General features: G+C 71.7%; 56 protein-coding genes and 2 pseudogenes (2 of these 58 only partly in view). 17 read left to right on the top strand and 41 right to left on the bottom strand.

What is annotated here, in order from left to right; all coding sequences use genetic code 11:
• The 12 genes from SACE_RS11095 to SACE_RS11040 all read right to left on the bottom strand — a co-directional run.
• Nucleotides 1–21, bottom strand: the beginning of a protein-coding gene (locus tag SACE_RS11095) for an MBL fold metallo-hydrolase (RefSeq protein ID WP_009945837.1). 897 nt of this gene lie to the left of the window's left edge; 21 of the gene's 918 nt are visible here — the first part of the coding sequence; it begins with the start codon at nt 19–21; its stop codon lies beyond the left edge, outside the window.
• A 20-nt stretch (nt 22–41) separates the two neighbouring features.
• Nucleotides 42–620: a TetR/AcrR family transcriptional regulator gene (locus SACE_RS11090; protein WP_011873617.1), complete on the bottom strand. Its 579-nt coding sequence runs from the start codon at nt 618–620 to the stop codon at nt 42–44.
• Between the two features lie 67 nt (nt 621–687).
• Nucleotides 688–1,893, bottom strand: coding sequence for a GNAT family N-acetyltransferase (locus tag SACE_RS11085; protein WP_009945840.1), 1,206 nt, complete (start codon nt 1,891–1,893; stop codon nt 688–690).
• Nucleotides 1,894–1,948: 55 nt separating this feature from the next.
• Entirely contained in the window at nt 1,949–2,515 is a 567-nt protein-coding gene (locus tag SACE_RS11080) for a DUF4333 domain-containing protein (protein WP_011873616.1), read from the bottom strand.
• A gap of 106 nt (nt 2,516–2,621) precedes the next feature.
• Complete coding sequence (locus SACE_RS11075; protein WP_009945842.1) at nt 2,622–5,399, bottom strand: DEAD/DEAH box helicase; 2,778 nt, start codon at nt 5,397–5,399, stop codon at nt 2,622–2,624.
• A 217-nt stretch (nt 5,400–5,616) separates the two neighbouring features.
• Complete coding sequence (locus SACE_RS11070; RefSeq protein ID WP_009945843.1) at nt 5,617–6,501, bottom strand: diacylglycerol/lipid kinase family protein; 885 nt, start codon at nt 6,499–6,501, stop codon at nt 5,617–5,619.
• A 60-nt stretch (nt 6,502–6,561) separates the two neighbouring features.
• Entirely contained in the window at nt 6,562–7,515 is a 954-nt protein-coding gene (gene tatC / locus SACE_RS11065; protein ID WP_009945845.1) for a twin-arginine translocase subunit TatC, read from the bottom strand.
• Nucleotides 7,516–7,534: 19 nt separating this feature from the next.
• Nucleotides 7,535–7,807, bottom strand: a complete 273-nt coding sequence (tatA, locus tag SACE_RS11060; RefSeq protein WP_009945846.1) for a Sec-independent protein translocase subunit TatA — start codon at nt 7,805–7,807, stop codon at nt 7,535–7,537.
• A 69-nt stretch (nt 7,808–7,876) separates the two neighbouring features.
• On the bottom strand, nt 7,877–8,083 hold the full coding sequence (locus SACE_RS11055; RefSeq protein ID WP_009945847.1) for a bacteriophage holin: 207 nt from the start codon (nt 8,081–8,083) through the stop codon (nt 7,877–7,879).
• 18 nt (nt 8,084–8,101) lie between these two features.
• The gene (locus tag SACE_RS11050; protein WP_009945849.1) at nt 8,102–9,073 is read right to left on the bottom strand and encodes a helix-turn-helix transcriptional regulator; all 972 of its coding nucleotides are present in this window, start codon (nt 9,071–9,073) and stop codon (nt 8,102–8,104) included.
• On the bottom strand, nt 9,070–10,062 hold the full coding sequence (locus tag SACE_RS11045) for a helix-turn-helix transcriptional regulator (RefSeq protein WP_044547278.1): 993 nt from the start codon (nt 10,060–10,062) through the stop codon (nt 9,070–9,072). The genes SACE_RS11050 and SACE_RS11045 overlap by 4 nt, the downstream gene beginning before the upstream one ends.
• 88 nt (nt 10,063–10,150) lie before the next feature.
• Nucleotides 10,151–10,390, bottom strand: coding sequence for a hypothetical protein (locus SACE_RS11040; protein ID WP_011873613.1), 240 nt, complete (start codon nt 10,388–10,390; stop codon nt 10,151–10,153).
• Nucleotides 10,391–10,763: 373 nt separating this feature from the next.
• On the opposite strand from SACE_RS11040, the gene SACE_RS11035 reads away from it, so the two are divergent.
• A complete protein-coding gene (locus SACE_RS11035) occupies nt 10,764–11,468 on the top strand; it encodes an SDR family oxidoreductase (protein ID WP_009945854.1) in 705 nt (234 codons plus the stop codon).
• A 60-nt stretch (nt 11,469–11,528) separates the two neighbouring features.
• Here the strand turns inward: SACE_RS11035 and SACE_RS11030 are convergent, their stop codons facing one another.
• The 3 genes from SACE_RS11030 to pafA all read right to left on the bottom strand — a co-directional run bounded on the left by SACE_RS11030 (nt 11,529) and on the right by pafA (nt 15,013).
• A complete protein-coding gene (locus SACE_RS11030) occupies nt 11,529–12,158 on the bottom strand; it encodes a class F sortase (protein WP_009945855.1) in 630 nt (209 codons plus the stop codon).
• 2 nt (nt 12,159–12,160) lie between these two features.
• Nucleotides 12,161–13,345 (bottom strand): hypothetical protein, encoded by a 1,185-nt coding sequence (locus SACE_RS38540; protein ID WP_011873612.1) that lies wholly within the window; start codon nt 13,343–13,345, stop codon nt 12,161–12,163.
• Between the two features lie 309 nt (nt 13,346–13,654).
• Nucleotides 13,655–15,013, bottom strand: a complete 1,359-nt coding sequence (gene pafA, locus SACE_RS11020; RefSeq protein ID WP_009945858.1) for a Pup--protein ligase — start codon at nt 15,011–15,013, stop codon at nt 13,655–13,657.
• A 245-nt stretch (nt 15,014–15,258) separates the two neighbouring features.
• Between pafA and SACE_RS11015 the strand changes: the two genes are divergently transcribed.
• Nucleotides 15,259–16,746, top strand: coding sequence for a bifunctional phosphatase PAP2/diacylglycerol kinase family protein (locus SACE_RS11015; RefSeq protein ID WP_011873611.1), 1,488 nt, complete (start codon nt 15,259–15,261; stop codon nt 16,744–16,746).
• A gap of 74 nt (nt 16,747–16,820) precedes the next feature.
• Here the strand turns inward: SACE_RS11015 and prcA are convergent, their stop codons facing one another.
• The 4 genes from prcA to dop all read right to left on the bottom strand — a co-directional run bounded on the left by prcA (nt 16,821) and on the right by dop (nt 20,565).
• Nucleotides 16,821–17,591: a proteasome subunit alpha gene (prcA, locus tag SACE_RS11010; protein WP_009945865.1), complete on the bottom strand. Its 771-nt coding sequence runs from the start codon at nt 17,589–17,591 to the stop codon at nt 16,821–16,823.
• Nucleotides 17,592–17,667: 76 nt separating this feature from the next.
• Nucleotides 17,668–18,513: a proteasome subunit beta gene (prcB, locus tag SACE_RS11005; RefSeq protein WP_009945866.1), complete on the bottom strand. Its 846-nt coding sequence runs from the start codon at nt 18,511–18,513 to the stop codon at nt 17,668–17,670.
• Between the two features lie 206 nt (nt 18,514–18,719).
• On the bottom strand, nt 18,720–18,911 hold the full coding sequence (locus SACE_RS11000) for a ubiquitin-like protein Pup (protein ID WP_009945868.1): 192 nt from the start codon (nt 18,909–18,911) through the stop codon (nt 18,720–18,722).
• A 154-nt stretch (nt 18,912–19,065) separates the two neighbouring features.
• The gene (gene dop / locus SACE_RS10995) at nt 19,066–20,565 is read right to left on the bottom strand and encodes a depupylase/deamidase Dop (protein ID WP_009945869.1); all 1,500 of its coding nucleotides are present in this window, start codon (nt 20,563–20,565) and stop codon (nt 19,066–19,068) included.
• Between the two features lie 120 nt (nt 20,566–20,685).
• On the opposite strand from dop, the gene SACE_RS10990 reads away from it, so the two are divergent.
• Nucleotides 20,686–21,207, top strand: a complete 522-nt coding sequence (locus SACE_RS10990) for an NUDIX hydrolase (RefSeq protein WP_029621535.1) — start codon at nt 20,686–20,688, stop codon at nt 21,205–21,207.
• Nucleotides 21,208–21,431: 224 nt separating this feature from the next.
• On the opposite strand, the gene SACE_RS10985 is transcribed toward SACE_RS10990, so the two are convergent.
• Both SACE_RS10985 and arc read right to left on the bottom strand, forming a co-directional pair.
• On the bottom strand, nt 21,432–22,373 hold the full coding sequence (locus tag SACE_RS10985; protein ID WP_009945871.1) for an aldo/keto reductase: 942 nt from the start codon (nt 22,371–22,373) through the stop codon (nt 21,432–21,434).
• Nucleotides 22,374–22,513: 140 nt separating this feature from the next.
• A complete protein-coding gene (gene arc, locus SACE_RS10980) occupies nt 22,514–24,307 on the bottom strand; it encodes a proteasome ATPase (protein WP_009945872.1) in 1,794 nt (597 codons plus the stop codon).
• A gap of 561 nt (nt 24,308–24,868) precedes the next feature.
• On the opposite strand from arc, the gene SACE_RS10975 reads away from it, so the two are divergent.
• Nucleotides 24,869–25,546: an Rv0361 family membrane protein gene (locus SACE_RS10975; RefSeq protein ID WP_009945873.1), complete on the top strand. Its 678-nt coding sequence runs from the start codon at nt 24,869–24,871 to the stop codon at nt 25,544–25,546.
• A 72-nt stretch (nt 25,547–25,618) separates the two neighbouring features.
• Here SACE_RS10975 and SACE_RS10970 read toward each other — a convergent pair whose 3' ends face one another.
• Together SACE_RS10970 and SACE_RS10965 are read right to left on the bottom strand one after the other, a co-directional pair.
• On the bottom strand, nt 25,619–26,449 hold the full coding sequence (locus tag SACE_RS10970) for a tRNA (adenine-N1)-methyltransferase (protein ID WP_009945875.1): 831 nt from the start codon (nt 26,447–26,449) through the stop codon (nt 25,619–25,621).
• A gap of 83 nt (nt 26,450–26,532) precedes the next feature.
• Nucleotides 26,533–27,675 (bottom strand): site-2 protease family protein, encoded by a 1,143-nt coding sequence (locus tag SACE_RS10965; protein ID WP_009945876.1) that lies wholly within the window; start codon nt 27,673–27,675, stop codon nt 26,533–26,535.
• An 87-nt stretch (nt 27,676–27,762) separates the two neighbouring features.
• Here SACE_RS10965 and SACE_RS10960 point away from each other — a divergent pair, with 87 nt between their 5' ends.
• Complete coding sequence (locus SACE_RS10960) at nt 27,763–28,644, top strand: RecB family exonuclease (RefSeq protein WP_009945878.1); 882 nt, start codon at nt 27,763–27,765, stop codon at nt 28,642–28,644.
• Nucleotides 28,645–28,661: 17 nt separating this feature from the next.
• A complete protein-coding gene (locus tag SACE_RS10955) occupies nt 28,662–29,438 on the top strand; it encodes a thioesterase family protein (RefSeq protein WP_009945879.1) in 777 nt (258 codons plus the stop codon).
• A gap of 87 nt (nt 29,439–29,525) precedes the next feature.
• Here the strand turns inward: SACE_RS10955 and SACE_RS10950 are convergent, their stop codons facing one another.
• The 6 genes from SACE_RS10950 to SACE_RS10925 form a co-directional block, all read right to left on the bottom strand.
• Complete coding sequence (locus SACE_RS10950) at nt 29,526–30,317, bottom strand: VOC family protein (RefSeq protein WP_009945880.1); 792 nt, start codon at nt 30,315–30,317, stop codon at nt 29,526–29,528.
• A 152-nt stretch (nt 30,318–30,469) separates the two neighbouring features.
• A complete protein-coding gene (locus SACE_RS10945) occupies nt 30,470–30,796 on the bottom strand; it encodes an antibiotic biosynthesis monooxygenase family protein (RefSeq protein WP_009945881.1) in 327 nt (108 codons plus the stop codon).
• Nucleotides 30,793–31,641 carry an ATP phosphoribosyltransferase gene (hisG, locus tag SACE_RS10940; protein WP_009945882.1) on the bottom strand — a complete coding sequence of 283 codons (849 nt, stop codon included), beginning with the start codon at nt 31,639–31,641 and terminating at the stop codon, nt 30,793–30,795. Before hisG ends, SACE_RS10945 begins: the two co-directional genes overlap by 4 nt.
• Nucleotides 31,642–31,668: 27 nt before the next feature.
• Nucleotides 31,669–31,932, bottom strand: coding sequence for a phosphoribosyl-ATP diphosphatase (locus tag SACE_RS10935; protein ID WP_009945883.1), 264 nt, complete (start codon nt 31,930–31,932; stop codon nt 31,669–31,671).
• Between the two features lie 61 nt (nt 31,933–31,993).
• Nucleotides 31,994–32,965: a homoserine dehydrogenase gene (locus tag SACE_RS10930; RefSeq protein ID WP_009945885.1), complete on the bottom strand. Its 972-nt coding sequence runs from the start codon at nt 32,963–32,965 to the stop codon at nt 31,994–31,996.
• Nucleotides 32,965–33,663, bottom strand: a complete 699-nt coding sequence (locus tag SACE_RS10925) for an HAD family hydrolase (protein WP_009945887.1) — start codon at nt 33,661–33,663, stop codon at nt 32,965–32,967. Before SACE_RS10925 ends, SACE_RS10930 begins: the two co-directional genes overlap by 1 nt.
• 155 nt (nt 33,664–33,818) lie before the next feature.
• Here SACE_RS10925 and SACE_RS10920 point away from each other — a divergent pair, with 155 nt between their 5' ends.
• The 4 genes from SACE_RS10920 (at nt 33,819) to SACE_RS10905 (ending at nt 37,536) form a co-directional block, all read left to right on the top strand.
• Nucleotides 33,819–34,028 carry a hypothetical protein gene (locus SACE_RS10920; RefSeq protein WP_009945890.1) on the top strand — a complete coding sequence of 70 codons (210 nt, stop codon included), beginning with the start codon at nt 33,819–33,821 and terminating at the stop codon, nt 34,026–34,028.
• Between the two features lie 275 nt (nt 34,029–34,303).
• A complete protein-coding gene (locus SACE_RS10915; protein WP_009945927.1) occupies nt 34,304–35,206 on the top strand; it encodes a PAC2 family protein in 903 nt (300 codons plus the stop codon).
• Nucleotides 35,207–35,611: 405 nt separating this feature from the next.
• On the top strand, nt 35,612–36,724 hold the full coding sequence (locus tag SACE_RS10910; RefSeq protein WP_011873607.1) for a chitinase: 1,113 nt from the start codon (nt 35,612–35,614) through the stop codon (nt 36,722–36,724).
• 89 nt (nt 36,725–36,813) lie between these two features.
• The gene (locus SACE_RS10905; RefSeq protein ID WP_009945932.1) at nt 36,814–37,536 is read left to right on the top strand and encodes an ASCH domain-containing protein; all 723 of its coding nucleotides are present in this window, start codon (nt 36,814–36,816) and stop codon (nt 37,534–37,536) included.
• 19 nt (nt 37,537–37,555) lie between these two features.
• On the opposite strand, the gene SACE_RS10900 is transcribed toward SACE_RS10905, so the two are convergent.
• The 3 genes from SACE_RS10900 to SACE_RS10890 form a co-directional block, all read right to left on the bottom strand.
• Complete coding sequence (locus SACE_RS10900) at nt 37,556–39,433, bottom strand: C69 family dipeptidase (RefSeq protein WP_011873606.1); 1,878 nt, start codon at nt 39,431–39,433, stop codon at nt 37,556–37,558.
• Nucleotides 39,434–39,550: 117 nt separating this feature from the next.
• Nucleotides 39,551–40,648, bottom strand: coding sequence for an MFS transporter (locus SACE_RS10895; RefSeq protein ID WP_009945936.1), 1,098 nt, complete (start codon nt 40,646–40,648; stop codon nt 39,551–39,553).
• Nucleotides 40,636–40,971: an MFS transporter gene (locus SACE_RS10890; RefSeq protein WP_231849971.1), complete on the bottom strand. Its 336-nt coding sequence runs from the start codon at nt 40,969–40,971 to the stop codon at nt 40,636–40,638. The genes SACE_RS10895 and SACE_RS10890 overlap by 13 nt, the downstream gene beginning before the upstream one ends.
• A gap of 78 nt (nt 40,972–41,049) precedes the next feature.
• Here SACE_RS10890 and SACE_RS10885 point away from each other — a divergent pair, with 78 nt between their 5' ends.
• Nucleotides 41,050–41,574 carry a winged helix-turn-helix transcriptional regulator gene (locus tag SACE_RS10885; protein WP_009945938.1) on the top strand — a complete coding sequence of 175 codons (525 nt, stop codon included), beginning with the start codon at nt 41,050–41,052 and terminating at the stop codon, nt 41,572–41,574.
• Between the two features lie 166 nt (nt 41,575–41,740).
• Here the strand turns inward: SACE_RS10885 and mshC are convergent, their stop codons facing one another.
• Nucleotides 41,741–42,979 carry a cysteine--1-D-myo-inosityl 2-amino-2-deoxy-alpha-D-glucopyranoside ligase gene (mshC, locus tag SACE_RS10880; RefSeq protein WP_011873605.1) on the bottom strand — a complete coding sequence of 413 codons (1,239 nt, stop codon included), beginning with the start codon at nt 42,977–42,979 and terminating at the stop codon, nt 41,741–41,743.
• A 406-nt stretch (nt 42,980–43,385) separates the two neighbouring features.
• Here mshC and SACE_RS10875 point away from each other — a divergent pair, with 406 nt between their 5' ends.
• From SACE_RS10875 to SACE_RS10865, 3 genes are read left to right on the top strand one after another with little or no spacing between them, the layout of a single operon-like run.
• Nucleotides 43,386–44,405 (top strand): quaternary amine ABC transporter ATP-binding protein, encoded by a 1,020-nt coding sequence (locus SACE_RS10875; RefSeq protein ID WP_011873604.1) that lies wholly within the window; start codon nt 43,386–43,388, stop codon nt 44,403–44,405.
• Nucleotides 44,398–45,285, top strand: coding sequence for an ABC transporter permease (locus tag SACE_RS10870; RefSeq protein WP_009945943.1), 888 nt, complete (start codon nt 44,398–44,400; stop codon nt 45,283–45,285). Before SACE_RS10875 ends, SACE_RS10870 begins: the two co-directional genes overlap by 8 nt.
• A gap of 43 nt (nt 45,286–45,328) precedes the next feature.
• Nucleotides 45,329–46,219 carry a glycine betaine ABC transporter substrate-binding protein gene (locus tag SACE_RS10865; RefSeq protein WP_037304389.1) on the top strand — a complete coding sequence of 297 codons (891 nt, stop codon included), beginning with the start codon at nt 45,329–45,331 and terminating at the stop codon, nt 46,217–46,219.
• Here the strand turns inward: SACE_RS10865 and SACE_RS10860 are convergent.
• Genes SACE_RS10860 through SACE_RS10850 form a run of 3 tightly spaced genes read right to left on the bottom strand, consistent with a single transcriptional unit; the run spans nt 46,194 to nt 47,870 of the window.
• Entirely contained in the window at nt 46,194–46,727 is a 534-nt protein-coding gene (locus SACE_RS10860) for a nitroreductase family protein (protein ID WP_009945945.1), read from the bottom strand. The two genes, SACE_RS10865 and SACE_RS10860, sit on opposite strands and share 26 nt — an antisense overlap.
• Nucleotides 46,724–47,008, bottom strand: coding sequence for a DUF397 domain-containing protein (locus tag SACE_RS10855; RefSeq protein ID WP_009945946.1), 285 nt, complete (start codon nt 47,006–47,008; stop codon nt 46,724–46,726). The genes SACE_RS10860 and SACE_RS10855 overlap by 4 nt, the downstream gene beginning before the upstream one ends.
• Before the next feature lie 16 nt (nt 47,009–47,024).
• Nucleotides 47,025–47,870 (bottom strand): helix-turn-helix domain-containing protein, encoded by an 846-nt coding sequence (locus tag SACE_RS10850; RefSeq protein WP_009945947.1) that lies wholly within the window; start codon nt 47,868–47,870, stop codon nt 47,025–47,027.
• A 144-nt stretch (nt 47,871–48,014) separates the two neighbouring features.
• Between SACE_RS10850 and SACE_RS10845 the strand changes: the two genes are divergently transcribed.
• Nucleotides 48,015–48,302, top strand: a complete 288-nt coding sequence (locus SACE_RS10845) for a hypothetical protein (RefSeq protein ID WP_011873603.1) — start codon at nt 48,015–48,017, stop codon at nt 48,300–48,302.
• A 330-nt stretch (nt 48,303–48,632) separates the two neighbouring features.
• On the opposite strand, the pseudogene SACE_RS39915 reads toward SACE_RS10845, so the two are convergent.
• From SACE_RS39915 to SACE_RS10830, 4 genes and pseudogenes are all read right to left on the bottom strand, one after another.
• Nucleotides 48,633–48,938: pseudogene (locus tag SACE_RS39915) on the bottom strand (aldo/keto reductase); the annotation flags it as partial.
• Nucleotides 48,841–49,095, bottom strand: a pseudogene (locus SACE_RS39910) (aldo/keto reductase); the annotation flags it as partial. The pseudogenes SACE_RS39915 and SACE_RS39910, both read right to left, overlap by 98 nt.
• A 148-nt stretch (nt 49,096–49,243) precedes the next feature.
• Nucleotides 49,244–51,202, bottom strand: coding sequence for a vWA domain-containing protein (locus SACE_RS10835; protein WP_009945948.1), 1,959 nt, complete (start codon nt 51,200–51,202; stop codon nt 49,244–49,246).
• The gene (locus tag SACE_RS10830; protein ID WP_372491176.1) at nt 51,199–52,596 is read right to left on the bottom strand and encodes an ATP-binding protein; all 1,398 of its coding nucleotides are present in this window, start codon (nt 52,594–52,596) and stop codon (nt 51,199–51,201) included. Before SACE_RS10830 ends, SACE_RS10835 begins: the two co-directional genes overlap by 4 nt.
• A gap of 496 nt (nt 52,597–53,092) precedes the next feature.
• On the opposite strand from SACE_RS10830, the gene SACE_RS10825 reads away from it, so the two are divergent.
• Nucleotides 53,093–54,187 carry an IS630 family transposase gene (locus SACE_RS10825; RefSeq protein WP_011873748.1) on the top strand — a complete coding sequence of 365 codons (1,095 nt, stop codon included), beginning with the start codon at nt 53,093–53,095 and terminating at the stop codon, nt 54,185–54,187.
• Here SACE_RS10825 and SACE_RS10820 read toward each other — a convergent pair.
• Entirely contained in the window at nt 54,184–54,948 is a 765-nt protein-coding gene (locus tag SACE_RS10820; protein ID WP_009942910.1) for a nucleotidyltransferase domain-containing protein, read from the bottom strand. The two genes, SACE_RS10825 and SACE_RS10820, sit on opposite strands and share 4 nt — an antisense overlap.
• Before the next feature lie 86 nt (nt 54,949–55,034).
• Here SACE_RS10820 and SACE_RS10815 point away from each other — a divergent pair, with 86 nt between their 5' ends.
• Nucleotides 55,035–55,910, top strand: partial view of a serine hydrolase domain-containing protein gene (locus SACE_RS10815; RefSeq protein ID WP_009942911.1) — the 5' portion only. The gene runs 357 nt beyond the window's last position; the window shows 876 of its 1,233 coding nt (coding positions 1–876); its start codon is at nt 55,035–55,037; its stop codon lies off the right edge, out of view.

Genomic DNA, 55,910 nt, shown 5'->3' with positions numbered 1-55,910 from the left:
GTTGAGGTGGTGCACGCGCATCGGTTGTCCTCCTGGTGTTGTCACTGGCGGGCCGCTTCCAGCAGGCCGGCGAGCTGGCCGGCCGCCGTGCGGAGGGCGGATACGTCGCGCTGGACCCGCGCCAGCAGCAACGCGCCCTCGAGCATCGACAGCGCGACGGTGGCCAGTTCCCCGGCCCGTTCGGGCGCGATCCCCCAGCGCAGGAACCGGACGCGGAGCGCTTCGAGCCAGGCGGCGTAGGCGCCGTGGCAGGCGTCCCGGACGTCCTCGCTCGCCGCGCTCGCCTCCAGCGCGACCGTGGCCACCGGGCAGCCGAGCTGGAAGTCCGAGCCCTCCAGGATCGCGGCGAGGGCGTCCACGACCAGGCTCACCGCCTCGCGCGGCCCGTCGGCCCGGTCGAGCGCGGCCTCGATCAACTCGCCCATCCGCCGGCCCGCCACGGCCACCGACTCGGCGGCGAGCTGCTGCTTGCCGCCGGGGAAGTGGAAGTACAGCGAACCGCGCGGCGCCGCCGACTCGGCGAGCACCTGGTTCAGGCCGGTGGCGTGGTAGCCCTGCCGCTGGAACAGCTCCATCGCCGTGTCGAGCATCTGCTGCTTCGTTCTCGCGCCCTTGGTCACGAGAAAAATATGACAGTCGGTCTACTTATTTTCAAGCCGGGAAAACGGCGGCCGAGGCCGCCGCTGGTCAGAAGGACGTGCCGCACCAGGGGGTTTCGGCGGTGGCGAACAGCCGGTCGGCCGCCGCGACCGCCGACGGGTCGTGCACCGCGACGCGACCGGCGGCCACGAGGTCCGACACCGCGACGTCGCCCAGGTACAGCGACGCGAGCGCGTCGACTCCGATGCTCAGCTGCGGGCGGTCACCGCACAGCCGCACCTCGCCGGGTGCGATCCGGTACTGCCCGGAGTTCTCCGGCAGGAACGCGTCGCGCACCTCCAGCACCACCGGATCGGCCTGACCGTAGGTGCGGGCGGACAACGCGGCGGGCACGTCCACCAGCCGCAGCCACAGGTCGTCACCGACCGAGGTGACGCGGCACTGGCGGCGGTCGGTGAGCCACCACTCCAGCAGCTCGTCCACCGGACGGTTGATCGCCACGATCCTGTTGGACAGGTCCAGGCCCAGCAGGAACCCCCACAACCCGGCCACGGCCGCGGGCTCGGCTCCATGGAGGTCGAGGACCTGCAACGTGATGACACCGTCGTCGAACCGGTGGTCGTTGACCTTGGCCTCGTAGAGCACGAACCCGTCGTCGACACCGTCGTCGTCGCTGTGCACTGCGGCGACGGTGTTGTCGCGCAGCGCCGCGAGCCACGACGTCCACCAGCCGTCGGAGCGGCTGATCATCCCGGTGCGGCACAACCCGATGCGCCGGTAGATCTCCGGCAGGAGCTTGGCCGCGCTCTCCGCGTCGACCATCCGCACCCGGCCACCGGTCGGTGCTTCCGGGCGCAGCACCGAACGGAAGCGGTCGAGCGAGACGGTGCGAGAGCGGGTGGCCACGCCGTACCCGAAGCGCTCGTAGATGACCGCCTCCGACGCGTGCAGCATCGCCAGCGGCTCACCACGCTCCCGCACGTCGGCGAGCTGCCTGCGCATCAGCGACCGCAGCGCACCGCGCCGCGTGCGATCGGCCCGCACCCCGACGCCGGTCACCGCCGCCGAAGGCAGCACGGCACCACCGGGCACCGCGATCGAGCTCGCGAGCGAGATCGTCGTACCGGCCAGCTCGCCCTCGTCGAAGGCACCGAGGACCCGCCCCGGCTCGTAGCGGCCGGCGACGCTCTCCCACTGGTCGTCTGCATCGGGTCGGTGCAGGCTGCGCATGAACAGCGAGCGCGCACGGCGGTGTTCGGAGTCGGCCAGCGGCCGCACGTCGAGGTCGTCCACGGGCCCGATCCTGCCCGCGGCCGCGGGCCTCGGTCGACCCGTTCGAGTGTGACGGTCAGCGGGGGTGGCCGACCTCGTAGGTGCCCTTGTCGTTCTTCACCGTCACCTTGACCGACTGCTGCCTGCCCTCGACGGTGACCCGGCAGTCGAAGCTGTGCCCCGGCTGCACCGCCTGCCCCGACGGGCAGGTCACCGGGCCGACGTCACCGAGCCGGTAGGAGGTCTCCAGCGTCTGCCGCACGCCCTTCTCGACGCTCTCGGCGTCGAAGACCGACCGCACGAACCACCCGGGTGCCACGAAGCCCAGCACGAACACCGCCGCGGCGACGACCACGAGGACGACTCCGCCCAGCACCCACGGCAGCGCCCGGCGCTTGCGCTTCTCCGGCGCGGGGCCGCCGAAACCCGGTTGCCCGCCGAAACCGCCCTGCGGGTACTGGCCGTAGGGCGCGGGTGGGGCGCCGTAGGGCTGCCCGCCGTATCCGCCCTGGTGCCCGTAGCCACCCGGCTGGCCGCAGCCGTACCCGGACTGCGGAACCCCACCCGGGTAAGGCCCGGGGCCCTGGGGCTGCTGCCCCCACGGGGGCTGCTGTCCCCCCGGCGGGCCGTAGGGGTTCGTCATCTTCACCTCCGGACGTCGATCACGAACGATCGCGTGACTGCCCGCGGAACCGGACGGCTCCGCCGAGGCGATCCAACCACAGCCGCCGTCACGGCCGCCTCTGCCGTCACACCACGCCCGCGGCGACCACCCCGCGGCGGATCGCGGTGACCGCCTTGGCCGCGGCGGCCCCGACCGGGTCGGACTTGCCCACGACGTCGCGGATCTGGTCGAGCAGATCCACCACCTGGCGGCACCACCGCACGAAGTCACCCGCCGAGAGCTCGTGACCGGTGGACTCGGCGGCGGTCAGCACCCGCTCCAGGCTCTCCCCGCGCGCCCACCGGAACACCGGCCACGCGAAGCCCGGGTCGGGCTCCCTGGTGCGGTCGAGCTTGTGCCTGCGCTCGTCGTCCTCCAGCTCCCCCCACAGCTGCCAGGTCGCCTGCAGCGCGTCGGACACCGCACCCGAGGGCACCGCCGGGGCCATCGGCCCCTCCCGGCGCGACTCGTAGACCAGCGACGACACCACCGCGGCCAGCTCCGGCGGCCCCAGCTTCTCCCACACCCCGACCCGCAGGCACTCCGCAGCCAGCAGGTCGGACTCGCTGTAGAGCCGGGTCAGCCGCCTGCCGTGCTCGGTCACCGGCTCCTCTGCGTCCTCGTCGAGCAGCACGTAGTCGCGCTCGGCCAGCAGTGCGATGATCCGGTCGAACGAACGCGCCAGCGAGTGCGTCGTGGCCGCGACCTTGCGCCGCAGCTGCTCGGTCTCGCCGCGCAGCCGCTCGTGGCGCTCGGCCCAGCGCGCGTGGTTCTCCCGCTCGTCGCAGCCGTGGCACGGGTGCGCCTTCAGCGCCCGCCGCAGGCTCGCCAGCTCGGCGTCGTCGGCGGCGTCGGCACGGCGCCGCGACCGCCCGCCCGGGGTGCTGATGCCGGTGTTGCGCAACGTCGAGGCCAGGTCGCGGCGCGACTTCGGCGAACGGGTGTCGACGTGCTTGGGCAGCTTGATCCTGCCCAGGGCCTCCACCGGGGAGGTGAAGTCGGCGACCGAGAGCCTGCCCGCCCACCGGTCCTCGGTGACCACCAGCGGCCGGGGCTCGCCCATCGGCTCCAGACCCGGGTCGATCACCACCGCCAGACCCGAACGGCGACCCGCGGGCACCGCGATCACATCGCCCTTGCGCAACCGCTCCAGCGACTTGGCCGCCTCGGCCCGCCGCGACGCCCGGTTCTGCCGGGCCAGCGCCTTCTCCCGGTCCGAGATCCGCTTGCGCAGCCCGAAGTACTCCTCGAAGTCGCCCAGGTGGCAGCGCATCGACTCGGCGTAGCCGTCCAGGGCGTCGGCGTTGCGGTCGACCCGCCGCGACATCCCGACCACCGAGCGGTCGGCCTGGAACTGCGCGAACGACTGCTCCAGCAGCTCCCGCGCCGACTCCCGGCCGACCCGCTGCACCAGGTTGACCGCCATGTTGTAGCCGGGCCGGAACGACGAGCGCAGCGGATAGGTCCGCGTCGAGGCCAGCCCCGCGACCCCCTTCGGGTCGATTCCCGGCTGCCACACCACCACCGCGTGGCCCTCGACGTCGATGCCCCGCCGCCCGGCACGGCCGGTCAGCTGGGTGTACTCCCCCGGGCTCAGGTCGACGTGGGACTCGCCGTTGAACTTGACCAGCCGCTCCAGCACCACCGTGCGGGCCGGCATGTTGATGCCCAGCGCCAGCGTCTCGGTGGCGAACACCGCCTTGACCAGGCCCCGGACGAACAGCTCCTCGACGGTCTCCTTGAACGCGGGCAGCAGACCCGCGTGGTGGGCGGCCAGCCCGCGCTCCAGCGCCTCGCGCCACTCCCAGTAGCCCAGCACGGTCAGATCCGACTCGGGCAGGTTGCTGGTGTGCTCGTCGATCACCCGCCGGATCTCGTCGACCTCGTCCTCCGAGGTCAGCCGCATGCCCGCGCGCACGCACTGGCTCACCGCCGCGTCGCAGCCCGCCCGGCTGAAGATGAACACGATCGCGGGCAGCAGGCCGGCCGCGTCCAGGCCGTTGAGGATCTCCACGCGCGACGGCGCGTAGAAGCGCGGCGGACGCGGCCCCCGGCGCTTGCCGTTGGGGCCACCACGACGCCCGTAGGGCGTGTGCACCCGCGACAGCTCCTGGGTGTGGCGCAGCAGGTTCGGATTGATCTTCAGCTCGCGGTCCGTGGTCTCCCCGCCGAACAGGTCGAACATCCGCGAGCCGACCAGCATGTGCTGCCACAGCGGCACCGGCCGGTGCTCGTCGACCACCACCGTGGTGTCGCCGCGCACCTCCACCAGCCACTCGCCGAACTCCTCGGCGTTGCTCACCGTCGCCGACAGGCTGGCCAGCTGCACGTACTCGGGCAGGTGCAGGATGACCTCCTCCCACACCGCGCCGCGGAACCGGTCGGCCAGGTAGTGCACCTCGTCCATCACCACGTAGCCCAGCTGGTCGACCGTCGACGAGCCCGCGTAGAGCATGTTGCGCAGGACCTCGGTGGTCATCACCACCACCTGCGCGTTGCCGTTGATGGAGGTGTCACCGGTCAGCAGGCCGACGGCGTCCTCGCCGTAGCGCTCGCACAGGTCGGCGTACTTCTGGTTCGACAGCGCCTTGATGGGCGTGGTGTAGAAGCACTTGCGCCCCTCCGAGAGCGCCAGGTGCACGGCGAACTCGCCCACGACGGTCTTGCCCGCGCCCGTGGGCGCGCACACCAGCACGCCGTGACCGGACTCGAGCGCCTGGCAGGCGGTGCGCTGGAAGGGGTCGAGCTCGAAGGACAGCTCCCCCGCGAAATCGGCCAGCTTGGGGTGGGCGCTGCGGCGCGTGTGCGCCGCATAGCCCTCGGCCGGGGACAGCTTGGCGATGTTCGAACGGCTTGCAGCCACACCCCAAGGTTTTCACACCTGACCGACGCTCGTCGCAGGTACGTGCGCAACTGCTCATCACACAGCGCAACACCCCGACCCCGCACGGCTCACCACGACACCCCGCGACCCCTTCCCGGAGGGGGACCAGCCAGGGGTCCGTGCTACATGCGCCTCAATGCAGGACGCAGGATCCGCCGCCACACAAACAACTCCTGGAACACTCGCCCAGGCACGCTCAGCTAGGCCCCACCACCTCCAGCGCCGCACGCTCGCACCGAACACCCAGCGGCAGCCTGGCCTGCGGCTCCCCGTCGGCGTAGCCGAACCACCCGTTGTCGCCGCCGAGCCGCACCGCAGCCGCCCGCAGCGTCCGCACCGCCGGGTGCCGCACGTGGTCACCCGAACACATGCCCGGCAGGATCCGCAGCAGCTCCCGCCGCGACACCTCCCCCACCACGGTCACGTCGAACTGCCCGTCCGAGGGGTCGGCGTCCGGGCAGATCGGGATGCCGCTGCCGTACCAGGCGGTGTTGCCCACCGCCACCCAGCACGCGTCGAGCTCGAGCAGCTCCGACGCGGTCTCGACGCGCAGCGGCATCGGGCGCAGCCCGGCCAGCTCGCGCAGCACAGCCAGGTCGTAGCGCCGCCTACCGCGCGGCCACCGCATCCGGTTGGCCCGCGCGCTGACCATCGAGTCGAACCCCGCGCACAGCACCGTGGCGAACCAGCCGCCGCCCACGACCCGGCCCAGGTCGATCCGGCGGCGCTCGCCCCTGGTCATCGCCTCGGCCGCCGCCCGCGAAGCCAGCACGGGGTTGGACGGCACGCCCAGCGCACGCGCCAGGTCGTTGCCCGTGCCCGCCGGGATCACCGCCAGCGCGGTCGAGCTCCGCGCGCAGGACTGCAACGCCAGGTTCACCACGCCGTCCCCGCCGAGCACCGCGAGCACGTCCACACCGTCGGCGACCGCCTCGGCCGCCGCCTCCGACGTCGCCGCCGCATCCGGCGCCACCACGACCCGCACCCGTGAGACCGCGCGGAGGTGACCGGCCACCGCACCTGCCACCTTCGCCGCCAGGCCGCCTCCGGCCGCCGGATTGATCACCAGCACACTGCGCACAACGCCGTATCCTGGCCCAACGGCCCCGGGGCCGACCACCTACTTAAGTTGCCCGCTCGATCAGGTGATGTCGTCGTGCTTCGCGGGCGCGGACGGGGTCACGTCCAGCTGCGAGGGCCGGTGGTCGATCTCCGAAGCGTCGTCCAGGCCGATCCCGGCCATCCCCTGCTTCTCCAGCTTCCTGGCCTTCGACCGGTCGTGCGCCCGGCACATCAGCGTCGCGACGCCGAACAGCAGGCTCAGCGCGGCGGCCAGCGCCAGCATCGAGATCGGGTCCTGCCCGGGGGTGGCCACCGCGGCGAAGACGAACAGGGCGAAAACCAGCCCGCGCCACCAGCTCTTGAGCTTGGCGTAGGTGACGACCCCCGCCCGGTTGAGCATCACCAGGATCAGCGGCAGCTCGAAGCTCACACCGAAGATCACCAGCATCAGCAGCACGAAGTTGATGTAGTCGCCACCGGTCAGGGCGGTGAAGAACGTCTCGCCGCCGAAGCCGGCCATGAACGTCAGGCCCTCCGGCACGACGAAGTAGGCCAGCACCGCGCCCGCCACGAACAGCACGCTGGCGAAGCCGACGAAGGTGCCCGCGAACTTGCGCTCCTTGGCATAGAGCCCGGGCGTGATGAACGCCCACACCTGGTACAGCCAGATCGGGCTGAACAGCACCGCACCGACCGCGATGCCCACCTTCATGCGCAGCATGAAGACCTCGAACGGCTTGGTCTGCAGCAGCTGGCACTTGCCCGGCGTCGGGCTGAAGCGCATCTCCGCGGGCATCGCGCAGTAAGGCCCGGTGATCAGCTGCCCCAGCGAGGGCAGGCCGAAGACCGTGTTCGAGAACCACCAGAAGCCGAAAGCACCACCGATGACGACCGCGACGAGGGCCACACCGAGCCGGTAGCGCAGCTCGTAGAGGTGGTCGACCAGCGTCATGGTGCCGTCGGGGTTGTGCCGACGTCCCCACCTGCGCCGGTCGGCGCGGAACGGGTTCAGGCGGCGCAGCGGACTACCCACCGTGAGATCCCGCCCTCAGTCACTTCTTGCTGTCGTTGCGCTGCGTTTCCTCGACCGGAGACGCGACCGTCGGGGCGCTGGACTCACCCGCGGTGAGCTGCTGCGGCTCCGACTTGGCCTGCTTCTCGCGCTTGGCGGCCTCTTCGTCTTCCTTCATGCCGCGCGCCTCGGCCTTGAAGACGCGGGCGGACTGGCCGAGGGAACGCGCCATCTGCGGCAGCTTGGTCGCACCGAAGAGGAGCACCAAGACACCGACGATGAGTACGAGCTCCCATCCACCTGGCAGACCCATCCGTGCACAACCTTTCGTGAGTTCCCCGCATGCCATCGTACGCGGGAAGAGTAGTGGTCAATAGGGCCGCTAAACAGACCCGCGCCGACGCTCCGACAGGGCCACCCGGAGGCCCGCGCTGCGTGCTTTCAGCAGACCGGTGCGGTCGCCGACGTCGGATGCGACGCGTTTCTGCAGGGCCCTGACGCGGCCCAGCACCCGGATCGTCCTGATCAGCAGCACCAGGAGGAGCAGGAGTCCAGCGCCCAGCAGTACCAGGCTCAACACGTACGGCACCCGATCACCGTAACCCCCTCAGGTGGACGGCAGGTGACGTGCCCGCGTCAACGCCTCCTCGGCGCGTTGACGCACGTCACAGGCCAGGTCGTCGGGTCCGCTCACCCGCACCCGGCCACCCTGGCCGAGCACCAGCCGCACCATCCAGGACCGGTCGGAGTAGCGCATCCGCACCCGGGCCCGGCCACCGGGCAGCTCGACCAGGTCGTCGACCGGGTAGTACTCGGCCACCCACCGGGCGTCGGGCTCCAGCTCCAGCTCCGCCATCCGCTGCTCGGGCGCGGGCCGGAACAGGCCCTCGGAGAAGTCCGCCGGGTGCGCGTCCGGCGGCGGCTGCGCCGGTTCGGGCAGGACCTCGATGTCGTCGATGCGGTCCAGGCGGAACAGCCGCATCCCCTCGGCCTGGCGGCACCACGCCTCCAGGTAGCTGCGGCCGTCGATGAGCAGCAACCGCATCGGGTCCACGGTCCGCTCGCTGATCTCGTCCCGCGACGCGGTGTAGTAGCGCATCCGCAGCGCCCGGCCACCGGTCGTGGCCTCCTGGACGGCCTCGCGGACGCCCGGGGCCATCGGACCCTCCCGGCCCGCGAGCCCGACGACGACGCCGGCGGGCCGGGCCTGGCCGACCGCGTCCTCCACCTTGGCCAGCGCGCGCTGCACGGCGTCGGTGTCGGTGATGCCGGGCGTCTCCGCCAGCGCCCGCAACGCCACCAGCAGCGCGGTCGCCTCCGACGCCGTCAGGCGAAGCGGCCGGTTCATGCCCGCGTCGTAGGTGACCGTGACGGTGTCGCTCTCGAAGGAGAGGTCGATCAGGTCGCCGGGGCCGTAGCCCGGCAGGCCGCACATCCACAGCAGCTCCAGGTCGCGCCGCAGCTGCTGCTCGCTGACGCCGAAGTCGGCGGCCGCGTCGGCCACCGGGATGCCCGGTCTGCTCAGCAGGTACGGCACCAGGGCCAGCAGCCTCGGCAGGCGCTCGGTCGCGCTCCTCATGCCCGCATCTCCCCTCGGGCGGTGTCGGCGGCCGCGCCCAGGTGCGTCTCGTGGACGGTCTTGCGCAGCGTGTCGGGTTCCAGCACCACGACGTCGGGCCCGTACCCGGCGATCCACGTCGCGGCGGACTCCGGGTAGACCAGGTCCAGCTCGACCACGTCCCCGGGCACGCCGTCGAGCTCCATCGCGTCGACCACGGTGGACCTGCGCCGCAGGCCCTGCGCCCGGCCATGCTCGATCCACAGCCGCGCCGGGGTGATCGGGGGCGTCTCCCGTTCACCGCCGGCGACCACGCGCAACAGGTCCACATCGGGCGGACGCTGCACGACGTCGCGCGGTCCGGTCGCCTCGACCGCACCGACCACCCTGGACAGCCGGAAGCACCGCTCGGCCTGCCGGTCGCGGTCGTGGCCGACCAGGTACCAGCGGCCGCGCCACGACACCACGCCCCACGGCTCGACCGTGCGGCGGGTGGCGTCCTGGCTGCTGGGCCTGCGGTAGTCGAACCGGACCACCCGGCCCGACTGCACCGCCGCCAGCAGCGGCGCGAAGGCGGGTTCGCTGGTGCGGACCTTGGGCTCCACCGCGGCGGAGGCGCGCTCGTCGACGTCGACGCCCGCGGCGCGCAGCTTCAGCAGCGCCCCGCGCGCGGCCCCGGTCAGCTCCGGGGAGTCCCACAGCCGGACCGCCAGCGCCACCGCGGCGGCCTCGTCGGGCAGCAGGTCGACGTCGCCGAGCTCGTAGTCCCGGCGCGCGATGCGGTAGCCGTCGGTGAGGTCGAACGCCGAGTTGCGCCCCGTCTCCAGCGGGATCCCCAGGTCGCGCAGCTCGGCCTTGTCGCGCTCGAAAGTCCGGAAGAACGCCTCGTCGTTGGGCGCGTCCGCATAGCCGGGCACGATGCCCCGGATTCGCTCCGCCGTGAGGAACTGGCGAGTGGACAGCAGACACAGCACCAGGTTCACCAAGCGTTCAGCACGCATAGTGGCCACTTCGAAACTCTAGCTCCACACCAGGTGATCAAGTGTTCGGGTGCCCAGGCCCCTCGGAGGCCCACCGCACGGCGGCGAGCGGGCCGCCTCACGTCCCCAGCCGGACCGCGCCCTCACCGGTCAGCACGGCGGGCACCCTGCTGCCCAGGTCGTCGGTCCTGGCGGGACCGAGCAGGCCGCCGTGCACGAGCCGGCGGGCGGTGGCCTGGTCGCACAGCGGCAGGCCGTCGACGTAGAGGTCGGGTTCGGAGCTGCAGGTGATCTCCACCCTGCCTTCGGCGACCGCGCGCAGGGTGGCGCGTTCCCGGTTGTTCAGTTCGACCAGCATGCCGGATGCCATCTCCAGCCTTTCGTCGTCTCTGCGCTGGGGGTGCTGACCGCACCTCGGGTTCCCACGCGCGGGACAGCTCGCGGGTTGCCTCGTGGGCTGAAGGATTTCCCCAGTGGCGCAAGGACTTCTTTGCGCACGACTACGAGTGCACCAGCGTGCGCGCAACGTGGCCAGAGTAGGAATACCTGACGTGCGGCGAGCACTGTTGCGTCGCGTTGGCGACCGGCCGCCGTTGGTGTGGCCGACGAGATCGTTCCGGCGAATCGGAGCTTCGATCTTTTCGCTTCGGGACTCACCACGTTTGATTTCATTCGATGCTGAATGGGTGAATGTGATCGAGGGTGGGTTCGGTGCCTCTAGGCTGAGCCGCATGTCCTCACCGGTCATGTTGATCACTGGTGCCTCCCGCGGGATCGGCGCGGCGACCGCCCGCGCCGCGGCCGCGGCCGGTTACCGGCTCGGGCTGGTGGCCCGCTCCGCCGACCGGCTCTCCGCCCTCGTCGACGAGCTGGGCCCGGCCGACGCCATCCCGCTGATCTGCGACGTGGGCGACTGGGCGCAGATCAGCGCCGCCGTCGAGCGCACCGAAGACCACTTCGGACGACTCGACGCCGCCTTCGCCAACGCCGGCCTGAGCCTGGAGACGTCCTTCCTCGGCGACAGCGGCGCCGACCCCGGCCAGTGGCGGGACCTGGTGCTCACCAACGTCTGCGGCCCGGCGCTCACCGCCCGGGCGGCCCTGCCCGCCCTCGTCAGGTCCAGGGGGCACCTGCTGCTGACCGGTTCGGCGGCCGGGCGGGGCATCCGCCCCGGCAACCTCTACTCGGCGACGAAGTGGGCGGTCACCGGGATGGCGCAGAACATCCGCGCCGAGTGCGTCGGGACCGGTGTCCGGGTCACGCTGGTGCAGCCGGGACTGGTCGAAACCGGCATGAACACCCCGGAACAGCTCGACCGCCCCAAGCTGCGCCCGTCCGATGTCGCCCAGGCGGTGCTCTACGCGCTCTCGCAGCCGGAATCGGTGGACGTCAACGAGATCATGATCCGCCCCACCGGGCAGCACCCGCTGTGCTGAGACCGGCACGCGCGACGGCGTGGCAGGCGGAGCCGTGCCCTGCCTGCCACGCCGGACCGGTCACCCGCCCTGGAGCAGGTTCGCGTAGACGATGACGTTGTCGCGGTAGCTGTGCGCCCTGCTGTCGAACGACCCCCCGCAGGTGATCAGCCGCAGCTGCGCGTCCGGTGTGCTGCCGTAGACCGACTGCGTCGGGAAGCTCGACTTCGGAACCCTCTCGACGCGCTGCACCCCGAACCGGGCCGTCGTGCCGTCCTGGCGCCGGACGTCGACGACGTCACCCGGCACCAGCTCGTGCAGGCGGTGGAAGATGCCCGCCTTGCCCTTGCCGTCGACGTGGCCCGCGATGACCGCGGGGCCCGGCTCGCCCGGCGTGGGCCCGTTGCGGTACCAGCCCGCCTGCATCGGCTGGGACACCGGCGGCACGTCCAGCGTGCGGTCCGCCCGCAGCCCCAGCTCGACCAGCGACGACCTGGCTCCGATGCGGTGGACGTCGATCCGGACCGGCTTGGAGTCCGGCATCGGCGAAGCCACCGGCGCCGATGCCCGGCCGCTGTAGCCGGTCTGGTAGCCCGGACCGGGACCGCCCGAGGACATCGCCCACCCGCCGAGCAGCAGCACCAGGGTCGTGAAGGTGACCGCCGCCGCGATCAGCAGGCGGCCACCCTTCGAGCTCGTGATCTTGTTCATGACTACCGCCCCTCGGCGTCGCCGTGCAGCCCGCTCGACCGGCGACGGGTCACGAACACGCCGACCAGGGCGCTTCCGACCACGACGCTGCCCGCCGCGAGCAGGACCATGTCGTCGGTGAGCCCGTCCGGGCTGCCACCGCCGGTGTCCACCGAGCCCTGCGGGACCTCGGAGACCTGCGCGACGGCGTCGCCGTTCCAGCTGCCGCCCGCGTAGGAGCCACCGCCGTAGGTGCCCGAGCCGCCGGTGTACTCACCACCGCCGTACGAGCCGCCGCCGGTGTATCCACCGCCGCCGTTGTCGGTACCACCGTTGTCGGTACCGCCGTTGTCCGTGCCGCCGTTGTCCGTACCGCCCGGGTTCGGCGCCCCGCCCGTGTCCGGCTTGCCGTTGCCGGTGTCGGGCGGCGGAGGCGTCACGGGAGGAGGTGTCACTGGCGGGGGCGTCACCGGAGGCGGGGTGACCGGAGGTGGCGTCACCGGGGGAGGTGGCGTCACCGGTGGCGGGGTGACCGGCGGCGGCGGAGGCGTCACCGGCGGCGGAGGCGGCGGCTTGGACGGACCGCAGACGAACGGCAGCGGGATCAGCTTGCAGATGTCGATCGGCGGCTTGCCCGGCAGCGGCGGCGGTGGCAACGGCAACGGCCGTGGCGGCGGAGGCAAGGGATTCCCGGGGATCGGCGGCAGCCCAGGGATCGGCGGCAGCCCAGGGATCGGCGGCAAGCCGGGAATCGGAGGCAGCCCAGGAATGGGCGGCAACCCGGGGATGGGCGGCAGGCCCGGAATCGGCGGCAGGCCGGGGATCGGCAGGAAGTTCTGCCGCGGCTTCTGCTCGTTCTCGGGAGCTTCGATCCGCGGAGTCTTGTCCCGGCTCGAACCGGTGGTGTCGCGGTCGGAGCCGGTGCTCTTCTTGCCACTGCCACCCTTGCCGTCCTGCGCGCTGGATCCGGACGCGCCGCCGGAACCGCTGCTCGAGCCGCCCCCGGTGGATCCGGAGCCGTTCGCGCTGCCGCCCGAACCGGACTCGCCGGTCGAGCCGCCGTCGTCGGACCGGCTCCCGCCCTGGCTCGCCAGGTGCACGACCGGCGCGCCGGCCTGGACGGTCTCGGCGAGCGCCGAGACCGGCGCCATGGCGCAGCACGCGGCTCCCGCGAAGATCACCCCTAGGGTCCTGATCGTTTTGCTCATGTGGGCCTCACTCATCCCGCCCGGCGCGGAGACCGGGTCCGTGGCTGATCGGTGATGGCCGGGCACCGGGTGTTGCCGCATGCCTGGCCTGCACCGAAAGCCTGCTGGTCAGAGGCCCGCGGTTCGATGGAGCGAGCCCCCGGCCGGCGGGAGGGGGCCATAGTTTTCGAGGTGGTGCGGGCACCGGCGGGAGGTGGGCGAACGGTGCGTCCGCCGGTAGGGCCCATGCAGCTCGGCAGGTGGAACCGGCGAGCGCGCGCAGCAAGACGCCGACCGCACGAATGCGGTCGGCGTCGCCGGTCCGGGCTGCTACAGGGAGCTGATGAGCCGCTCCACCCGCTCGTCCACCGCGCGGAACGGGTCCTTGCACAGCACCGTGCGCTGCGCCTGGTCGTTGAGCTTGAGGTGCACCCAGTCCACCGTGAAGTCCCGGCCCGCGGCCTGCGCCGCCGCGATGAAGTCACCGCGCAGCTTGGCCCGGGTGCTCTGCGGCGGGGTGTCCTTGGCCGCCTCGATCTCGCCGTCCTCGGTCGCCCGGTCCACCAGGTCCTTGCGCTGGAGCATGTCGAACAGGCCCCGGCCGCGCCGGATGTCATGGTAGGCGAGGTCCAGTTGCGCTATGCGCGGGCTGGAGAGCTCCAGGCCGTGCTTGTTGCGGTAGCGCTCCAGCAGCCGCAGCTTGATCGCCCAGTCCACCTCGCGGTCGATCAGCGAGTAGTCCTGGTGCTCCACTGCGTCCAGCGCGCGGCCCCACAGGTCGAGGATCCGCTCCGACATCGGGTCCGAGCCGCGCCGGGCCACGTGGTCGACGGCCCGCCCGTAGTACTCGCGCTGGATGTCCAGGGCCGAGGCCTCCCGGCCGCCCGCGAGCCGGACCGTGCGCCTGCCGGTGAGGTCGTGGCTGATCTCCCGGATGGCGCGGATGGGGTTGTCGAGGCTGAAGTCGCGGAACTGCACGCCCTGCTCGACCATCTCCAGCACCAGGTTGGCCGCGCCCACCTTGAGCAGCGTGGTGACCTCGGACATGTTGGAGTCGCCGACGATGACGTGCAGCCGCCGGTAGCGCTCGGCGTCGGCGTGCGGCTCGTCGCGGGTGTTGATGATCGGCCGGGAGCGGGTGGTCGCGCTCGACACGCCCTCCCAGATGTGCTCGGCGCGCTGCGACAGGCAGTACACCGCGCCGCGCGGGGTCTGCAGCACCTTGCCCGCGCCGCAGATGAGCTGGCGCGTCACCAGGAACGGCAGCAGCACGTCGGCGATCCGGGAGAACTCCCCCGACCGGCCGACGAGGTAGTTCTCGTGGCAGCCGTAGGAGTTGCCCGCCGAGTCGGTGTTGTTCTTGAACAGGAAGATGTCCCCGCCGATGCCCTCGTCGGAAAGCCGGCGCTCGGCATCGATGAGCAGGTCCTCCAGGATCCGCTCGCCCGCCTTGTCGTGGGTGACGAGCTGGACCAGGTCGTCGCACTCGGCCGTGGCGTACTCCGGGTGCGAGCCCACGTCGAGGTAGAGGCGGGCTCCGTTTCGCAGGAAGACGTTCGACGAACGCCCCCATGACACGACCCGCCGGAACAGGTACCTGGCGACCTCGTCCGGGGACAACCTGCGCTGCCCGTGGAAGGTGCAGGTGACCCCGAACTCGGTCTCGATGCCGAAGATCCTCCGCTGCATGCTCTCCACAGTAGGCGTATCGGCCGCTGTCGGCGGTCCGCCGTTCGGGCTTGTTTCCCGATTTGCACGGTACCGGTGCGTTACATTCCGCCTGGTCACGGACCGATGACTACGCTTCGTGGCCGCGCGTGCACACCTGCGGGCGGCGTGTCCAGGCCCGATGCGGGCGCCGCGCGCACGCCTGCCACGCCTGGCGGTGGCGGCCTCGGCCACCGCGGCGGTGACCAACGGGTAGCGTTTCGCAGGTGCTGCAATGGTTTCGCAGAGTCATCGACGACGTCAACGCGTTCGACCGCGTTCTGGCCGGCAAGAGCGCCGGGCTCCCCCGCAGTGTCGCCGACCCCGGGCTGAAGGCGCTCAGCACGGCTGCCAACCACAGCCTGCTGTGGCTGACCGTGGCCGCCGCCCTGTCCGGTGGGAAGGGCGTGACCCGCCGCGCGGCCTTCCGCGGTGTCGCGGCGATCGCCGGCGCGAGCGCGACGACGAACCTGATCGGCAAACCGCTGTTCCCGCGCAGGCGCCCGGCGGCCGAGCTGATGCCGCCGCACCGCAGGCTCGACGATCCGCCCACCTCCTCGTCCTTCCCGTCCGGGCACGCCGCCTCGGCGGCGGCGTTCGCCACCGCGGTGGCCATGGAGTCGCCGAAGCTGGGCGCCGCGGTCGCCCCGGTCGCGGCGGCGGTCGCCTACTCCCGGGTGCACACCGGCGTGCACTGGCCGACCGACGTCGTGTGCGGGGCGGCGGTCGGCGCGGGCATGGCCTGGGCGACCAAGCGGTGGTGGCCGGTGCGCCCGGCCGAGCCCGCGGCCAGCAACCATCCCGCCGAGGCGCCCGCGCTCATCGACGGCCGGGGGATGCTGGTGCTGGTCAACGCCGTCTCCGGCAACGGCCAGCTCGACCCGGAGCAGTGGGTGCGCACGCACTGGCCCGCGGCCGCGGTGGTGCGTGCCGAGCCTGCCAACGGCCTGATCGACGGCCTGCGCGAGGAGCTGGAGCGGCGGCAGGACCGCGTGCGCGCGCTCGGGGTCGCCGGCGGCGACGGCACGGTGGCCGCCGTGGCGGCCCTGGCCACCGAGCGCGGGCTGCCGCTGGCGGTGCTGTCCACCGGCACGCTCAACCACTTCGCCCGCGACATCGGCGTGGAGCACCTGCCGGCGGTGTCGGACTCGGTCGCGGCCGGATCGGCGGCCACCGTGGACCTCGGCGGGTTCACGGTGGACGACCGGCCCACCGACTGGTTCATCAACACCGCCAGCCTCGGCGGCTACCCGGACATGGTGCGGTTCCGCGAGAAGTGGGAGCCCCGCTGGGGCAAGTGGCCCGCCGCGGCGATGGCGCTGGTGCGGGTGCTGCACGAGTCCGAGCCGCTGGAGGTCGACATCAACGGGGAGCGCCACCGGGTGTGGGTGCTGTTCGTCGGCAACGGCGCGTACGCGCCGCGCGGTTTCGCCCCGACCTGGCGGCCCCGGCTCGACAACGGCACGCTCGACGTGCGCTTCGTGCGCGCCGACCGCCGGTTCTCCCGCCTGCGCTTCGTGCTGGCGGCGATCACCGGCGCGCTCGACCACAGCCACACCTACGTCGAACGCGAGTGCTCCCACCTGGAGGTGGCGGTGCACGGCTCGCCCGTGTCGGTGGCCACCGACGGCGAGGTCCACGCCCCGGGGCGGCGGTTCACCTTCACCGCGCACGAGAACGTGCTCAGCGTCTACCGGCCGACCACAGCGGACTGACTCACCGTCCACCCGGAACGGACGACGCCCTGCTCCCCGGCGGGGAGCAGGGCGTCGCGCGTGCGAGCGGGGGGTCAGCTCTTCTTGTCGTCCCCGGTCTTCTTGTCGTCCCCGGCGTCACCGGAAGCTTCGCCGTCGGTGGAGCCGCTCTCCTCCTGGCTGGGCAGCAGCGCCTTCAGCGCGGCACCGGTGATCCGCCGGAAGGTCCGGTTCGGCCTGGCGCGGTCGAGCACGGCGACCTCGAGCTGCCCGACGCCCAGCTCCCGCGTGCCCTCGCCGCCGGAGGACAGCGCCCGGATCGCCAGACCGGCGGCCTCGGCCAGCTCCAGGCCGTCGGAGAAGGAGTCCTTGAGGGTGGTGGTGATGGTGTCGGCCTGCCCGCCCATCACCACGTACTGCGGCTCGTCGACGATCGACCCGTCGTAGGTGAGCCGGTAGAGCTGGTCGTTGTCGGCGGTCTGGCCGACCTCGGCCACGCAGATCTCCACCTCGAACGGCTTGATCTGCTCGGTGAAGATCGCGCCCAGGTGCTGGGCGTAGGTGTTGGCCAGCGCCCGGCCGGTGACGTCGCGGCGGTCGTAGGAGTAGCCGCGCACGTCGGCGATCCGGACCCCGGCCACCCGCAGGCTCTCGAACTCGCTGTAGCGGCCCACCGCGGCGAAGCCGATGCGGTCGTAGATCTCCGACACCTTGTGCAGCGTCGTCGACGGGTTCTCGGCCACGAACAACACGCCGCCCGCGTACTTGAGGACCACCACGCTGCGTCCCCTGGCGATGCCCTTGCGAGCGAGCTCGGAACGCTCCCGCATCAGCTGCTCGGGAGAGGTGTAGAACGGCATCGTCACGACTGTGCACTCCTGGATCGAATCGTTCGCCCGCGCCCGGGCGGCGAGGTTTCTCGGTGAGCAGGGGTGGGTGGGCTCAGCCGCCCGGGTTCTGCATGCGGCCGTTGACGACCTCGGTGGCGATCTCGGCCGCGCGCTCCTCGGGGACCCGCGTCGCACCGTCGGTCCCGGTGATGGTGATGATCGACGGGTAGATCCGGCGCGACAGGTCGGGTCCGCCGGTCGCGGTGTCGTCGTCGGCGGCGTCGTAGAGAGCCTCGACCGCGGCGCGGACCGCGGTGTCGACGTCGGCGTCGGGGTCGAAGCGCTTCTTCAGCGCGGACTTGGCGAACAGGGATCCGGAGCCGACTGCGTAGTAGCCGCCGAGCTCGTTGTAGCGGCCGCCGGTGATGTCGTAGGACACGATCCGGCCCGCGCGGTCGGGGTCGTCGGCGTCGACGTCGAAGCCGGCGAACAGCGGCAGCACCGCCAGCCCCGCCATCGCGCCCTGGAGGTTGCCGCGCAGCATCGTGGCGAGCTTGTTGGCCTTGCCGTCCAGCGACAGCGAAACGCCTTCGAGCTTCTCGTAGTGCTCCAGTTCGATGGCGTAGAGCCGCACCATCTCCAGCGCGATGCCCGCGGTGCCCGCGATGCCCACGGCGGAGTAGTCGTCGGTGACGTAGAGCTTCTCCATGTCCCGCTGGGCGATGAGGTTGCCCATCGTCGCCCGGCGGTCCCCGGCCAGCAGCACTCCGCCGCGGAAGGTGAGGGCGACGATCGTGGTCCCGTGCGGGGCCTCCACGGCGCCGTCGGGGACCGGGCGGCTACCCGGCATCAGTTCCGGGGCCGCGACCCGGAGGAAGTCGGTGAACGACGACGATCCCGGGGTGAGGTAGGCAGCGGGCAGGGCCTGACCCGGGAACCGGGTCGAGCTGGATTCCATCGGCGACATCGTCTCCTGCTCTAACTGGTGTCACGACAAAACCTGTGACCTGAGGACAGGACTGCACTCTAGTCAAGATCGGCGCGGGACCGGCACCGTCGGCACCCGCGCGGTGCGCGACCGCACCGCGCCGGGACGCGCCAGGGCGGTGCCGGGCCGGTGTGGACACCGGCCCGAACCGCCGACGGCGCGCGCGCCGATCCGGACTACTGGCCGCCCTTCTGCACGTAGGCGCGGACGAAGTCCTCGGCGTTCTCCTCCAGGACGTCGTCGATCTCGTCCAGGATGGCGTCGACGTCCTCGCCGAGCTTCTCGCGACGTTCCTGACCGGCGGCCTCGGGACCCGATTCCTCTTCGCCGTCGCCGCCGCCGTGCCGCTGAACCTTTTCCTGCGACATCTTGCCTCCCGGTGGTCGCACTCGGCGGATGCCGGCCGACGATGCCGGACATCCATGCTTTGAACACTACCCATCCGACCACCCGTTCGCCCACAGCCATGCGGGCGTCGTTTCGATCATCCGCCCGCTGCTGACGTGCGCGAAGCGTGGTGTCTCACCCCTTGGTCAGGGAGTCCACGAGCTCCTCGGCGCTGCTCGCGGCGTCGAGCAGCTCGCCCACGTGCGCCCTGGTCCCGCGCAGCGGCTCCAGGGTCGGGATCCGCACCAGCGACTCCCGTCCCAGGTCGAAGATGACCGAGTCCCACGAGGCGGCCGCCACCGACGCCGGGTACCGCTCCAGGCACCGGCCGCGGAAGTAGGCCCGGGTGTCCTCCGGCGGCGAGGTGACCGCCGCCCGCACCTCCTCCTCGCTGACCAGGCGCTTCATCGAGCCGCGGGCGACGAGCCGGTTGTAGAGGCCCTTGTCCATCCGCACGTCGGAGTACTGCAGGTCGATCATGTGCAGCCGCGGCGAGGCCCAGCCGAGGCTGTCCCTGGTCCGGTAGTTCTCCAGCAGCCGCAGCTTGGCGGGCCAGTCCAGCCGGTCGGCGCAGTCCATCGGGTCGCCGCCGAGCAGGTCCAGCACCTCGCCCCAGGTGGCCAGCACGTCGCGGGCGGCGCGTTCGGCGCCGTGGGAGTCCAGGTGGGCCGCCGCCCGCTCGTGGTAGGCCCGCTGCAGGTCCAGGCCGGTGAAGCGCCTGCCGTCGACCAGCTCGACGGTCTGCTTCAGGCCGGGGTCGTGGCTGATGAGGTGCACCGCCTGCACCGGGTCGGCGAGCTTGAGGTCGTCGAAGCGCTCCCCCGCCTCGATCATGTCGAGCACCAGCGCGGTGGCGCCCAGCTTGAGGTAGGTGGAGGTCTCGGCGAGGTTGGCGTCGCCGATGATGACGTGCAGCCTGCGGTACTTGTCGGCGTCGGCGTGCGGCTCGTCGCGGGTGTTGATGATGCCGCGCTTGAGCGTGGTCTCCAGGCCGACCTCGACCTCGATGTAGTCCGAGCGCTGGGAGAGCTGGAAGCCGGCCTTCTCACCGGCCTGGCCGATGCCGACCCGCCCGGAGCCGCAGACCACCTGCCGGGAGGCGAAGAACGGCGTCAGCCCGGTGATGACCGAGGTGAACGGCGTGCTGCGGGCCATCAGGTAGTTCTCGTGGGTGCCGTAGCTGGCGCCCTTGCCGTCCACGTTGTTCTTGTAGAGCTGCATCGGGGCGGTGCCGGGCACGCTGGCCGCGCGGATCGCGGCCTCCTCCATCACCCGCTCGCCCGCCTTGTCCCATACGACCGCGTCCATCGGGTTGGTGACCTCGGGAGCGGAGTACTCCGGGTGGGCGTGGTCGACGTAGAGCCGCGCCCCGTTGGTGAGGATGACGTTGGCCGCGCCTAGGTCGTCGCTGTCCGAGCCGTTGGGCTGCTGGGCAGCCGCCCCCAGGTCGAAGCCGCGGGCGTCGCGCAACGGCGACTCGACCTCGTAGTCCCAGCGCGCCCGGCGCGCCCGGGGGATGTCGGCCGCCGCCGCGTAGGCGAGCACGATGTGGGTGGAGGTGAGCACCGGGTTGGCGCTCGAGTCTCCGGGCACCACGATGCCGTACTCCACCTCGGTTCCCATGATCCGCCGCATACCTCGCAGCGTACGGGTTCCGGAGCCGTTGGCGGAGTGCCGGACGCGATGTGTGACCCGGCAATCGCACCGCGTGTGCGAAGAACCGGTGCGGGTGGTGCGGGTGGGATGATCTTCGGCGTGAGCGGCGAACACGAAGAGGTGGCGATCTACGACGCGTCCGGGCGTGTCGTCGGCAGCGCCCCGAGGGGGCGGATGCGCGCAGAGGGGCTGTGGCACGCGGCGGGCGAGGTGCTGCTGCTGTCACCCGGGCGCACCGAGGTCTACGTGCACCGGCGCACCGAGACCAAGGACATCTACCCGGGGATGCACGACTGCTGGGCCGGTGGCGTCGTGGCCGCGGGCGAGGACCCCGCTGTCACGGCGGTGCGGGAGCTGGCCGAGGAGCTCGGCGTGGCGGGCGTGCGCCCGCGGTTCCTGTTCCACACCGTCCACGAGCGGGGTTCGGTGCGCTTCCACGCCTACCTGTACGAGGTGCTGTGGGACGGCCCGGTCGTGCACCAGCCCGAGGAGGTGGCCGAGGGGTGGTGGATGCCGGTGGAGGAGCTGCGCGAGCGGCTCAGCGACCCGAGCTGGCCCTTGGTGCCCGACGGCCGCCAGTTCGCCCAGGAGTGGTTCGCCGGGCGGGCAGGGAGGCGCTGAGAGCCCTCCGGCGGCGTCAGTGCCCGCCTTTGACGCTTCTTTGAAGCGGCAGCCGCTTGGCCCACCTGGCAACCGGCACCGCCGCGGGTTCTCAGGCGTTCTCTGGCGAGGACAGCTTTTTCGCGGCGTATGGGCGATACATGAGAAAAAGGATCCCGGAGCCAGAGGACACCTGAGGTTCCGCCACCGGAACCGCTACGAAAGGTGACCGCGAAGACAGGCGATCAGTGCCACGGCAGCGCGGCGCGCTCACCCCAGTAGGTCGCGGCGTCGCGGGTGACCGGCGCGAGCTCGTCGAGGTCCTGGCGGCTCAGCACGACGTCGCGCACGGCCAGGTTGGACATGAGCTGCTCCACGCTGGCCGGGCCGATGAGCACCACGTCCGCCCACGGCTGCGCCAGCACGTGGGCCAGCGCGACGGCGTCGGGGCCCACTCCGTGGCGCTGGGCGACCTTGAGCACCGCCTCCGGCGGTTCGACCGCCAGCCTGCCGTTGGCCAACGTCTCCTTGACCAGCACCCGCCAGCCGCCGTGGTGGGCCTCGGCCAGCGCCCGCCCCGCCGAGGGCTCCATCGAGTTCCACGTCGACTGCACGGCGCCGAAGAGCTGGGTGCCGCCCACTTCCAGCTCCCAGCCGCGTTCGATGGCCTCGGCCTGCGCGGCCCCGCTGGTGGAGAAGCCCAGCCGGACGCCGGAGTCGCGGATGCGGGCGAGCTCGTGCTGCAGTTCGAGGTCGTCGAACAGCGGGCTGTCGGCGGTCAGGGAGTGCACCTGGTAGAGGTGGACCCGGTCGCCGAGCAGCTTGCGGGTCTCCGCCCACTGCGCGCGCAGGCGCTCCACGGAGTGCTCCTTGACCTCGTGGACCTCCGTCTCGATCCGCCACTGCGCGACGTAGGCGTAGCCCCACTTGCTGGAGACCGTGACGTCCTCGTGCCCGCGTTCGGCGAGCCAGCCCGCGAGGAACTCCTCGGCGCTGCCGTAGGAGCGGGCGGTGTCCACCCAGCGCAGCCCCTGGGCGTGCGCGGCGTCCAGTACCAGCTTGGTGCGCTCCCGCATCTCGTCGGCCGTGCGCAGCCCGGGCAGGACCCCGGTGCGTCCCACGTTGATGTAGGCGGGGCGGCCCAGCGCCGCCAACCCGACGCCGAGGCGCTGTTCGGTCGAGATCATGCCCCGAAACCTAACCGGTCGGCGCGCGCGCCGACACTCGGCGCGGTCCGGGGCCGCCACCGGCGTGGGTGACGGCCCCGGACCCGTTGTCGTCGCTCAGGCGGCGCGGCCGCCCGGCAGGGCGACCAACTGCACCGCGCCTACAGGTACTGGCCGGTGTTGGTGGCCGTGTCGATCGCCCGTCCGGACTCCTGGTTCTTGCCGCTGACCAGGGTCCGGATGTAGACGATGCGCTCGCCCTTCTTGCCCGAGATCCGCGCCCAGTCGTCCGGGTTGGTCGTGTTGGGCAGGTCCTCGTTCTCGGCGAACTCGTCGATGATGGCGTCCTGCAGGTGCTGGACCCGCAGACCGGGCTGGCCCGTCTCCAGCACGGCCTTGATGGCCGCCTTCTTCGCCCGGTCCACGATGTTCTGGATCATCGCGCCGGAGTTGAAGTCCTTGAAGTACAGGACCTCCTTGTCCCCGTTGGCGTAGGTGACCTCCAGGAACCGGTTCTCGTCGGTCTCGGCGTACATCCGCTCGACGGTGGTCTGGATCATCGCCTCCACGCACGAGGCCTGGTCGCCGCCGAACTCCTTGAGGTCCTCCTCGTGGATCGGCAGCTGCCTGGTCAGGTACTTGGAGAAGATGTCCTTGGCCGACTCGGCGTCCGGACGCTCGATCTTGATCTTCACGTCGAGCCTGCCGGGCCGCAGGATCGCCGGGTCGATCATGTCCTCGCGGTTGGAGGCGCCGATGACGATGACGTTCTCCAGCCCCTCCACACCGTCGATCTCGCTCAGCAGCTGAGGAACGATCGTGGTCTCCACATCGGAGGACACGCCGCTGCCGCGGGTGCGGAAGATCGAGTCCATCTCGTCGAAGAACACGATCACCGGAGTGCCCTCGGAGGCCTTCTCCCTGGCCCGCTGGAAGATCAGCCGGATGTGCCGCTCGGTCTCGCCCACGAACTTGTTGAGCAGTTCGGGACCCTTGATGTTCAGGAAGTAGGACTTCGCCTGCCCGTCGTCGTCGCCCCGCGAGGCGGCGACCTTCTTGGCCAGCGAGTTGGCCACCGCCTTGGCGATGAGCGTCTTGCCGCAGCCCGGAGGGCCGTAGAGCAGGACGCCCTTCGGCGGCCGCAGCTGGTACTCGACGTAGAGGTCGGAGTGCAGGAACGGCAGCTCCACCGCGTCGCGGATCTGCTCGATCTGGTTGCCCAGGCCGCCGATGTCGTTGTAGCCGACGTCCGGGACCTCCTCCAGCACCAGGTCCTCCACCTCGGCCTTGGGCACGAGGTCGTAGGCGTAGCCCGCCTTGCTGTCGACCAGCACCGAGTCGCCGGCCTTGAGCCCGGACTCGGCCAGCGGCTCGGTCACCCACACCACACGTTCCTCGTCGGTGTGCCCGAGCACCAGAGCCCTCGGGCTCCGGGTCACCGCGTCGACAGGCAGGAGCTCCCGGAAGGTGCACACCTCACCGGTCTGTTCGAACGCGCCCGCCTCCACCACGGTCAGCGCCTCGTTCAGCCGCACCGACTGACCGAGCCGCAGGTCCTCGGTGGCCACGTTCGGCGACACCGACACCCGCATCTTGCGGCCGGAGGTGAACACGTCGACCGTGCTGTCCTCGTAGGCGTGCAGGAACACCCCGTAGCCGCTCGGCGGCTGGGCGAGGCGGTCGACTTCCTCGCGCAGGGCCATGAGCTGGCTGCGCGCTTCCTTCAGGGTTTCGGTGAGTTTGGCGTTCCGTTCGGTGAGCTGGCTCACTCTCTCGGATGCCTCGGCCAGCCGCTTTTCCAGCAACCGGACCTGCTGAGGGGACTCGTTGAGCTTTCGGCGCAGCAGGGCCACCTCGTCTTCGAGCAGACGAATCTGGCTGTTGAGCTCGGCATCTCCACCGATCTGCTGCTCGCCGCCCTCCTCAGGCCGGCTGCCGGGACGGTCGTGCTGCATGTCGGCACCCTCCTCCCGTGCTCGTACCACCACGGTACCGGCGATCACCGACGACGGCGGCGTCGTGATTGCCCGCCGGATCGCCCAGAGTGCCACACAATTCGGCGAACTCACATGAATGACGCCGGGTCGGTACCGCCGCGACCGCCTCCCAGCAGGGCACCGGCGACCACGCTGTGTCGATGATCATGGGCCGTTCGGTGCGGCCCGGGGTGCCCCGGCGACGCGGATACCCGGTGGCAGACGGGCATGTTCGGCGTTGCGCCACGCCGTCGGCCACCCGCTGTGGCATCCGGGTGTACGACTCCGGCAACCGGGTGTCATTGTCCGGAAGCCCACCGTGAGCACCCCGGAACTTCTCCCATCATTTGGAACAACCCCCGTCGCGCGGGCCCCGCCGCGCATGGCGGCCACCGCGGACCGGCGGCGTTCCGGAGCACGATTCGGTGCCGAAATCGTCCACTCCCCACACCGCGCTCGGCGGGCTCTGGTCTACTTACGCCCGCCGTGCACACCGGACGGCGCCCTTGACAACCGAAACCACTCGGGGGAGGACGCGCAATGACCTATCCGCCGCAACAGCCAGGTCCAGGCGGGTGGGGCCAGCAACCCGCGGGCGGCGGGATTCCCGCCCAGGGCCCGCAGCAGCCACCGCAGCAGCAGCCCGCCTGGTACGGCAACCAGCACACCGGCTGGGGCCAGCCCGGGCAGCAGGCGCAGCCCACGCAGCAGGTACCGGCCTTCGGGCAGCAGACGCCGCCCCAGGCGCCCGACTGGGGCGGGGAGTTCGGTCCGGGGAGCTGGATCCAGGAACCGGGTGGTTTCGCCGACGTCGAGCCGCCGCGCAGGAAGTCGAAGCTGCCCTGGATCCTGGGCGGCGCGGGAGCGGTGGTCGTGGCGGGCGGGGTGGCCGCCGGGCTGTTCTACTTCATGGGTGGCGGCCCCGGCGAGGCCAGGCCGGCCGCCCAGGCGGTGGTCGACAAGGTCAACGCCCACGACTTCGCGTGGCTGGCCGACAACCTGTGCCAGGCCAACCACCAGCAGCTCAAGTCGGCCCTCAACCAGCTCGAGCCGTGGCAGTTCGACATCCGCCTCGGCCAGGTCACCGAGCAGGGAGACCAGGCCACCGCGAAGATCTCGGGCACCTACGTCGAGGACGGGGTGGCCCACCCGGTCGAGCAGACCATGGGCCTGTCCGTCGAGGACGGTCAGTGGAAGCTCTGCAAGCTGGAGCAGTGACCGGACCCGTCTCGCAGCGGCCCGTCCGGCGTGAAGCCGGGGCGGGCCGTTCCACGTCGGCGCCGGTCCGGCTCAGCCCTTGCTCGGCCTGCGCTGCGGCCTCGGCGGCGTCACGCCGTCCGCCAGCCTGCGCGTGACCAGCAGGAACGCGGTGTGGGCGACCATCCGGTGCTCCGGGCGGACCGCCATGCCGACCACGTGCCAGGGCCGGACCAGCGTCTCCCACGCCTGCGGCTCGGTCCAGCACTGCTGCTCGCGGATGGCCTCGGTCACCCGCGAGAGCTGGGTGGTGGTGGCCACGTACACCACCAGCACCCCACCCGGCACGAGGTTGTCGAACACCGTGTCGAGCACGTCCCATGGCGAGAGCATGTCCAGCACCACCCGGTCGACCTGCCCGCCGTCGTAGTTTTTGACGTCGCCGACGCGCAGGGTCCAGTTGCCGGGCACGTCGCCGAAGAACTTCCGGACGTTGCGCTCGGCGTGCTCGGCGTGGTCCTCACGCACCTCGTAGGAGGTGACGCTGCCCTCGTCGCCCACCGCGCGCAGCAGCGAGCAGGTCAGCGCCCCGGAGCCCGCACCGGCCTCCAGCACCCGCGCGCCGGGCCGGATGTCGCCCCACATGAGGATCTGCGCGGCGTCCTTGGGGTAGATGACCTGCGCCCCGCGCGGCATCGACAGCACGTAGTCGGCGAGCAGGGGCCGCACGGCCAGGAACGAGGTGCCGCCCGCGGAGGTGACCACCGACCCCTCGGGCTGTCCGATCAGGTCGTCGTGGGCGAGCGCGCCGCGGTGGGTGTGGTACTCGCCGCCGGTCTCGAGGACGACGGTGTAGTGCCGCCCCTTCGGGTCGGTCAACTGGACCCGGTCGCCCGGCCGGAACTCACCGCTGACGGTGCTCACTCGCGTCGAACCTCCTGGATGTCTGGCCGCCCACCGGCGGGCACGGCGGACCATCGTCCCAGAAGGACCCGGCGCGTCCTCGCTCACCCGCGCCGTGCGTGCGCGTGCAGCGCGCTGCGCAGATCCTCGCGGCGCAGGACCCCGTTGGGCCTGCCGTCGGCGTCGAGGACCAGAAACTGCCAGGCCAGCACCGACTGAACCCGTTCCAGGACCGCCTCGGGCGGCTCGCCCGCGAGCAGGATGGTCTCCGGGCCGACCGGCTCCGACGCCCGCTCCGCGGGCTCCAGCGGCGCGTGGGCGGCCAACCGCTCGGCCGCGGTCTCGTCGAGCAGCCCGACGGCCAGGCCGTCGGCGCGCACCAGCACCACGCCGCGGCCCGCGGCGGCGACCAGCGCGTCGCGCACCGGGCTCTCGGCGGGCAACTGGAGCACCGGGCGGACCAGGTCCTCCAGCCGCAGCCCGTCCGGCCAGTGCCTGCGCTGCTCGGCGTTGTGCTCGGCCCCGGCCCCCGCGACGACGAACCAGGCCAGCAGCACGCACACGCCCAGCCGCAGCCACTGGTCGTCGGCGTTGCCCAGCAGCCCGACCAGCGCCCACACGATCAGACCCACCGCGACGGCTCCGGCGCCGACGACGCCCGCGGTAGTGCCCGCGTGCCGCCGTCCGGTCACCGCCCAGGTCAGCGCCCGCAGCATCCGCCCGCCGTCGAGCGGCAGGCCGGGCAGCAGGTTGAAGACGCCCACCGCGAGGTTGGCCACGCAGGTCTGGGCGACCAGCAGCCACACCGCCCCGCCGGGCGGCAGCGCCAGCCAGGCGACGCCGGTGAGCCCGGCCAGCGCGATCGACACCGCAGGCCCGGCGACCGCGACGACGCCTTCCTGGCCGGGTCGGGGCGGTGTCCTGGAGATCTCGGTGATCCCGCCGAGCAGGAACAGCCGCACGCGGCGCACCGGCAGTCCCAGGCGCAGCGCGACCAGGCAGTGGCCCAGCTCGTGCAGCAGCACCGACAGCGCCAGCAGCACCGTGAAGGCGGCCGCGACCAGTCCGCTGGTCAGGCTGGTCGCGCCGGGCAGCAGGCGGCCCACCAGCGGCGTGTAGAGCAGGACGATCACCGCCGCGCCCACCCACCACGACGGCGACAGCAGCACCGGCACGCCGGCGACCCGGCACAGCAGGAGCCCTCCTTCGCCGTGCCGCGCTCGGCCCCGTCCCGACGTGGTCGCCATGGGCGCAGCGTAGAACGGCGGAGGTGACCTCGTCGTGACCCGGCGGGCCGTCAAGCGTGTCGGGCAGCTCATCTAGGGTCTGGGACCATGGTCGACTCGCAGGCGGAAACCGCACCTCAGCCGGCAGGCGTCCGGCGGCCGGCGCTCTCGCCGTCCCGAGCGGGGGACTTCAAGCAGTGCCCGCTGCTCTACCGGTTCCGCGCGGTGGACCGGTTGCCGGAGACCCCGACCAGGGCGCAGGTGCGCGGCACGGTGGTGCACTCGGTTCTGGAGCGGCTGTTCTCGCTGCCCACCGCGGAGCGCGGCCCGGAGCGCGCCCGCGCGCTGCTGGCGCCGGCCTGGGAGGACCTGCTGGCGGCCGAGCCGGGGCTCGGCGAGCTGTTCGACGGGGCCGGCGACCCCGAGCTGGCCAGGTGGCTGGACTCGGCCAACGCCCTGCTGGACTCCTACTTCGAGCTGGAGGACCCGCGCCGCCTCGAACCGGAGGCCTGCGAGCTGAGGGTGGAGACCGAACTGGAGTCGGGTGTGCTGCTGCGCGGCTTCATCGACCGCGTCGACGTCGCCCCCACCGGGGAGATCCGCCTGGTCGACTACAAGACCGGTGCCGCGCCGCGCGAGATCGGCGAGGCCAAGGCGATGTTCCAGATGAAGTTCTACGCCCTGGTGCTGTGGCGCACCCGGGGCGAGATCCCGCGGCAGCTGCTGCTGATGTACCTCTCGGACAAGCAATCGCTGGCCTACACCCCCGACGAGGCCGAGCTGCGGCGCTTCGAGCGGACCCTGGAGGCCATCTGGCAGGCCATCCTCAAGGCGGGCCGCACCGGTGACTTCCGGCCGAACCCGAGCAGACTGTGCGACTACTGCGACCACAAGCCGCTGTGCCCGGCCTTCGGCGGGACCCCACCGCCCTACCCCGGCTGGCCGGAGCCGGACCCCGGACCGGAGACGGTGCTGGACCGCACCGACTGAGAGGCGGCGAGGACGAGGTGACCGGCGACGTTTTCTACGAACCGGTGGGCGGGGACCGCTACCTGGCGACCGGGCACACCGCGGGGCCCTGGTCGGAGCGCGCCCAGCACCTCGGCCCGGTCGCGGCGCTGCTGGTGCGCGAGCTGGAGTCGTGCTCGCCCCGGGAGGGTGTGGCGCTGCGCCGGGTGAGCGTCGACGTCCTGGGCCCGGTCCCGGTCGGTGAGGTCGACCTGCGCGCCGAGCTCCTGCGTCCCGGCCGGTCGGTGGAGCTGGTCTCGGCCGAGCTCTCCTCCGGCGGCCGGGTCGCCGCGACCGCGCGGGCGTGGCGCTCGGCGCGGTCGGACACCGAGCAGGTCTGCGGGGTCGCCTCCGACCCCGTCGCGCCGCCGCACCTGCCGGAGATGGACATCCCGGGCGGGTGGAGCGCCGGCTACGCGGCGGCGGTCGAGTGGCGGGTGGCCGACCCCGCCGCGCTCGGCACCGGCCGCGTCCAGGTGTGGGCGAGGCTGCGGATGCCGCTGGTCGCGGGCGAGGAACCGAGCAGCCTGCAACGCCTGCTGGCCATCGCCGACTCCGCCAGCGGGGTGTCGAGCTCGATCAGCATGGCGGAGTGGTCGTTCGCCAACACCGACCTGACGGTCCACGTGCACCGTGAACCGGCGGGCGAGTGGATCGGCATGGACGCCGAGAGCGCGGTGGGGACCGACGGTGCGGGCGTCGCGAGCAGCGTGCTGCGCGACGTGCGCGGCCCGGTCGGCCGCGGCGCGCAGTCGCTTTTCATCAGCCCGCGCTGATCCGTCCTCCACTGTGGAGGATCGGTCCGATTTCCGTTGCCGGACGGGAAAAGCGACCGCGGCAGATCCGCCGCGGTCGCCCCCGCGTCAGTCGTCGTAGGGGTCGAAGTTGGCCGCGGTGCCGAAGTTGCCCGCCTGGCTCGGGTCGACCACGGCGAACCGCGCGCCCGTCGGATCGCGAAGCACCGCGACCCGCCCGATGCTGGAGTCGTAGGGGTCGACCCGGACCCGGCCGCCGAGCCCGATCGCCTCGCGCACCACCTCGTCGGTCCCGCGGGCCCGGTCCACGCCCAGGTACAGCAGCCAGTGCGGCCTGGTGTGGGCGGAGATGAACTCGCGGATCATGCTGACCCGGGCCAGCACCGACTCCTCCCCGAGATACCAGACCGAGTAGTCCGAGCGCCCCTCGGTGCCGAACTGCTCGTGGTCGTAGCCGAACAGCTCCTGGAAGAACACGTCGGCGGTCTGGGCCTTGATCGTCACCAGCTCGGCCCACATCAGGGTGCCGGGCAGGCCGACGTCGAACTGCCAGCCCTCCTCCGGTTCCAGCAGGCCGAACTCGGCGTCGCTGGGCCCCATCAGCACGACCTTCGTGCCGAGGCCGCTGACGTGGTTGCGGGGCACGGTGATCGCGGCTCCGAGGCGGGTCGCCTCCTCGGCGGTGGCAGCGCTGTCCCCGGTGGCCAGGTAGAGCCGCCACACCGAGTGCTCACCCGAGGCGGCGCGGATGCTGGCTACCGGGAACCCGTCGTGCAGGGCGATCAGGTGCTCGCCCGCCTCCGGGTCCCGGTGCAGCCGGTACTCCCAGCCGAACAGGCCCGCGTAGAACTCGCACGCCCGCTCGGCGTCGGTGGTGATCAGCTCGATCCAGCAGGGCATCCCAGGGTAGAGATCCCACTGCGGTGGCGAGGATCCCGGTGTCACGACGGCCATTTCCCACCCCCGGCGAACGGTTCAAGATCGTTTCGTTGGAGGCAATTATGACTTCCCGGGCCACCGTTGTGCAGCGACCCGGGAAGAGAACCGGCAGATCAACCGGCGATTTCGGGCATTTCGGCGTCGGAGGTCACCAGCTCGTAGTGCTCTACGACCGGGAACGGATCGTAGAAGTGGTGCAGGAGCTGCTTCCAGCGCCCGTAGTCGGGGCCGCCGCGGAAGCCCACCTCGTGGTCGCGCACCGACCGCCAGCGAATCAGCAGCAGGTACCGGCCGGGCCGCTCCAGGCACCGGCGGAGCTCGAGCCCGAGGAAACCCGGCGTGGCCGCGACCAGCGGCCTGGCCTCCTCGAAAGCGGCCTCGAACTCCGCCGCACGGCCCGCGACCACGTCGAGGACGGCGGTCTCCAGGACCCCGTTCACATCCGGCAGGAGCGGATGTCCGACGACAGGATCGCCTTCGCGCCGAAGTCGGCGAGCCGGTCCATGATCGCCGGGGCCTCCTTGCGGGAGACCATCGCGCGGACCGCGACCCACTTCTCGTCGGCCAGCGGCGACATCGTCGGCGAGCCGAGCCCGGGGGTCAGCTTCGCGGCCTCGTCGAGCAGGTCGCGGGGGCAGTTGTAGTCCAGCATCACGTACTGCTGGGCGAACACCACGCCCTGCAGCCGGGCCACCAGGCGGTCCTTGGCCTCCTGCTGGTCGGAGCCGCGGCGCTCGATCACCACCGCCTCCGAGGAGCAGATCGGCTCGCCGAAGGCGACCAGGCTGTGCTGGCGCAGCGTGCGCCCGGAGCCGACGACGTCGGCGATCGCGTCGGCCACGCCGAGCTGGATGGAGATCTCCACCGCGCCGTCGAGCCGGATGACATCGGCGCTGACGCCGTAGCGGGCCAGGTCGTCGGTCACCAGCCGCGGGTAGGAGGTGGCGATCCGCCTGCCCGCGAGGTCGCCGACGCTCCACTCCCCCGCCTCCGCCGGCGCGGCGTAGCGGAAGTTGGAGCCGCCGAAGCCCAGCGCCAGCCGCTCGTCGACCGGCGAGCCGGAGTCCAGCGCCAGGTCGCGGCCGGTGATGCCCAGGTCGAGCTCGCCGGAGCCGACGTAGATGGCGATGTCCTTGGGCCGCAGGAAGAAGAACTCGACGTCGTTGACCGGGTCGAGCACGGTCAGGTCCCGCTGCTCATGCCGCTGCCGGTACCCGGCTTCCGCGAGCATCTCGGAGGCGGGACCGGCCAGCGTGCCCTTGTTGGGCACTGCCACACGCAGCATGGGACTTGATCTCCTTCTTCTCTGGGGTTACAGGTAGCGGTAGACGTCTTCGAGGGACAGCCCGCGGCCGAGCATGACGACCTGCAGCCGGTACAGCAGCTGCGAGATCTCCTCGGCCAGCGCCTCGTCGGACTCGTACTCGGCGGCGATCCACACCTCGCCGGCCTCCTCGATGACCTTCTTGCCCTGGGCGTGCACCCCGGCGTCGAGAGCGGCCACCGTGGCCGAGCCCTCCGGCCGGGTCCGGGCGCGTTCCTGCAGTTCGGCGAACAGCTCGTCGAAGGTCTTCACGTGTCCGATCCTTGCATCCGGCCGGTCCGGTACCGAAGGCGACCCGCGGTGGCCACGTCCGTCACCGGAACCCGGCGGTGCCTTCCAGCACCGCGCCGAGGGTGTCCTTGACCATGGCCAACGCCGCACCGCGCGGGCTGGAGCGCCCGCCGGAGACGGTCACCGGCCCGGCCTCGCCGCAGTCGTAGGTGACGGCCTTCTCCGGACCGGTCAGGGCGCCCAGCGGCGAGGTCACCGGCTCGGCGCTCAGCCGGACCTCGACCACGCCTGGCCGGTCGGCCTCGGCAGAGGCGACGTGGCGCAGCCGGTGCCCGGGTTCGACGCCGCGTTCGGCCACCGGCTCGGCGCTGACCTCGGTCCGGGCCGGGTCCCAGCCCCACAGCAGTGCCGCCAGCAGCCGCATCTTGGTCGCCGCGTCGCCGCCGGACAGGTCCGCCGACACGTCGGCCTCGGCGATGCCCAGCTCCTGGGCCCGCGCGACCGCCTCGGCCTGCGGAACGCGCTCGGCCAGCCGGTCCAGGACGAAGGTCGCGGTGCCGTTGAGGCAGCCGCGCACCGCCCGCACGTCGAACCCGCGCAGGACGGAGCGGGCGAGGTCACCGGCGGGCATGGCGGCGCCGGTGGCGCCGGAGACGCGGACCGACCGGCCGGCGGCGCGGGCGGCCCGGTCCAGGGCGTGCCACTCGGTGAGCAGGTGGGTCTTGGTGGCCGTCACCACGTGCGCGCCGCAGGCGAGGGCGGCCAGCGCCTCTCGCGCCGCGCGGTCGCCGCCGTCGGAGGGCACGGCCTGGGCGAACACGCGGGCGCCGGTGCGGGCGAGCGCGTCGGCGATGTCGTCGGCCGGCTCCCACGCCTCGCGCGGCGCGACCTCGCCAGAGGCGCCGACCGAGGTCCTGGTCCGGTTGCCGCGGACCTCCACCAGCCGCAGGTCGACGCCGTACCGGTCGCGCCAGGCGGCCCGGTGCTCGCGCAGCAGCCCGGCGTAGGCCTGCCCGACGGGTCCGTACCCGGCGAGCAGGACCGGCGTCTCCATCAGGCCGCGGCTCCGTCCAGGACGGTGGAGAGCGTGGTCAGGTCGAGCCCCTCCAGCGAGTCGCGCAGCACGCGGCGGTCGCCGGGCAGCAACGGCACCTCGCACGGGATCGCGATCACCGTGCAGCCAGCGGCCTCGGCCGAGGCGACCCCGGTCGGGGAGTCCTCGATCGCGACGCACCCGGCCGGGTCCACCCCGAGCATGCGGGCGGCCCGCAGGTAGGGCTCCGGGTCGGGCTTGTTGCGGCCGTCCACCTCGTCACCGCAGACGGTGATGTCGAAGTGGTCGCGTCCGATGGTGTCCAGCGCGATCTCGGCCAGCGAACGGATGGTGGAGGTCACCAACGCCGTGCTGATGCCGTGCTCGCGCACGGTGCGCAGGGCTTCCGGGGCGCCGGGCCGCCAGGGCAGGCCCTCGCGGAACAGCTCCGCGGTGCGCGCCCCGACCCAGGCCGCGGCGTGGTCGACGTCGGCCTCCTCGGTCGGCAGGCCGAGGTCCTCCAGCAGCATGATCATGCTGCGGGTCATGTTCGAGCCGACCATGACCTCGCGGGTGGCGTCGGACAGGCTGCCACCCCGATGGGCCGCGTAGTCGTCCAGCGCGATGGTCCAGAGCTTCTCGGAGTCGACCAGCGTGCCGTCCATGTCGAACAAGACGGCGGCCGGGCTGGTCGGGCCCTGATCGGCGGCGTCGGTCATCGCGCAGGCGTCCCCCGTGTTCGCGTGGTGGTCGGAGCCGTTCCAGTAGAGCAGAGCGACCAGGGCCGTTCCCAGCGAAAGTGTCCGACGCGACGCGTGCCGAGCCGGACGGACGGGGTCGCGGCGGGCTCGCACCGGTGTAGGAGACTGTGGGTGTGGACGAGGAGCGCGATCGGGCCGACATCGCTGGCGTGCCCAGCGCGGTGTGTTTCACCTGCGGTGGTTTCCGCAAGGTCAGCGAGCCGCGGATCTACCTCATCCAGGCCACCGCGGACATGTGGACCGGCATGACCATGGGCGAGTGGCGCACCTGCCCGCAGTGCACGGGCGAGGGGCAGCTGCCCGGTGTGCGGCCCCCGCTGTGACGGGAACGCGGTTGCCCCGCAGCGGAACACCGGCGTTCCACAGTGGAGGCGGACGGCGCCGCTGTCCGATGTGGACGTCTTCGCGCGAGCGCGCTCACCACCCGGCGCCGAGGCGACCGCAACGCGCGTTCACCCGCGAGCAATTCCGAACAAATCGCACAAAAGGCAACAAAAGTGGACATAATTCGCCAGCCGGGGCCGTCCGCGGGTCCCGCGGCACGCCTGGTTCGCCGACGTCGGAAGCTCTCGTCCGCCCTCCGTCGTAGGCTGACGCAGTGACCGATCGCGACCCCACCCCCGCAGAAGACTCGCGCGAACAGCCCGAGCTGACCGACCCGATCGTGGTGGCGGCCTTCGAAGGCTGGAACGACGCAGGCGACGCCGCCAGTTCCGCGATCGAACACCTCCAGCTCACCTGGGACGCGACACCGCTGTCGGAGATCGACCCGGACCCCTACTACGACTTCCAGGTCTCGCGCCCGACGGTGAAGCTGGTGGACGGCATCACCAGGAAGATCACCTGGCCCACGACCCGGCTGTCGGTGTGCCGCCCTCCGGGCTCCGGGCGCGACATCGTGCTGGTCCACGGCATCGAACCGAACATGCGCTGGCGCGCCTTCTGCTCCGAGCTGGTCGACCAGGTCGAGCGGATCGGGGCGAGCACCGTGGTGTCCCTCGGGGCGCTGCTCGCCGACTCGCCGCACACGCGCCCGGTGCCGGTGACCGGCGCGGCCTACGACTCGGCGTCGGCCACCCGCTACGGGCTGGAGCAGTCCAAGTACGAGGGTCCGACCGGCATCGTCGGGATCTTCCAGGACGCGTGCGTGCAGGCCGGGATCCCGGCCATCTCGTTCTGGGCCGCCGTGCCGCACTACGTGTCGCAGCCGCCGTCGCCGAAGGCGACCCTGGCGCTGCTGCACCGCGTCGAGGAGGCGCTGGACCTCGAGGTCCCGCTCGGGGCACTGCCGGAGCAGGCCGAGGAGTGGGAGACCACGGTCAGCGAGATGGCCGAGGAGGACGAGGACGTCCGCAACTACGTCCGGGCGCTGGAGGAGCGCGGCGACGCCGAGGTGACGCTCACCGAGACCAGCGGCGACGCCATCGCCGCGGAGTTCGAGCGCTACCTGCGCCGCCGCGGGCCCGGCGGGAAGGGCCCGAAGGGCCCCGGCCCCGGCTGACCACGACCAACGACCCGCGCAAACCGCGACAGCGAGGCGCCGCCGTGCGAGCACGGCGGCGCTTTGCGTTCCCGGGGGCGGCTTGTGCCTCCGGGGGCGCGCTCGGCTGAGCTTGCGGGGGCCGCCCCCGAGCCGCGGGCGGCGCCCGCCCTGGGGCGTGGGGGCGCCACCCCTGGGCGTGGGCGGCGCCGGCCCTGAGGCGTGGGCGGTGCCACCCCTGGGACGTGGGCGGCGCCGGGCCTGGGACGCGGACAGCGCACGCGGCCTACTGGCGGCCTGCGATGCGCCACCCGGCCGCGAAATTGGACCGGACCATTGACACCGATGCGGTGGTCCAGTCCACTTGTGCGGTCCGAGATCGTCCGCTCCTCGTCGCCGCGGGCCGCCCGCGGATCGGAGGAAGGCATGTCGCGCCCACTCGTAGTCGCCGCCGCCCTAGGTGCCGCCCTGCTCACCCTCGCTCCCGCCGCGCCGGCCGCACCGCCGCCGGAGGCCGCGGCCACCCGGGACGTGCCCGCGCACGCGCTCGTCGGGTACCTGCACACCAGCTTCGCCAACGGCTCCGGCTACGTGCGCATCGCCGACGCGCCGCCGGAGTGGGACGTCATCGACCTCGCCTTCGCCGAGCCCACCTCGCCCACGTCCGGGCAGCTCGAGTTCTCGCTGTGCCCGGTCGCGGAGTGCCCGGACGTCGAGACCGAGCAGGAGTTCATCGCCGGTATCCGGCAGAAGCGGTCCGAGGGCAAGAAGGTCGTGCTGTCGGTCGGCGGCGCCAACGGGCAGGTCCGGCTGGAGACCGCGGCCGCCCGGGACGCCTTCGTGGCCTCGGCGAGCGCGATCATCGACCGCTACGGGCTCGACGGGCTGGACATCGACTTCGAGGGCCACTCCCTCGAGCTCGCCCCCGGCGACACCGACGTGCGCAACCCGAAGACCCCGGTGATCGTGAACCTGATCGACGCCCTGCGCGCCCTGACCGGCAAGTACGGCGAGTCGTTCGTGCTGACCATGGCGCCGGAGACCTTCTTCGTGCAGGTCGGCTACCAGCACTACGGCGGCGGCACGGGCGCCGACCCGCGCGCCGGGGCGTACCTGCCGGTCATCGAGGCGATGCGCGGCGAGCTGGACCTGCTGCACGTGCAGAACTACAACTCCGGCCCGGTGATGGGGCTCGACGGCCATTACCACACGATGGGCAGCGCCGACTTCCACGTGGCGATGATCGACATGCTGCTCACCGGTTTCCCGCTGGCGGGCGATCCCGCCGACACCTTCGCGCCGCTGGCGCCTGAGCAGGTCGCGATCGGCCTGCCCGCGGCCAACCCGGCGGGCAACGGGTTCACCCCGGTGCCCGAGGTGCACAAAGCGCTGGACTGCCTGCGCGCGGGGACCGGCTGCGGCCCGTACCGTCCGCACGGCACCTATCCGGGGCTGCGCGGGCTGATGCCGTGGTCGATCAACTGGGACGTCTACCACGGCAACGAGTTCGCCCGCAGCCACGACGACCACACCGGCTGACCGGCGACGACACTCCACTTCGGACAGTGTCGCGGTCGCGCCGAAAACCCGGGTGCCGGGCCGCCGCCGTTGGTCTAGCGTGGCCGACCGTGCTGAGCGAACGAGACTGGAACCTGGTCCGGCACGCGACCGGACTCGCCGAGTCCCTGGGCGAGCACGACGACCACACGGTGGTCTCGGCCGCCTACGACGAGACCGGCGAGATCGTCACGGGTGTCAACGCCTACCACTTCACCGGTGGTCCGTGCGCGGAGCTGGTGCTGCTCGGCCGGGCGGCCGAACGCGCGGTGCCGGTGCGGGTGGAGACGATCGTGGCTGTCATGAAGGGCAACGGCGCGGTGATCTCGCCGTGCGGCCGGTGCAGGCAGGTGCTGTTCGACTACCACCAGGAGACCCGGGTCGTCGTGCACGGCCCGAACGGCCTGGAGTCGGTCGGCATCCGCGAACTGCTACCGCACGCCTTCGACTGGCACGCCTACGAACCGGGCGGCCCCGGCCCCGCGCTCCACATGCATCCCGCCTATCTCGACGCGGTCCGCGCCGGCACCAAGACCACCACGGTCCGGGTGCACGACCCGGTGTCGCCGGGGCCGGTGCGGCTGGTCTTCGACCACGGCGACGGAACCTCGACGCGGATCGACGCCGTGGTCACCGAGGTGCGGGCGGCCTCGCTGCGGGAACTCACCGACGAGGACGCCCGCAGGGACGGCTTCGACGACCGGCAGGCGCTCCTGGAGGCGCTGGAGTTCCACTACCCCGGCATCGCGCCGGCGACCCAGGTCGACGTCGTGCACTTCGAAACGACGCGCTGACCCGGGCCGGGCGGTGGCACTACGCCTTGCGGCGGAACAGCAACATCACGCCCGCACCCACAAGAAGCCCGACGAGCGCCGCGACACCGACCGGCAGCCACGGGAACTCCGGTGCGCGCGCCGACGCGGCCCGGTAGTCCGGAACCGCCGCCGGATCACCGACCTGACCCTTGCGGTCCACTGTGGAACCCTCGGCCCAGCCGCGGCCCAGGTCGCAGTGCACCCGGTCGCGGGCGGCGACCGCGTCGGCGGGCAGGGCCATGCTGAGGCTCCGCCCGTCGGCGGTCACCCCCGGTGGCACCGCGACCTTGGGCTCGCGGATGCCGAACTCCTCCTTGGTGCGCCGCTCGACGTCGTCGACGAGGTACTCGGTCAGGTCGAGGCCATCCATAGCCCGTTCACCGCTCCACCGCGTGAGCAGCTCCCGGGCGCGCTCGTCGTCACCGGCCCGGTAGGCGTCGGCGGCCTGCCTCTCGACGTCGCCGATCTCGGCGAGCATGCCCGCCTCGAAACCCTCGAGGGCCCGCGTGACCCCGCTGAGGAAGAACTCCGGGCGGTCGCAGGTATAGTACATCAGCCGCTTGGACGCATAGGTCGCCGAACGGGTCGCCTCCTGGGCGGCGTACTCGGGGTTGAGGTACTCCGCCGCCGCACCGGAGGTGAGGTAGCGGTGCTGGCTGTACTCCGGCGGGACGGTGGTCGCTCCGATGTGGAACGGGATGTAGGGCGCGGTGACCGCGGCGGTGTTGGCCACCCACAGCGTCGCCAGGTCCGGGTGCGGCAGGTCCGGGCGCAGCTCGGCGACCTGCCCGTAGCCGGAGCGGTCGTCGGACCAGCGGGGGTCCCGGACCATCCGCTGCATGTCCACGAGGGACACCCTGCCGAGCTGCCGGAGCTCGTCCTCCAGGGTCGGCGGGTGCCGCCACGGGGCTTCGTCGGTGGGCGCGGACTTGCCCGGGTGGCCGGGGAACGGCGTGCCGTAGACCCGCTGGATGTTGAACGGCTCCCCCGAAGCGGGGTTCCACCAACCCTGCTGGACGGCGAAGTCGACCAGGTTCGGCGAGCCCGTGAAGTCGGGGTTGCCGCGGAAGTCGCCGATGTAGCCCGGGTAGGACACCCGGACGTCGTCGGGGCCGAGCCGCTGGGCGGCCCAGAGCCCCTTGCCGCCGGCGAACTCGATGAAGACCCAGCCCTCGTTCTCGTCGGCGAACAGGTGCGAGTTGCCGCCGTAGGTGGTGTAGCCGTGCCTGTTGATCAGGTCGCCGAGGATCTCGACGGCCTCGCGCGCGGTGTGCGCGCGTTCCATCGCGATCCGGGACAGGTCGCTGTAGCTCGGCCCGGTCTGCCCGGGCGGGGTCATCGCGACCAGCTCGGGACGGGAGTCCGACCACACGTCGCGGGCGGCGACCTGGTGCTCGTTGAGGCCGCCGTTGGTCAGCGGCGCGGGGAAACCGGCGAACTCCGAGTAGTTGGAGGTGATGTACTTGGCGGTCTCGGGCACCTGCGGGATCTGGGTGAGCTGACCGGGCAGGTCGGCCTCCGGCGTCGCGCCGACCGTGATGGTGGCGCCCGCGGGGTGGTGCTGCCTCGGCACGATCTCCAGCCAGTGGCTCGACGGCTCGTGGCCGAAGCCGCCGATCAGCGTCGCACCGCTCTCGGTGCGGTTCCTGCCGACGTAGAAGGCGATGCTCTTGTCCGGCATCCGGCGTGGTTCGGCGCCAGCGGCGGGCGCAGGCGGCGACGCACTCCCGGCGGGCGCCGCGGACGTCGCACTCCCGGCGGGTGCCGGGGGCGATGGCTCCGCGCTCCCCGCGGCGCTCGGCACCAGCACCGCCAGCACGCTCGTCGTCAGCACCAGAGCGCTCCAGCGCCGCAGTCCCGCCGCGTAGCGCCGCATGGGCACCTCCTCCTGGACCAGGCCGGCCGTACCCCGTGCGCGTACAACCTCGTCCTGCGTCTTGATCGCCTCGGACTTTTGTAGACGAGACGGGTGCGCGGATCCAAGCCCCGGCTCTCACCTGGTGGGCGCCGGCACACCGGGTCGCGCCTCTGTGGACGGTCGCGCGGGAGCGGGCCGGTCGGCCGGCAGCAGGGCCGTCACGACCGCACCGGCCAGTGCGATTGCGGCGGCGACGACCAGGGCGAAGTCGGCGCCCTCGGCCGGGGACCGCCCGGCGGAGACGACCGCGACGAGCACCGCGACCCCGAGCGACGAGCCCACGTAGCGGGCCGTGTTGTTGGCCCCCGATCCCATGCCGGCGCGCTCACCAGGAACGGTCGCCACTGCCTGGCCCGCCAGCGTCGAATTGAGCACGCCGCTGCTCACGCCCGCGATCAGCAGTCCCGGAACCATCCGCGGCCACGAGCCGGCCTCGATCGCACCCAGCATCGCCAGCTCGCCGACCGCCGCGAGCACCAGACCCCACACCAGCCTGCGGCGCGGCGGCCACGGCGGCACCAGCAGCGCCGCCACGAACGACGTGCCCGCCCAGATGCCGAACACCGCGGCGCCCTGGACCGGCGACAGGTGCAGCGCCTGCTGCGCGATGGCGGGCAGATAGCTCATCAGGCCGATCACCGACAGCCCGCTGACCAGTGCACCGATGCTCGCGGCAAGGAAACCCGGGCGCCGCAGCAGCCCGAGCTCGACCATCGGTTCCCGGCTCCTGGCCTCGACCACGGCGAAGGCCGCCAGCACGACGACCGCGAACCCCGCCAGCCCCAGGACCGCCGGACGCAGCCAGCCTTCGCGGCCCAGCGTCAGGGAGGCGACCAGCGCCCCCACTCCCCCGGTCAGCGTGAGCACGCCCGGCAGGTCCACCCGCCGCGGCCGGTCCGCACGGCTCTCGGGCAGCAGCACCCAGGCCGCCGCGCCCAGCGCTCCGGTCGCCACGGCCACCGCGACGTAGAACGCGCGCCACCCGCCCGCCTCGGCGAACGACGCCGCCACCAGCGGGCCGAGCGCGATGCCCAGCCCGAGCATCGAGCCCCACGTCGCCGTCGCCCGCGCCCTGCGCCGATCCGCCGGGAACGCCTGGGCGAGAAGTCCGAGCCCTCCCGCGATCAGCGCCGCGCTGGCGCCGCCCTGGACCAGCCGCCCTACGACGAACACCCACGTCGTCCACGCGGCGGCGCAGACCAGCGAGGAGGCCGACAGCGCCAGGGCGCCAGGACGAAGACCCGCTTGCGGCCGTGGTTGTCGGCCAGGCTCCCGGCGGTCAGCAGCAGCGCGGCCAGCCCGAGGGCGATGCCGTTGAGGATCCAGGTCTGCCCGCCCAGCCCGGCGCCGAGCCCCGCGGCGACCTCGGCCAGCACCGTCATCGGCGCCGTGTAGTTCATCAGCGCCAGCAGCGTCGCGACACAGGTCACCACCAGCGTCACGAGCGCCCGGCCGCCGGCCGGTTCCAACGCCTGCGCGTCCATGCCCTCTCCCAAGGTTCAATGGTTGAACTCGCGCGTTGGACGCTAGCACGGTTAGTTCGTTGAATGAACCCAGGGCGGTAGGATCGGGACATGCCACTGGCCAAGAACTACGAGGGGCAGGACTGCTCCATGGCCCGCGCGCTGGAGCAGGTCGGCGAGCGCTGGACGCTGCTGGTGGTCCGCGACGCGTTCTACGGCGTGCGCCGCTACCGGGACTTCCTCGCCCACCTCGACGTGCCGAGGGCGGTGCTGTCCGAGCGGCTGCGGACGCTGGTGGACATCGGCGTCCTGGAGAAGCGGCGCTACCAGGACTCCCCGCCGCGGGACGAGTACCTGCTCACCGCCATGGGCGTGGAGCTGTGGCCGGTCGTCTACGCGCTGTCGCAGTGGGGTGAGCGGCACTTCTCGGCCGCCGGCCCGCGCCGGATCTTCTCCCACTCCCACTGCGGGACCCGGCTCGACACCGCGGGCGCGTGCCCGGAGTGCGGGCAGGTGGTGCGGGCCGGCGATATCGAGGTCCGCCCCGGCCCGGGGGCCGACCCGACGTGGCGCGACGACCCGGTGAGCAGGGCGCTGCGCCAACCCCACCGGCTGCTGGAGCCGGTGCTCGCCTGAGGCCCACGTCCTCCTGAGGTCCACGGCCTGCGGGGGCCTGCACGTTCGGGGCGAACACCACCGAGCGGCACCAGCACCAAGGCACTCACAAGCGCCGACGCCCTCCGCGCATGGAACGGCCCCGCGCTCCGGGAGGAACGCGGGGCCGCGGGACCGGGCCTGTCCGTCAGAGCTGCACACCCAGGAGGCCGTCGACGGCGTCGCGGATGGCGGCAGGCGCCTCGGCGTCACCTCCGCGGCGGCACAGCGCCTCGTCCACCCAGGCGTCGACGGCCAGCAGCGCGCGCTCGGTGTCGAGGTCGTCGGACAGCCGGTCCCGCAGCCGCTCGACGACCGGCTCCGCCGAGGGACCGGCCTCGAGCGCCACAGCCTCGCGCCACCGGGCCAGCCGCGCGCTGCCCTTGGTCAGCGCGTCGGCGGTCCACGAGCGGTCGCTGCGGTAGTGGCCGTCCAGGAGCGCGAGCCGGATCGCCATCGGGTCGACCCGGTCGCCGCGCAGGCGGGAGACGAACACCAGGTTGCCCTTGGACTTCGACATCTTCTCGCCGTCCAGGCCGATCATGCCCGCGTGGCAATAGTGCCGGGCGAACGGGTGGTCGCCCGCCAGCGCCTCGGCGTGCGCGGCGCTGAACTCGTGGTGCGGGAAGGCGAGGTCGGAGCCGCCGCCCTGGACGTCGAAGCCCATGCCGAGGCGGTTGAGCGCGATGACCGAGCACTCCAGGTGCCAGCCCGGCCGCCCGGGCCCCAGCTCGGACTCCCAGGACGGCTCGCCATCGCGCGCCATCCGCCACAGCAGCGCGTCCAGCGGGTGCTCCTTGCCCTTGCGGTCGGGGTCCCCGCCGCGCTCGGCGGACAGGTCCAGCATCGTCGCCTCGTCGTAGTTCGACTCGTAGCCGAAGCGCCCGGTGGCCGAGTGCCGGAAGTAGACGTCGGGGTACTCGTCGTCGTCGACCCGGTAGGCCGCGCCGGAGGCCAGCAGCTTGCCGACCGCCTCCTCGATCTCCGGGATCGACTCGACCGCACCGATGAAGTCGGTGGGCGGCACCACCCGCAGGGCCTCCATGTCCTCGCGGAACAGGGCGGTCTCGCGCATCGCGAGCACGACCCAGTCCTCGTTGTCCCGGTTCGCCCGCTCCAGGAGGGGGTCGTCGATGTCGGTGACGTTCTGCACGTAGTGCACGTCGTGGCCGTTGTCCAGCCAGATCCGGTGCACGAGGTCGAACGCCAGGTAGGTGGCGGCGTGACCGAGGTGGGTCGCGTCGTAGGGGGTGATGCCGCAGACGTACATCCGGGCCGTGCGACCCGCCGTGACGGGGCGGACCTCACCGGCGGCGGTGTCGAAGAGGCGCAGGGGGCGAGCTGTGCCAGGCACCTTGGGCACTGGGACCGACGACCAGGGTTGCATGCACCCGACCTTATCTGTCGGCCCCGGCCGGATGCCCCCGCCGGAACCATCGTGCGTATCACAGAGTGGGACGCACGTGTGCTCCGAACAGGTGGTCGTCGTGCTCGCCGCCCCGGCGGCCCGTGCGAGGAGAACGCTTTCGCCGATCATCCCTCCAATCGCCATTCTTTTGCAGATCTCATTTCCGTTCGATTTCACCGGAATACGGTCCGCGGAAGTTCCGAGTATGCCGGAGCGCCACCTGGTCGTACGATCGAACAGCGCACATCCACCGCGTCTCCTCATGCCGGGGTGAGGCGACGATGGAAAGCCGAACTCCCATTGGCAGCGGAGGCGATCGGTGACATCGGTACGCGTGGAACAGGTGTTCAAGGTATTCGGCCCGCAGCCCGCCGAAGTGGTCCGCATGCTGCGGGAAGGCGCAGGCCAGGACGAGGTCCGCGCGGCGGGTGCGACCCCGGCCGTGGTCGACGCGTCGTTCTGCGTGCACGACGGCGAGACGTTCGTGGTGATGGGCCTTTCCGGATCCGGCAAATCGACGTTGATCCGGATGGTCAACGGTCTTCTCACGCCCACTTCCGGCCGCATCCACGTCGACGAGGAAGAGATCACCGCGATGTCCGCGAAAGCTCTGCGGACCATGCGGCAGCGAACCATGAGCATGGTTTTCCAGCATTTCGCGCTCTTCCCGCACCGGACCGTGCTCGACAACGCCGGCTACGGGCTGCGCGTCCGGGGCACCGGGCGCGACGAGATCCGCACCCGGGCGCTCGAGGCGCTGTCACTGGTCGGCCTGGAGGGCTGGGAGCAGCGCTACCCGCAGCAGCTCTCCGGCGGCATGCGCCAGCGGGTCGGGCTGGCCAGGGCGCTGGCGGCGGGCACCGACGTGCTGCTGATGGACGAGGCGTTCAGCGCGCTCGACCCGCTGATCAAGCGGGAGATGCAGGACCAGCTCGTCGACCTGCAGGCGCGTCTGGGCAAGACGATCATCTTCATCACCCACGACCTCAACGAGGCGATGCGGCTGGGCGACCGGATCGCGGTGATGCGCGCCGGGCGCATCGTGCAGATCGGCACCTCGGAGCAGATCCTCGACGAGCCCGCCGACGACTACGTCGCCAAGTTCATCCGCGACGTCGACCGCAGCCGGGTCCTGACCGCGGCCGACGTGGTCCGGACGACCGGCGGCGACGGCAGCGGGGACCGGGGCGACCTCGACGAGGCACTGGCGAGCCTGCGGCAACGGCACGTCGTGGGCGATCCGGTCGTCGCCACCACACCCATGCACGAGCTGTTCCCGCTGATGAGCGGCGAGGGCACCGTGCTGCCGGTGATCGACGGGCAGCGGCGGCTGCTCGGCGTGGTCACCGCCGACGCCCTGTTCGAGGCGCTCAACCCCGCGGCGAGGAGGCACCGAGATGACTGAGCCGACCGCGGCCCAACTGCCCCGCGTACCGCTCGGGGAGTGGTTCCAGGACCTGGTGAACTGGCTGCAGGACAACATCGGCCCGGTGTTCGACTTCATCGACCTCGCCGTGCGGTCGGCGGTGTCCGGGCTGACCGCGCTGCTGACGTGGCCGCCGGAGCTGGTGATGCTGGCGATCTTCACCGCGCTGGCGCTGTGGCTGCGCGGATGGCGATTCGCGCTGTTCACGCTGGTCGGCTTCGGCCTGGTGATCAGCATGCGGGAGTTCCCGCCGGCGATGCAGACCCTGGCGCTGGTGCTGGTCGCCAGCATCATCGCGGTGGTCATCGCGATCCCGGTGGGCATCCTGGCCGCGCGGCACCGGCGGGTGTCGCTGGTGGTGCGGCCGGTGCTGGACCTCATGCAGACGATGCCGGCGTTCGTCTACCTGATCCCGGTCATCTTCTTCTTCAACATCGGGTCGGTGCCCGGCGTGGTGGCCACGGTGATCTTCGCGCTGCCGCCGGGCGTGCGGCTGACGGAGCTGGGCATCCGGCAGGTCGACGCCGAGGTGGTCGAGGCCGGCGAGGCGTTCGGGGCGCCGCCGAGCCGGATCCTCACCGGCATCCAGCTCCCGCTGGCGATGCCGTCGATCATGGCCGGGGTCAACCAGGTGATCATGCTCTCGCTGTCGATGGTGGTCATCGCGGGCATGGTCGGCGCGGAGGGCCTGGGCACCGAGGTCTACACCGCGGTGACCCGGGTGCAGCTCGGCGCGGGCTTCGAGGCCGGCGTCGCCGTTGTGATCCTCGCGGTCTACCTGGACCGCGTCACCGCCGTCCTGTCCGATCGCGCCCCGGTCGCTCGTGCGGCCCGCAGGGCCGCCCCCGCGGGCGCGTGACCCGTCCGCGGCCCGAAGCACAGAAAGGCGCAACGCCATGTTGATGAGAACACGAGCACACAGGCTCACCGCCCTGCTCGCCGCGCTGTGCGCGCTGGTGCTGGTGGCCGCCGGGTGCGGCGGACGCCAGGCCGAGACCGGCCAGGAGGCCAAGCGGATCACCATCGGCTACATCGCTTGGGACGAGGACATCGCGGTCACCAACCTGTTCAAGGTGCTGCTGGAGGAGCAGGGCTACCAGGTGACGACCACGGAGCTGGAGGCCGGACCGGTCTACGCGGGGCTGGCCCAGGGCAACATCGACCTGTTCCTCGACGCCTGGCTGCCCGAGACCCACTCCGACTACTGGAAGCAGTACAGCGGGCAGATCGAGGACCTCGGAGTCTGGTACGACCAGGCCACGCTGAACATCGCGGTGCCCAACTACCTGACCGACATCAACTCCATCGCCGACCTCAAGGGCCGCTCGGGGCAGTTCGGCGGGGTGATCACCGGCATCGACCCGGGTGCGGGGCTGAGCAGGATCACCAAGAACAACGCCATCCCGCAGTACCAGCTCGACTACACGCTGCAGACGTCGTCGACCACCGCGATGCTAGCGTCGCTGGAGAAGGCGATCAACGAGCATAAGCCGATCGTGGTGACCCTCTGGCACCCGCACTGGGCCTACGCGCGCTACCCGATCAAGGACCTGCAGGACCCGCTGGGTGCGATGGGCCAGGCCGAGGAGATCCACTCGGTCGGACGCGCGGGGTTCAGCCAGGACTTCCCGCAGGTCACCGAGATGGTCAAGAAGTTCAGGCTCGACGACCAGACCCTGTCGTCGCTGGAGAACGCCGTCAACAGCGCCCCCAAGGGCCAGGAGGCGGCGGCCGCCCGCAAGTGGGCCGACGAGAACCCGCAGGTGATCAGCGCCTTCGCGCCGGGTCAGTGACGTCGCGGGTCCACAGCGACGTCAGCGGGAGGCGGCCGGTCCGGATCGCGGAGGTTCCGCTCGGCCTGGGCGCGGGATGGCCGAGGGCGATGCCGGTGCGCACCTGCCACGGCGGGGCGAACCCGGCCAGTGCGGTGACCCGCTCGGCGTTGTCCTCGGGGAAGAAGGTGACCGGGCACGAGCCGAGGCCGAGCCGCTGGGCGGCGAGCATGGCGGTCTGCGCGACCCGGCCGCCGTCGAACTCCGCGTCGGCGCCGCTGCGGTCCAGGGCCAGCAGCACCACGACGGGCGCGGTGCGCACGTGCAGGGCGTAGGCACCACACGTGCTCAGCTCCTCGCGCGTCGCCGCGTCCCGGACGGTGTGGAAGCGCCACGGCTGCCGGTTGCGAGCCGAACCCGTCCAGCGCGCGGTGTCGAGGATGCGGCGCAGGTCCTCGTCGGAGACCTCGGCGTCGGTGAACCAGCGCGTGGCGCGCAGCGAGCGCAGCTCGCGCAGCGGATCGCTCATGCCGCGTCGAACCGCCCGGCCTTCAGGTCGGACACGAACCGGCCCCATCGCGGCGCGGGGAACCAGAGCGCCGGGCCCGCGGGGTCCTTGGAGTCCCGCGCCCCGACGGCGGAGCCGCCGACGGCGATCTCGACGCAGTCCGAACCGTTGCTGCTGTAGCTGGATTTCTCCCAAGCCACATCCGGCGCCGCGAGCGCGAACGCCACCTCGACGCACTCTCCGTTGTTGGCGCTGTAGCTGGACTTTCTCCACACATGGGCGTCGACGTTCGGGGCGGACACGGCGTGCCTCCGGCTACTACTCGGCCATCAGCGCCTTCACCAGCGCTACGGATTCAGCCGGCTCCAGCGCGACGTGCTGCAGATTCTCCGCCGCCAGTGTATAGGTCCGAACGTCATCCGGGTCCTGTACGTATACGGCTCCGTCGAGCTGCTCGGTGTACGCGATCGGCCGCGCCTCGTCGAAGTGCAGCACCACGAACTGGCCGGTGCCTCCCGCGTCGTGCGGCCCGCACTCCGGCCGCAGCACCTGCAACGTGATGTTGGGCTGGTCAGCGAGTTCGAGCAGTCTCTCGTATTGGGCGAACCGCATCTCGGGCGTACCGACCGCGAGACGCAGGGCCGCCTCACCGACGACGGCGTGCAGCCGCAACGGATCTGGATCGTTGAGCCGTCTCGCGCGTGCAAGCCGGAAGGACACGAAGCGTTCGTTGTGGTTCTGCCGCACGAAATCCGTAGCCGCGGTCAACGCATGGGCGTACTCCTCCGTCTGCATCAGACCGGGCAGAACCATCGGCTGGTACACGAACTCCGACTCGGCGAGCCCTTCGAGTCCCACGAAGGTCTTCAGCCAGTCCGGTACGACGTGCGCCCACGGCGCCCACCACGACTTCGAGTCCGATCTGCCGCTCAGCGAGGACAGGCGGTCGACGGTGCGCTCATCGGTCCCGCACGCGCGCAGCACGTTGGCGATGTCGTCCGGATTCTGCTGGTACCGGCCCATCTCCATGTGCCCGAGCTTCGGTTTGGTGATCCCGGTCGCCTCCGACAGCTCGGCGAGCGTCAGCCCCGCCTGTCGCCGGTACGCGGCCAGCTCCACGCCGATCAGCCAGCGCAGCGCGGACGGGTCGTTCCGTCCTGCCATCAGGACACCTCCTCGGTCTCGGCCATCACGAATGGTTCCAGGGACGGACACGGACGGTCACACCAGCCTATTGAGCGATACCGGAACCGATACGTATCGCGCTAGCTTTGGCGATGCACTGACCGATTCAGCTAGGAGGTTCCAATGTCCGGAGACGTCGCCGACTGGACGCCCAGGCCCGACGAGTTCGCCGTGCTGGAGTCGCAGATCCGTTGCGCGCCAAGGTTGTTCGCGCTATGCGAGCTGGAACGCGACGACGCCGAGGGCGAGGGCGAGGTCCTCGCGGGCGAGGTGTTCGCGTGGGGGTTGTCGTTCGACGACCGCGCTGAGGTCGTCGCGCTGGACGGGCGCAACAGGGGCGCCTTCCGCTCCGCCGACCGCGCGGCGCGGTTCTTCTCCCGCTGCGCCGACGTACGGCTGGTCTGGCCCTAGCGGTATGACGGCGTGCCCTGTGCCAGGTCGGGAATTTGGTCGAGGCGTTCGCGGTGGGCCCGGGTCAGCTGGAGTCGTTCCGCGGCGAGGTTCTCCTCCAAGTAATCGACCCGAGCGGTCCCGGGGTCGGGAGGATGACCGGCGAGTGGTCGAGGAGCCAGGCGAGCGCGACCTGCGTCGGCGTGGCTTCGAACTCGGCCGCCACTGCGGCGACCCCGGCCCTCGTGCCGGATTCCCCCCAGGCGACAGGACGCCACGGCAGGAACGCGATCCCGCCTCCTCGCAGGCCGCGAGCACCGGCTCGTGCTCGCGGTCGAGCAGGTTGTAGCGGTTCTGCACGCTCGCGAGGTCGACGATCTCCCCCGCTTGGCGGAGTTCGTCGACGGTGACCTCGGACAGGCCGATCCTGCCGATCTTGCCTTCGGCCTGGAGGTGCCGCAGCGCGCCGAGCTGGTCGGCCAGCGATGTCTCGGGGGTCGACGCGGTGCAACTGGAGCAGTTCGAGACGCTCGACGCGCAGTCGCCGCAGTGCCTGTTCCACCTGGTCACACAGGACGACCGGCCGCCCGTCGAGCCTCCACTCGCCTGAAGGCCCCGATCGCGCGACCCCGACCTTGGTGGTGACGAGCAGCCCATCCGGATAGGGATGCAGGGCCTCGGCGAGGAGTTCTTCGTCCGCTCCCCCGCCGTACATGTGCGCGGTGTCGATGAGCGTGACACCCAGTTCGACGGCCCGCCGGGCAACCGCGAGAGATGTCTCGCGGGCTGCGCCCGCCTCGATGGGCAACTGCATGGCTCCGAATCCGAGCCGCCGCACCTCCAGGTCCCCACAGATGCGGAAAGTTGTCGATGTCGTGCGCTTTCGCGCTCCCCTCAGTCGACGGCTGAGGCTAGTAGCGCGATCGGCCACGAACCAGGAGCAACCGGTCCCCCGCGGAGAGCTAGCGGCGGCGTTTGCTGCGCAGGTAGTCGCCGACGACGGCGGCGCCGAGGCCGTCAGGGGTCGGAGCCACCACGCGACCCCCGCCCCGGCGGGCGACGATGTCCACGAACGCCTCCAGCCTCGGGTCGTCGCCGAGCATGAAGACGCTCAGCGACGCGCCCAGCCTGCTCAGCGAGTCCACTTCGGACAACGTCGCCGACAGGGTGCGCGGCGTGGGCGGGTACTGGAAAACGGCCTCGCCGTCGGGTTCCAGGTGCGCGGTGGGTTCGCCGTCGGTCACCACGAGCACCACCGGCTGCGCGTCGGGGTTCCGGCGCAGGTGCCGACCCGCCAGCAGCAAGGCGTGGTGCAGGTTGGTGCCCTGCTCCCAGGTTCCTTCCAGCGCCGCCAGCTCACCGACATCCACAGTGGACGCGTAGCGCCCGAACGTCACCAGTCGCAACGCATCCGAGCGGTAGCGGGTGGCGACGAGGTGGTGCAGCGCGAGCGCCGTCCGCTTCATCGGCACCCAGCGCCCGTCCTGCACCATCGACCACGACGTGTCCACGCACAGCGCGACCGCCGCCCGCGAGCGCTGCTCGGTCTCGGCCACCTCGAGGTCGGCGATGTCCAGCATCGGCGACGACGGGCCTTCGGCCGCGCGGCGCAGCACTGCATTGCGCACCGTCCGGCCGGAGTCCCACGGCTCGGAGTCGCCGAACTCCCACGGGCGCGTCGTCCCGGTCGGCTCCCCCGCCGCACCGGCCCGGTCGGTGTCGCGTTCGCCTCGTCGCGACCGAAGGCTGGAGATCACCGACCGCAGCGCGGTTTCCCCGAGCCTGCGCATCGCGCGCGGGGTCAGGCGCAGGCTGCCGTCGGAGGCGCGCTCCAGCATCCCGTGCTGCCGCAACTGCCGCTCGATCTCCGACAGCCGTTGCGCGTCCACGACGGCCTGCGGCCCCAGTTGGCGTTCCAGCGCCTCCAGGTCGATGTCCTCCAGACGCGCGCCCGGATAGGACTGGCCGAGCTGTTCGGCGAGCCGGTCCAGCTCACCCAGTTCGGCCATCGCGGCGGTGGCCTCGCCGAGCCCCAGCGGCTCGTCACCCCGGAACCTGGCCCGGCCGGACCAGTTCTCCCCGGGGCGAAGACCGCGGAGCTGGGCGTCCATCCGCTGCAACGCCTGTCCGATGCGCGGATCTCCGAAGGCCTGCTGCGAGAGCTGCGCGAGTTCGGCGCGCTGCTGCTCGCTCATCGAGTTCAGCATCCGTTGCGCGGCGGCCGAACGCGCCGCGAGCGCGTCGATCAGCTCGTCGACGTTGCGCGGCTGCTCGGGGAAGAAATCGCCGTGCTCGGCCATGAACCGCTCGAACTGCTCGCGGGTGTCGTCACCGCGGGCGTGCGCGGCGAGCAGGTCGTTGAGGTCGTCGAGCATCCGGCGGACGCGCTCGACGTACTCCGGCGTGGTCTGCTCCAGCGCCTGCTTCATGCCCTGCAAGCGCTGTTCGAGGATTTCGCTTCCGAGCAGGTTTCGGATCTCCTCGAACGTCTCGCGCGCGTCCTGCGAACGCCAGTCGTACTGCGACAGCTCCGAAACCGCGCCGGCGGTGTCGGGCGGCAGCGCGTCCATCTGCATCTCGCGGAAGCGCGCGTCCTCGCTCCGTTCGGTCGAAAGCGCCTGGCGCTCCTGGGAAACCGCGCGGTCGAGCAGCCTGCGGACCTCGTTGAGCGTGCCGTCGAGGTTGTGCCTGCGCTGCAACTCGCTGCGGCGCTGCCACAGGCACCGCGTCAGCTCGTCCAGTCCGCTGGTCTCGCGCGTTCCGGTGCGCAGCAGCTCTTCCAGCGCCGAGCGGGGCGACGCGCCCTCCATCACCTCGCGGCCGATCGCGTCGAGCGCGGAACGCAGGTCCACCGGCGGTTCCAGCGGATCGGCGCCCCCGTGCCAGGCGCGGTAGCTGTAGCGGCGAGGCGGACGGCTCATCGCCCGTACACCGACCTGTCGTCCTCGACGTCCTTGCTCAGCCGCTTGGACAGGTACAGCGACTCCAGCGCGAGCTCGACGGCGCTGGCGATGCGGCCCGGCGGGTCGCCGGCGCGCACGTCCAGGCGCTCGGCGACCTGGTGCAGGACCGGCAGCTCCGGCAGCGCGGTGAGCACGTCGCGGGCCGCGATCCGCTCCCCGGTGGCGACCTGGTGGCCGTCGACGACGGTGTCGGCCAGCGACTGCAGGTCGAGCCCGGCGAACGCGGAGCGCGCGGTGTCGGCCACCGAGCGGCGCAGCAGGTAGCCGAGCAGTTCGTCCTCCCGGCCCTCCTCGCCGGCCTCGAACTCGATCTTGCCGCGCAGCACCGCGGGCACGGCGTCGAGGTCCACCGGCCGCGCCACCGCGGGCTCCTCACCGATGAGCGCGCTGCGGTGCACGGCTGCGGCGGAGACGGTCTCGGCGGCGGCGATGGCGAAGCGGGCCGAGACGCCGGATCGCTGGTCGACCGCCGGGGACTCCCGCAGGTGACCGACGAAGCGCGCCAGCACCTCCAGCAGGTGGTCGCCGACCTCGGCCTCGAGCACCGCCTCCTGGCGGACCAGCGAGATCTCGTCTTCCAGGTCCAGCGGGTAGTGGGTGCGGATCTCGGCGCCGAAGCGGTCCTTCAGCGGTGTGATGATGCGTCCGCGGTTGGTGTAGTCCTCGGGGTTTGCGGTGGCCACGAGCAGCACGTCCAGCGGCAACCGCAGGCTGTAGCCGCGGATCTGGATGTCGCGCTCCTCCATCACGTTCAGCAGCGCGACCTGGATGCGCTCGGCCAGGTCGGGCAGCTCGTTGATGGTGACGATGCCGCGGTGCGCGCGGGGAACGAGTCCGAAGTGGATGGTCTCCGGGTCGCCCAGCGACCGGCCTTCGGCGACCTTGACCGGGTCGACGTCACCGATGAGGTCGCCGACCGCGGTGTCCGGTGTGGCCAGCTTCTCGGAGTAGCGCTCGCTGCGGTGGCGCCACGCCACCGGCAGGTCGTCGCCCTCCTCGGCCGCGCGCCGCAGCGACACCGGCGTGATCGGCTCCAGCGGGTGCTCGTCCAGCTCGGAGCCCTCGATCACCGGGGCCCATTCGTCGAGCAGCTCGGTGAGGCCGCGCAGCAGCCGGGTCTTGCCCTGCCCGCGCTCGCCGAGCAGCACCACGTCGTGGCCGGCGATCAGGGCGCGTTCCAGCTGCGGCAGCACGGTCTGGTCGAACCCGACGATTCCGGGCCAGACCGTGCGCCCCGAGCGCAGCGCGGTCAGCAGGTTGCCGCGCACCTCCGCCTTGACGCTGCGCGGGAGGTGGCCGCTGGAGCGCAGCTCCCCCGCGGTTCGCGGGAGGCCCGGGGGTGGGGTCGGGATGCTCGTCACCCACCCGACGCTACCTCTCCGAGCGCGCGGACGCCGCCGTCGGCGAAAGGATTTCGGGACGGCGGAAGCGGTCCGGCAACGCTGCGCGACCAGCGGCGGAACGATCGCGACAGTGCGTAGTGGACGTCGAGCCGTGGGCGGGGCAGGCCGGGCCGTGGGCGGAGGCCGAAAGTCCTTTGGGTCGCTGCAGCAGCCCAAAAGACCCCTTTGCCCGCTGTACTCGCTGGTCAGCGTTTCAGGGCGCCCTGTCCGCGGCTTTCCGGGCGCCTGGTCCGGCTCTTTCCGGGTGCGTTGTCGGCTTTCCTACGCGCGCTGTCCGCGGCGCTACGGGCGACTGGGCTCTGTTTCACAAGCGGCGGTGCCGCTTGCGGTGTGGGACTCAGCCTGACCACCCGCGGGTTCTCAGCCACCAGGCGACCCACTACGCAAGCCACCTCTGGAACACGACCCAGTGTCTTGAGTTGGAAGTTTGTTGTATGTTTTGGTGATGGGTCGTAGAGGTCCGCGTTTGCCCGATTTGGCGTTGACGGACGCTGAACGGGAGACGCTTCAGAGGTGGGCGCGTCGCCCGAAAACCGCGCAGGCGTTGGCGTTGCGGGCACGGATCGTGCTCGCCTGCGCCGAGGGAGTGTCCAACATGGACGTCTCGCGGCAGTTGCAGATTTCCCCTCCGACGGTGACGAAGTGGCGCCGCCGCTTTGTCGCTGATCGCCTGGAGGGATTGTCGGACGAGCCCCGGCCGGGTGCCCCGCGCACGATCACTGACCAACAGGTCGAAACCGTGATCGCCAAGACACTGGAGGAGGCGCCGCCGAACGAGGACTCGCATTGGTCGACTCGTTCGATGGCGAACGCGGTCGGGATGTCGCAGACGGCGATTTCCCGGATCTGGCGGGCTTTTGAGCTCAAGCCGCACCTGGTGCAGACCTGGAAGCTCAGCACCGATCCGCTGTTCGTGGAAAAGGTCCGAGACGTCGTCGGCCTCTACCTGGACCCACCGGAAAACGCCCTGGTCCTCTGCGTCGATGAGAAATCCCAGATACAGGCTCTGGATCGCACCGCGCCGATCCTGCCGGTCATGCCCACCACCCCGGCGCGCATGACCCACGACTATGTCCGGCACGGCACCACCAGCCTGTTCGCCGCCCTGGACGTGGCCACCGGATCCATCATCAGCCAGCACTACCGGCGGCACCGCCATCAGGAGTTCCTGAAATTCCTGAAGACCATCGACAAGAACACTCCCGCCGAACTGGACTTGCACCTGATCTGTGATAACTACGCGACGCACAAGACACCCGTGATCAAGAAATGGTTGTTGCGCCACCCGCGCTTCCACGTGCACTTCACCCCCACGAGCGCCTCCTGGCTCAACCTCGTCGAACGGTGGTTCGCCGAGCTGACCAACCGCAAACTCCGCCGATCCGCCCACCGCAGCGTCACCGAACTCGAAGCAGACGTCCGCGCCTGGATCGAATCCTGGAACGCCGACCCCACACCCTTCGTCTGGACCAAGACCGCCGACGAAATCTTCCAAACCCTCGCAGCCTACTGCCAACGAATTAACGACTCACGACACTAGTCCGCGGCGACCACGTCGTTGAACAGCTCCAGGGCCTGGTCGATCGCCTTGGTCAGCGACTCCGGCTCGGTGGTCACGCCCGCCACCAGGCCGTCGACCTCGCGGAGTCCGGCGCGCTCCAGCAGCTTCTTCTCATTCGTGATCCACTCGCCCCGGTCGGCCAGCGCCGCGTGCGCGGCCTGGCACGCCGCCTGCCCGATGGCGCCCACCGTCTCGGCCAGGTGCCCGCGCTCGGCGTACGCGGCCCGCGCGTAGCCCAGCGTGAGCTGCGCCGAGTCCCACCACCGCGGCGCGGCCGCCTTGCGCAACGCGTCCGGGTACTCCGGTTTTTCCAGGTCGCCGCGCAGCGTCCGGTTGATGGCGAGTTCGGCGGCCACCAGGTAGCTCGGGATTCCCGCGAGGTGGAACATCAGCGACTCGACGTGGAAGCGCCCGGCCCGCGCCTCGGCGAGCTGGTGCTCGACGTCGTCGAGGTCGCGGTAGTGCACGTCGATCTGCCTGCAGTCGACCTCCAGCCACGCACCGCCGTTGAAGACCCCGCCGCCCCAGCCGCCGATCGGCGAGATCTCGCCCGGCCAGCCGACGGCGCGCAGGTCCTGCGGGTCGAACTCGCCGCGGTAGTAGATCGCGAAGTCCCAGTCGCTGTCCGCGCGGTGGGTTCCGGTGGCCCGGGAACCGCCCAGCGCGACCGCCTCCACACCGGGCAGACCGGCCAGGGTGTCTGCGATGTGGTCGCGGAATTCGTCGTCTCCTAGGTCCACGGGGCAAGAGCGTACCGGTCGGTCTGGCCACGGCGCTCGCGCTGAAGGTAGAAAGGACCGCGGTGCCATCTGCGAGGAGGACTGCCGTGAGCCCACTGCACGTCGAGGCCGAACCCGCGGAGCTGGGGTTCGACGCCGCCCGGCTCAAGCGCATCGACCGCCACTTCACCCGCTACGTCGACGAGGAGAAGCTGCCCGGTTACCTGGTGCTGGTGGCCCGGCGCGGCAAGATCGTGCACCTGGCCACGCAGGGCAGGCGCGACGTGGAGGCCGGGCTCCCGGTCGAGACCGACACCCTGTTCCGCATCTACTCGATGACCAAGCCGATCACCTCGCTCGCGGCGATGATGCTCTACGAGGAAGGCGCCTTCGAGCTCACCGATCCCGTCAGCGCGTTCATCCCCTCCTTCGCCGACCAGCAGGTCTACCTGGGTGGTCCCGCGCGCAAGCCGGAAACCCGGCCCGCGACCGCGCCGATGCTGATCTGGCACCTGCTCACCCACACCTCCGGGCTGACCTACGGCTTCCACAACCTGCACCCGGTCGACCAGATGTACCGGGACGGCGGTTTCGAGTGGGGCAGCCCGCCCGCGCTCGACCTGGAGGGCTGCTGCGACGAGTGGGCGTCGATGCCCCTGCTGTTCGACCCCGGCCAGGCGTGGAACTACGGCGTCTCCACCGACGTGCTGGGCCGCGTGGTCGAAGTCGCCTCCGGGCAGTCGCTGGACGAGTTCTTCCGCACCCGCATCCTGGAACCGCTGGGCATGCACGACACCGGTTTCAGCGTGCCGGAGTCGGAGGCGGAGCGGCTGGCGGCGCTCTACACCGCCGACGCGGCGGGCCGCCCGGTGCGCAACGACAGGTTCGGCCGCGTGGGCTCGACGCCCCCGCGGGTGCTGGCGGGCGGCCAGGGCCTGGTCTCGACGGCGCGCGACTACCACCGCTTCCAGCAGATGCTGCTG

It is taken from the genome of Saccharopolyspora erythraea NRRL 2338 (assembly GCF_000062885.1).
Lineage (GTDB): Bacteria > Actinomycetota > Actinomycetes > Mycobacteriales > Pseudonocardiaceae > Saccharopolyspora_D > Saccharopolyspora_D erythraea.
This window is presented reverse-complemented; position numbering and strand designations above follow the sequence as displayed.

Bases quoted from the DNA above. Each gene is read 5' to 3' on its own strand.
- SACE_RS11080 (WP_011873616.1), bottom strand. From the start codon at position 2,515: ATGACGAACCCCTACGGCCCGCCGGGGGGACAGCAGCCCCCGTGGGGG.
- tatA (WP_009945846.1), bottom strand. From the start codon at position 7,807: ATGGGTCTGCCAGGTGGATGGGAGCTCGTACTCATCGTCGGTGTCTTG.
- SACE_RS11050 (WP_009945849.1), bottom strand. From the start codon at position 9,073: ATGAGGAGCGCGACCGAGCGCCTGCCGAGGCTGCTGGCCCTGGTGCCG.
- SACE_RS11040 (WP_011873613.1), bottom strand. From the start codon at position 10,390: ATGCTGGTCGAACTGAACAACCGGGAACGCGCCACCCTGCGCGCGGTC.
- SACE_RS11035 (WP_009945854.1), top strand. From the start codon at position 10,764: ATGTCCTCACCGGTCATGTTGATCACTGGTGCCTCCCGCGGGATCGGC.
- SACE_RS11030 (WP_009945855.1), bottom strand. From the start codon at position 12,158: ATGAACAAGATCACGAGCTCGAAGGGTGGCCGCCTGCTGATCGCGGCG.
- SACE_RS38540 (WP_011873612.1), bottom strand. From the start codon at position 13,345: ATGAGCAAAACGATCAGGACCCTAGGGGTGATCTTCGCGGGAGCCGCG.
- pafA (WP_009945858.1), bottom strand. From the start codon at position 15,013: ATGCAGCGGAGGATCTTCGGCATCGAGACCGAGTTCGGGGTCACCTGC.
- prcB (WP_009945866.1), bottom strand. From the start codon at position 18,513: ATGGAATCCAGCTCGACCCGGTTCCCGGGTCAGGCCCTGCCCGCTGCC.
- SACE_RS11000 (WP_009945868.1), bottom strand. From the start codon at position 18,911: ATGTCGCAGGAAAAGGTTCAGCGGCACGGCGGCGGCGACGGCGAAGAG.
- dop (WP_009945869.1), bottom strand. From the start codon at position 20,565: ATGCGGCGGATCATGGGAACCGAGGTGGAGTACGGCATCGTGGTGCCC.
- SACE_RS10985 (WP_009945871.1), bottom strand. From the start codon at position 22,373: ATGATCTCGACCGAACAGCGCCTCGGCGTCGGGTTGGCGGCGCTGGGC.
- arc (WP_009945872.1), bottom strand. From the start codon at position 24,307: ATGCAGCACGACCGTCCCGGCAGCCGGCCTGAGGAGGGCGGCGAGCAG.
- SACE_RS10975 (WP_009945873.1), top strand. From the start codon at position 24,869: ATGACCTATCCGCCGCAACAGCCAGGTCCAGGCGGGTGGGGCCAGCAA.
- SACE_RS10965 (WP_009945876.1), bottom strand. From the start codon at position 27,675: ATGGCGACCACGTCGGGACGGGGCCGAGCGCGGCACGGCGAAGGAGGG.
- SACE_RS10960 (WP_009945878.1), top strand. From the start codon at position 27,763: ATGGTCGACTCGCAGGCGGAAACCGCACCTCAGCCGGCAGGCGTCCGG.
- SACE_RS10950 (WP_009945880.1), bottom strand. From the start codon at position 30,317: ATGCCCTGCTGGATCGAGCTGATCACCACCGACGCCGAGCGGGCGTGC.
- hisG (WP_009945882.1), bottom strand. From the start codon at position 31,641: ATGCTGCGTGTGGCAGTGCCCAACAAGGGCACGCTGGCCGGTCCCGCC.
- SACE_RS10930 (WP_009945885.1), bottom strand. From the start codon at position 32,965: ATGGAGACGCCGGTCCTGCTCGCCGGGTACGGACCCGTCGGGCAGGCC.
- SACE_RS10925 (WP_009945887.1), bottom strand. From the start codon at position 33,663: ATGACCGACGCCGCCGATCAGGGCCCGACCAGCCCGGCCGCCGTCTTG.
- SACE_RS10910 (WP_011873607.1), top strand. From the start codon at position 35,612: ATGTCGCGCCCACTCGTAGTCGCCGCCGCCCTAGGTGCCGCCCTGCTC.
- SACE_RS10900 (WP_011873606.1), bottom strand. From the start codon at position 39,433: ATGCGGCGCTACGCGGCGGGACTGCGGCGCTGGAGCGCTCTGGTGCTG.
- SACE_RS10885 (WP_009945938.1), top strand. From the start codon at position 41,050: ATGCCACTGGCCAAGAACTACGAGGGGCAGGACTGCTCCATGGCCCGC.
- mshC (WP_011873605.1), bottom strand. From the start codon at position 42,979: ATGCAACCCTGGTCGTCGGTCCCAGTGCCCAAGGTGCCTGGCACAGCT.
- SACE_RS10875 (WP_011873604.1), top strand. From the start codon at position 43,386: ATGCTGCGGGAAGGCGCAGGCCAGGACGAGGTCCGCGCGGCGGGTGCG.
- SACE_RS10870 (WP_009945943.1), top strand. From the start codon at position 44,398: ATGACTGAGCCGACCGCGGCCCAACTGCCCCGCGTACCGCTCGGGGAG.
- SACE_RS10865 (WP_037304389.1), top strand. From the start codon at position 45,329: ATGAGAACACGAGCACACAGGCTCACCGCCCTGCTCGCCGCGCTGTGC.
- SACE_RS10860 (WP_009945945.1), bottom strand. From the start codon at position 46,727: ATGAGCGATCCGCTGCGCGAGCTGCGCTCGCTGCGCGCCACGCGCTGG.
- SACE_RS10850 (WP_009945947.1), bottom strand. From the start codon at position 47,870: ATGGCAGGACGGAACGACCCGTCCGCGCTGCGCTGGCTGATCGGCGTG.
- SACE_RS10845 (WP_011873603.1), top strand. From the start codon at position 48,015: ATGTCCGGAGACGTCGCCGACTGGACGCCCAGGCCCGACGAGTTCGCC.
- SACE_RS10835 (WP_009945948.1), bottom strand. From the start codon at position 51,202: ATGAGCCGTCCGCCTCGCCGCTACAGCTACCGCGCCTGGCACGGGGGC.
- SACE_RS10825 (WP_011873748.1), top strand. From the start codon at position 53,093: ATGGGTCGTAGAGGTCCGCGTTTGCCCGATTTGGCGTTGACGGACGCT.